Below are 57671 nucleotides of genomic sequence, written 5' to 3'. Positions count from 1 at the left end.
GTATGCGTCTCGTGACAGCCAGACCGGAAAGTGGGGGGCACAACTCCGGGAGGGGAAGGCTGTCACACAGCCGTACATAACGACCCACTATGGCATTTCAAGGGCGCAGAGCCGGTGCGTGGACAATTTGTCTCACCTTTTGGTGGAAATCCGGGACTGTCAGGAATTTCCCGTGCGGCCTCGATATACTCCCTGTGCTTATCAAATCAGCGCCCGCGCCGCCGCCGCTGGGATGGCAATGTGCGCGGATCTTTGAACGACCAAAGCTCTTCATCCGCCAGCGCCAGATTGAGTCGCGTTTTTTCCAGCCTGATTCGCGTGACCACGCCTTGCCCGTCCATCACCTCCCAGCCTCGCAGGCTTAAGCTGGGGGGGCCATCGGGCTGCGGTGTTTCCTCGATCAGTAAGGTGAGATTGCCCTGTTGATTATCGGCAGGATCATCCACAGACACGAGAATGACCGATTGCCCGCCGATCTCAAGGCTGTTGACCATGGCATCCGCCGCCCGCAGATCGATTTTGTCCTGAACCAGAATCCCCAGCGGCGTATCATCGATGGGCCAGCGTGTCACCTGCCCCACATCATAATCGATAAAGCTCAATAGCGTGCCATCGCTCACCAGCAAAAGCGGTGTTTCATCGGTATATTCAAAGCGCAACCGCCCCGGACGATCCAGAGACAAAACCCCCCGGGTGATGGTGCCATTATCAGCGATCTGAATGAAATCGGATTTCAGGGTATCGATCCCATTGAGGAACGCCTCAACCTTATCGATCCTTTGGGAAAGGCCATCGCTTTCCACATGCTGCTCGCTCAACTGTGCAAGCGGTTCGCTTGGCTCTGCGTCACGATCCTGGGCCAAGGCATCAAGGCCGGCCAAGGATCCCAGTGTAAAAAACAATGCCGCCACCAAATCGCGCGCCATGTGAAAACCCTTTCATCAAATCCGTGCATCCCGATCCTATCAGGACAGGGGCTAAAGGAGAATTTAGGGCCCGATCGCGGCTTTTTAAAGGGCATCAGCCCTCATCATCGCGGGGCGGCACCAGAATTTCCCGTTTTCCGGCATGATTGGGGGCGCTGATCACGCTTTGATCTTCCATTTCCTCGATCAGCGAGGCGGCTCGATTATAGCCGATGCGCAGCCGCCGCTGAATATAGCTGGTGGAAACCCGGCGATCGCGCAAAACCACATCCACAGCTTTGTCATAAAGCGAGGCATCGCTCTCGCCGCTATCGCCCGAAGGCCCGGGGATGAAGGGGCTGTCAAAGCCTTCGCTGGGCTCTTCGGTGACATCTTCCATATAGGAAGGGGCGGCCTGCTTTTTCAGATGCTCCACCACCCTTTCCACCTCGGCATCCGACACGAAGGCGCCGTGCACCCGGGTGATCCGCCCGCCGCCCGCCATATAAAGCATATCCCCCATGCCCAGAAGCTGTTCGGCGCCCTGCTCCCCCAAAATGGTGCGGCTATCGATTTTCGAGGTCACCTGAAAAGAAATGCGGGTGGGGAAATTGGCCTTGATAGTGCCGGTGATCACATCAACCGAAGGCCTTTGGGTCGCCATGATGAGATGGATGCCCGCCGCCCGCGCCATCTGCGCCAAACGCTGCACCACCGCTTCCACATCCTTGCCCGCCACCAGCATCAGATCGGCCATTTCATCGATCACAATGACAATCATCGGCAGGGGTTCGAAATCAAATTCCTGTTCTTCATAAAGGGGTTGCCCGGTGTCTTTATCAAAGCCGATCTGCACCTTACGCTTGATGGTTTCATCATTTTCCCGGGCTTCGGCCACCCGCTTATTATAAGCAGCCAGATTGCGCACCCCGATTTTCGACATCGCCCGATAGCGTTCTTCCATCTCGCGCACCGCCCATTTCAAGGCCACCACGGCCTTTTTCGGTTCGGTGACCACCGGGGTCAAAAGATGGGGGATGTCGTCATAAATGCTCAATTCCAGCATTTTGGGATCGACCATGATCAGCTTGCAGCGTTCGGGCGGCATCCGATAAAGCAAAGACAGGATCATCGCATTCAGCCCCACCGATTTCCCCGAACCGGTGGTGCCCGCAACCAATAAATGAGGCATCGAGGCCAGATCGGCGATCACCGGCCCCCCGCCGATATCCTTGCCCAGAATCAGCGGCAGGCGGGCATTGCTGTTTTCAAATGGGCGCGAAGCGAGCAAGGCGCTCAAGGGCACCATTTCCCGCACGCTATTGGGCAATTCGATGCCGATGGCATTGCGCCCCGGGATCACCGCCACCCGCGCCGAGATCGCGCTCATGGAGCGGGCAATATCATCCGCCAGGCCGATCACCCGCGCCGATTTTACCCCCGGTGCCGGTTCCAGTTCATAAAGGGTCACCACCGGGCCCGGGCGGACCTGCACGATCTTGCCCTCAATCCCGAAATCATCGAGCACGGTCATCAAAAGCCGGGCATTCTGTTCCAGCGCATCCTCGCTCAAAAGGGCATCGGGATCAGCGGCTTTGGGCGCATCCAAAAGCTCAAGGGGCGGCAGGCGAAAGCCATCGAGATCGGGAAAGAGCGAGCCCTGGCGTTCTTTTTTGGCCCGCTTGCTTTCTTCGCGGGTTTCTTGTTTTCCGGCCTTTTTACGCTTGATTTCAGGGGTGGACCGGGGGGCATTGCGGCTTTTGGGCTGGCGCCGGGGGGTGGGGGGCTCATCCGTTTCACGCCGGCGCACCAAAGCCCATAAAGCCAAGATAAGCCGTCCGATGCCGCGCCCAAAACGGCCCAGAACCGCCAGAACCGCGCGCCATTCCGCCCGCGAAATGCCCAATGCTGCCAAAAGCGCCAGCACCCCGCCCACAAAGCCCACAAGGGCGGCAACCCAGCCCGGCGGTGCCCAGCCAAGGCCCGCACCAAGACGATAAAACCAACTGGCCAGCCGATCCCCCAATAAGCCCCCATAGCCAAGACCATCAAAAGGCCAGGACCCTATCAGGGAATAACGGGCCGATGATAAGCTGGATGACGAAAAATACGATGCCGCCAAGGCAAAACACAAAGCCGCCACCGGCAAAACCAGAAGATGGGTCCAAAACCACGGAAGGCCGCGCGCCGCCCCCACCCGCCAGCCCCAGCCCAGAAAAGGCAGCGCCAAAATCACCGAAGCCAGCCCCAGAGTTTGCAGCAAAAGATCGGCCAAAGCCGCGCCGGGAAAGCCCAGAAGATTGCTCACCCCAGCATCTGTAGAGCGATTGAGCGTGGGATCGGCAGGATCAAAGCTTGCCAAAGCCAGAATGATCGCCACCCCGATGGCCGCGATCAAAAGCCCGAAACATGTTTGCGCCCAGCGCTTCAGCGCCTGTATCATGGCGGCTGGCAGCAGTGGCGGTTTATGGGTATTGGCCTGTCCTTGTGCCACGCGCTTCATCCTTTTTGCCTGTTGCTTTTCTGTGGCATCTGTTGTTGGTCTTGCCCCGTATCATCATCATGCGAAAATAAATGAGCCCAAGAGGAATGCCAACCCAATAGACGGCCCAAGAGAGATGACACAGCAAAGCGTTCAGCGCTAGACTATGATCATCATCTGCACAAGACGCCCGAACACAGGGTAACAGGAACGGATTTTATGCCTGATCATGGTGATATAAAGGTTGATATCGCAATTATTGGTGGCGGCATGGCCGGTTTGACCGCCGCCTGCGGGCTTGCCCATTATGGGCTTGAGGTAGCCGTGATCGATGCCGCATCGCCGCCCGATCTGACCCATGAAGCCTATGATGGCCGCTGTTCAGCGATTGCTTTTGCCTCGGTCGAGATGTTTCGTGCCCTTGATATTTGGTCACCCTTGGAAGAAACCGCCCAGCCCATTCATGAAATCCGGGTGTCTGACGGCGCTTCGCCCTTGTTTTTGCATTTCGATGAGGCGGACGTGGGGGATCAGCCCCTTGGCCAGATGGTGGAAAACCGGCATCTGCGCCAGGCCCTGTTTTTCCGCGCCGGGCAATTCCAGAATCTGCACCAGATCGCGCCCGCTCGCCCCCTCTCCATCAGCCGCACCGATCATCAGGCCGAAATTGTGCTGTCGAATGGCCAGCATCTGGCGGCACGCCTGATCATTGCCGCCGATGGACGCAACAGCAGCCTGCGGGCCGAGGCCGGAATTCTGACCCCGCAATGGCGCTATGATCAGGCGGGTATCGTTGCCAGCATCGATCATGAATTGCCCCATTGCGGCATTGCCCATGAACGCTTTTTACCTGATGGGCCTTTTGCCATCCTGCCCCTTAAAGGCAATCGATCCTCTTTGGTGTGGACCGTGCGCGCCGATTGCGCCGAGGCCATCATGGCCCTGTCTGCCCGTGGTTTTGAGGCCGAAGTACAAAAGCGGGTGGGGGATTTTCTAGGTAAAGTCAGCATTGCCGGGCCGCGATGGAGCTATCCTTTGGGTCTGCATATGGCCGAGCGCATCATCGATCGGCGCCTGTGCCTGATCGGCGATGCCGCCCATGGCATTCACCCCATCGCCGGGCAGGGGCTGAATATGGGCCTGCGCGATATTGCCGCGCTGATCGAAGTGCTGGTTGAAGCCGCCCGCCGGGGCGAAGATATCGGCAGCCCCTTTGTGCTGGAACGTTACCAGCGCTGGCGGCGTACCGATAATGTGACCCTTGCGGTTGTGACCGATGCTTTGAACCGATTATTTTCAAATGATATTGCCCCCATCCGGCAAGCCCGGGATCTGGGCTTGGGGCTGGTCAATAAGATGCCATTTTTAAAGCGGTTTTTCATCAGCCATGCTCGGGGCACGGTGGGCCATCTGCCGCGCCTGTTGAAGGGCCAGGCTGTTTAATGGATAAGGCTGTTTGAGGCCCGAAAAAAAGGCTCAAGGACGGTGTTTTGCTGTGGATGAGGTTTTGACCGAAGGCCGATCTTCCCGCACCGGCTGATAATCCCGATATAAAAATTCAACCCTGTAATCGATGGAACCAAAAGGCTGCCCGCCGCTGACCGCAAGGCTTTGCTGGCGGATCACCGGGGTGCCATCGGCCAGCCTTTCAAAGCGGATCACCCCCGTACCTTCATGGATCCGTACCAGCCAATGGGGCTTGAAAGACTCTTCGACCTTTAAGCGGATTTCTGTGACCAGCGGCTTGTTGGTGCGGGTATCAATCACCGCTTCACCAGAAATCCGGTCGGAAATATCGTCCCCCTCCAAAAGGATGGAACCCACGCCCAAACGCCTGATCTGATAGGTGGATTGCTCTTTGGTGCGCGATAAAAGGCTGACCTCGCCATCCAGATAATTCAGGATCCGGCCATAGGTTTCGGGCGCCCCGCGTTCTTCGGATTGTTCATATTTGCGCTGATATTTATCGGATGGCGGCTGTTCATTGCGTTCCAGCAAAAGCCATTCTTCGCCATCCGGGCGGGTAGGATCATAAGCCGCCCGACGCTGCCGGGTTTTACCCGAATTATCCGTGTAAATGCGAATGAGGCGGTAATCATCGGCGGAAATGCTGGCGGCTTCAGCGCGCACGGCCTCCAGAACCGGATCGGCCCAAGCCCCGCTTGCCCAAAAAACCAAAAGCAGGCCGATCATCATCGACCGGATTTTGTTTCCAACCACTATCATTCTCCACATATCCGGCTGTATCGATCCTGATCAAGCCCAAAGGTTTCAGCATCATGATAGGGGTTTAGAAAATTTTGGATGAGCAGCCGATGAACAACCGGCTTTTGGGGCACGAAAAAAAGCCGATCAGGCCTGATCGAGCGCGCGGGCTTCATCCGCCAGCATGATCGGCACCCCATGGCGAATGGGAAAGGCAAGCCCGGCTGCTTCGCTCACCAGTTCCTGAGCCGCGCGATCATAGCGCAAGGTGGTTTTGGTCAGCGGACACACCAGAATTTCCAGTAATTTCGGATCGATCAGATCTTTTTCCATCGGGGCTGTCCTTTATGGGGATCACAATCCCCCTAAACAGGCATGAGGGGGCATGAACGGGCCTTCACGAAAGCGCGCGGTTTAATTCGGCATCTGCGGCGGGCGATCATCATCTTCATCAATCGTGGGATCGGCAAGGGAGAATTCCATCAAAGTGATCATGGTTTGGGTTCGCTCGGTCAGGCTGCGGGCTTCCAGCAAAGCCTGCTTTTCGGCGGGCTCGAACGGGCAGATCATGGCCAGCGAATTGACTAGAAGCTCATCAGGAGCTTTTTCAATGGATGACCATTCGGCATTCAGCCCGCGCTGTTCCAAAAAGCGGGTGAGGCTGCCCAAAAGGGCATCGCGATCCACCCCGGCACGGCGGGCGGGAATGGCCCGATCCTCTTCAAAATCGCCATAATCCACCTTCATCTGGCGATAAGGTGTGAGGCTGGACAATTCTTCTTCGATGCGAAAGCGGCTCACCCCCTTAAGACTGATGAGAAAGCGCCCATCATCGGTTTCCGCGAAAGAGCAGATGCGCCCGGCACAACCGATCTCATACAGGCCCGCCCCATCATTGCCCTGCCCGCCTGCAATAGACTGAGGCGTGCTGCGCGGCTGAACCATCCCGATAATGCGATCCGAGCCCATGGCATCACGGACCATCTGCACATAGCGGGTCTCGAAAATATTGAGGGGCATTTCACCGCGCGGCAATAACAGCGCCCCAAGCAGCGGGAACACCGGTATCACGGTCGGCAATTGCTCTTCACTCGGCGAGACGGATTCAGCCATTGTCTCTCTCCACCTGAAAGTCTTCATTCCTATGAACGGTCCCAACAGCAAAAAAGATCATATCAGGAAAACAAGACGGACGATAAACGCCGCCGCCAGCGCAAGGTAAAGGGATCGGTTGGACCTTTTGATTCAAATAATTTTAGCAAAGCTGCCCGGGCCGCCCCCTCATTCCAATCGCGATCCGTGCTGATGATGGCAATCAGATGCTCGGCCGCTTCTTCCGGGCGCTGATACGCCGCCAAAGCCCGGGCCAGGTCAAAGCGCGCCTGATGATCATCCGGTTGCGCCCTATGGGCGGCTTCAAGGCTATCGAGATCGCCCACTTCTTTTGCCAGATCGGCCAGTTCCAGCGCCGCCTGCGCCTTCATGATGGCGGGATCATTGGCTTTATCGGCCGGAATATCGGCCAAAAGGGCCCGGGCTTCCTCAACATGCCCCAAAGCCAGATAGGCCTGCGCCATCCCCCCCAGAATGCGGCTGTGATCAGGCTCGGCATGGCTCAGCCCCCCCAAAATACGCAGGGCTTCGGCGGGCTGATCGGCATCGAGGGCCGCAAAAGCCTGATCGATCATCGCATCAAGGCCATCACCGGGATCGCCTGAAAGCTTGATCAACTGATCGATGAAAGCCCGCACCTGACTTTCGGGCAAGGCGCCTTGGAAGGCATCCACCGGCTGGCCCTTATAAAAGGCATAAACCGTGGGCACGGATTGAATCTGCAATTGCGCGGCGATATCGCGATTTTTTTCGATATCCACCTTGATCAGGGCCACCTTGCCCTTATGCCCCCGCACCAGCGTTTCAAGCATAGGGGTAAGCTGCTTGCAGGGTGCACACCATTCCGCCCAGAAATCGACCAGAACCGGACGATCTTTCGAGCCTTCCAGCACATCTTTCACAAAAGAGCGGGCATCGGCATCCCGGATCAGATCATTTTGGCCAAGAGACGCCGCCGACGCCCCAGAGGTAGAAGAAATCAGATGGTCCATTTTTCCTGTCCTTCAGGGCTTATGCCTGTTTTTTGCCGGTCCATTTCAAAAACGCGGGGCAGCCACCGCCATCCATCTATGGGTATCATGGCATATATGAAACTCTTGGCCGGTTTTTAACATCTTTTGAGAGATTGACCAGACAAGAGATCGCTTTCTTATCCGTCAAAAACCCTCTTTTTCGCTGGACTCTCAACCCCAAGGCCCTTATATCGCCTGCCGGTAACGCTGATGCCGGTTTTGTCTTACCCGGTTTGAGAAAAAAGTCTGTTGCATCCTTCTTGCCGATGCGTATAGTCCCGGCGTTACCCGGTCATTGGCCGGACCCATATGCGGGCGTAGCTCAGGGGTAGAGCACAACCTTGCCAAGGTTGGGGTCGTGAGTTCGAATCTCATCGCCCGCTCCAGTTTTTAAAAACCAGTCGCTCAGGCCAAACGGTCAGATCGGCTGGTTTTTTATATCTGGTGGATCGGCAGACCCTGTGGCTTTTTCGAGGATTTTAAGGCCGCATCAGGGTTGGGCCCTGGATTGAGCGCGGGGTTGGTCCTGAGGGCCGAGAAAAAATGCCCCACCAAAAAGGCGGCATCCCGCTCGATATCATATTCATCGGGGGCGCGCAGATAATCGGTATGAAGGCCGCGCATCAGGCCATACAGCCCCAAAGCCAATGTGCGGGGAGAGGCCCCCGCCGCCGGCAAAATCCTGCCATTCCCGTGCAAGCGCGTAAAAAAATCGGTGAGCGACCGGACCACCTCGGCGCGGGCAGTGTGTTCACGCTCCACCAAACCCGCCATATCGGCCACATATTCGCATTTCAAAAGCAGAATCGTATAAACCCGGCGCATCTGTTCATCATGATGCATATCGATCAGGCAATTGATGCATAAAGCCTGCAGATCATCGAGGCTGTCGGTACTATCGAGAAGCTGATAAAAGCTGCGCTCCATCGGCATGCGCACCCGATCAACCATGGCATTGAACAAATCGGATTTATTTTCAAAATGCCAGTAAAGCGCCCCCCGGGTGACCCCGGCAGCCTGCGCGATCTGCTCAAGACTGGTGCGCGAAACCCCCCGCTCCATAAAAACCCGCTCGGCCGCATCAAGCAGATTTTCCCGCGTTTCATAGGCTTCCTGCTTTGTCCGCCTGACCATCATCCATCCCCAATCAGGATTTTTTCTTTACATACATTTAAGAATGTATATTAATGCGCCTCATGGTGCAAGGCCAGCATGATGAGCCTTTAATTCATAACGCAGCGACCGGAGATCTTTTATGTGGCGTGAACGACAATCGTTCCCCCTCAGCCTTGTGCTGGCTGGGGTTTTGTTCCTGTCTGCCTGCGGTGAAAAGGGCGGCAATGGACAGAACGACAAGGGCGATCAGGGCCCGGTCGCGGTTGAGGCGATGACCGTAAAAACCGCAGATATCGCCATCGAGGATGTGTATTCCGGGCGCACGGCGGGATCATTGGATGCCATCATCAAAGCCCGGGTCGAAGGCACTTTGATCGAGCGCCCCTATAGCGAAGGGGCAAAGGTGAAAGCGGGCGATATATTGTTTGAGATCGACCCCGAACCCTTCGAGGCAGCGATGGAGGAGGCCGAAGCCGCGCTTTTACAAGCTGAGGTCACCCTGAGATCAGCCGAACGCACATGGCAGCGTGCGCGCGATCTTTATGCGAACAAAAATATCAGCGAACAGCGCCGCGATGATGCCTATACCAATCGCGAAGTGGCCATTGCCGGTGTTGCTTTGGCCAAATCCCGGGTTCATGCCGCTCGGATCAATCTGGATTACACCACCGTGCGCGCTCCCTTTGATGGGGTGACGGGGACCGAGATTCAATCCGTGGGCAATCTGGTTGGCTCCACCCCCGAAAACAGCGACCTCACCCGGCTCACCCGGCTGGATCCCCTTTATGTGGATTTTTCCATCCCCGATGAAAGCTGGCTGACGCTGCAGCGCCTGCTGGCCAATGGGCAGCTGATCAAATCGGTTGATGGCCCGCTGAACGCCCGGCTGGAAACGGCGGATGGCCGGATGCATGCGGCAGAAGGCCGAGTGGATTTCACCGCCGCCACCATCGATCCCACCACCGGCACGGTGAAAGCCCGGGCCGTGGTTCCCAATCCCGATCATCATCTGTTGCCCGGGCAATTCGTGCGGGTTCATCTGGGGGGATTGACCCGGCCCGATGCCATCGTCATTCCCCAAACGGCGGTGATGCAGGATCAGAACGGGGCTTATGTCTATCGCATCGATGCGCAAAATATCGCCCAGCGTGCGGCGATCCAAACCGGCCCCCTTTATCAGGATGGCTGGATCATAGACTCAGGCCTTAAAGCCGGTGATCGGATTGTGACCAAAGGGCTTTTGCGGGTAAGACCGGGCCAGCCGTTGGCCCCGGGAACCGCAGATCCCAAGCCATCGAGCGCCCCGGTCAATGCGGCTGAAAAGGGGAGCCGCAGCTGATGTTTTCCCGCTTTTTCATCAATCGCCCGGTTTTTTCCGGCGTGTTGGCAATCGTCATCGTGCTGGCCGGGCTGATCGCGATGCGCAGCCTGCCGATCGAGCAATATCCCCAGATCATCCCGCCCGAAGTGGTGGTGACGACCAGCTATCCCGGCGCCAATGCCGAAACCATCGCCACCACCGTTGCCGCCCCCATGGAGCAGGAAATCAACGGGGTGAGCAATATGATCTATATGCGTTCAACCAGCACCAATGGGGCGCTGTCGTTGAATATCAGCTTCAAGATCGGCACCGATCCCGATCAGGCCGCTATCGATGTCAATAACCGGGTGAAAATCGCCGAAGCCCGCCTGCCCGAAGAGGTGCGCCGGCAAGGGATCAAGGTGGAAAAGCGGGGCAGCTCCATCCTTTTGGTGGTGGCCATGACCTCGCCCGATGGGCGCTATGATTCCACCTTCATCAGCAATTATGCCCTTTTGAATGTGATCGACGAATTAAAGCGCCTGCCCGGTGTGGGGGATGCTTCCCAATTTGGCGCCCGTGATTATTCCATGCGGATCTGGCTGAAGCCCGATAAGCTCGCCCAATATGGCCTGACCGCCGCCGATGTGGCCGCCGCCATCCGCGAACAGAATGCCCAATTTGCCGCCGGACAGTTCGGTCAGGAACCCATGTCCGCTGATCAGGCTTTTACCTATAGCGTATCCACCCGGGGGCGGCTGATCGAGGCATCCGAATTTGAGCAGATCATCCTGCGATCCGATGCCACCGGGGCCAGCCTTCATCTGGGGGATGTGGCCCGGATCGAGCTGGGCGCCCAGCAATATGGCCAAACCGCCACCGCTCTTGGCAAAACCGCCGTGCCCATCGCCATTTATCTGCAACCGGGTGCCAATGCCCTGGAAACAGCGGCGGCCGTTTCCGATAAAATGGATGAGCTTTCCACCCGCTTTCCTGAAGGCATTGCCCACAACATCCCTTTTAACACCACGATGTTTGTGAAGGTCTCGATCGAGGAGGTGGTCAAAACCTTTGGCGAAGCGGTGATCCTTGTGGCCCTTGTGGTCTTTTTGTTCCTGCAGAATGCCCGCGCTACATTGATCCCCCTGCTGGCCATTCCGGTCTCGATCATCGGCACTTTTGCCGGCATGTATGTTTTGGGATTTTCCATCAATCTGCTGACCTTGTTTGGCATGGTTCTGGCCATTGGTATTGTGGTGGATGATGCGATCATCGTGATCGAAAATGTCGAGCGGCTGATGACATCGGAAAAGCTCGACCCCAAAGCGGCGTCGCTGAAAGCCATGGAGCAGGTGGCCGGGCCGGTGATCGCCATCGTTCTGGTTTTATCGGCGGTGTTTGTGCCGGTGGCCTTTCTGGGCGGGCTGAGTGGTGAGATGTTTCGGCAGTTTGCCGTAACGATTGCGGTTTCTGTGGCCATTTCGGGCCTTGTCGCCCTCACCCTCACACCCGCTTTATGCGCCCTGTTACTGAAGCCCACCCACAAAACCCCGGCGGCCCCCTTTCGCTGGTTTAACCGGGCTTTCACGAAAACCACAGATGGCTATATGGGTGGGGTTTCCGGGCTTTTGCGCCACAGCGTTTTTGCCTTGCTGCTGTTTGGCGGCCTGATCGGGCTGACGGTTGTGCTGTTCCGACAGGTGCCCGCGGGGCTTTTGCCCTCGGAAGATCAGGGCTATGTGCTGATGGCTTATCAATTGCCCCCTGCCGCATCCCTTGATCGCACAAGAGACATCACCACAACCATGACCGAAAGGCTGATTGACGATGCCGCGGTGAAATCGGTGGTCACCGTATCGGGTTTCGATATCCTCACCTTTGCCCAGAAAACCTATAGCGGCGTCTCTTTCGTGCCGCTCAAGGATTGGTCGGAACGCATGGAACCCGGGCAAAACGCCCAGGCTTTGGTGGGTAAATTCATGGGCATGGCCTCGGATTTAAAGGGGGCGCAGATCTTTGCCTTCAATCCGCCGCCGATCAATGGCATCAGCATGACCGGCGGTTTTGAGGGCTATTTGCAAAATCGCGGTGGGCAAAGCAGCGATGAATTGGCCGCCATGGCCAACAAGCTGGTGGAAGCCGCCAATGCGCGCCCCGAACTGCAAGCCGTGCGATCGCTGTTTTCGGTGGGCACGCCGCAATATTTCATTGCCCTTGATCGGGACAAAACGCGGGCGCTCGATATCCCCATCGATCAGGTTTATGCGACGATGCAAAGCACCTTTGGCAGCCTTTATGTCAATGATTTCACCCTTTATGGCCGCAATTATCGGGTCAATCTGCAATCCGAAGCCGATTTCCGCCGCACCCCCGATGATCTGCGCCATGTTTTTGTGCGGGCGCAAAATGGCGATCTGGTGCCTTTGGCCAGCCTTGTGCGTGTGGAGCGGATCGTGGGGCCTGATGTCATCGACCGCTTCAATAACTTTCCTGCCGCAAAAATCATGGGCGAACCCGCGCCGGGCTATAGTTCGGGCGAGGCTTTGGCCGCCATTGAAGCTGTGGCCGCCGAAACCCTGGATGAAAATTACAGTCTGGGCTGGATTGGCTCCACTTATCAGGAAAAAGTGGCTTCGGGCAGTGGTGGGCTGGCGTTCGGTTTCGGTATCATCATGGTATTCTTGATTTTAGCCGCGCAATATGAACGCTGGACCCTGCCGATTGCCGTGCTCACAGCTGTACCCTTTGCGGTGTTCGGAGCGGTTCTGGCCACATGGCTGCGGGGGCTGGATAATGATCTTTATTTCCAGATCGGGCTTTTGACCCTGATCGGGCTTTCCGCGAAAAACGCTATCCTGATCATCGAATTTGCCATGCTGCAAAGAAAAGCCGGGGAATCGCTCAAAGATGCCGCCCTCAATGCCGCCCGCCTGCGCTTTCGCCCCATTGTGATGACCTCCCTTGCCTTTACCCTGGGGGCCGTTCCTTTGGCGCTCAGCACCGGGGCCGGGGCATCGAGCCGCCATGCCATCGGAACCGGGGTCATTGGCGGGATGCTGGCCGCCACCTTCATCGCCACCTTCTTCATCCCGGTTTTTTTCAAACTGATCAGCCGGCTCACCGATAAGGATACATGATCCATCGCTAACAAGGATTGCGCCCTTTCCCTGAACCGGCCACAATCGCTACGTGAACGGCTAAACGAACGCATGATCAGGATTAAAGGGCAGAAGTGCGGATGACTTTCAGTGTGGGCTGGGAAGAATGGGTGGCGCTGCCTGATCTGGCCATTCCCGGCGTGCGTGCCAAGATCGATACCGGCGCCCAAACGTCGTCCCTTCACGCCTTTTCCGTTCATCCCTTCAGGAAAAACCAAGCCGATTATATCCGTTTTGGCCTTCACCCCCTGCCGGAACGCCCGGAAATCGAGATTTTCTGCGAAGCCGAACTCATCGGCCAACGCGAGATCACCTCATCGAATGGCGAGACTGAACTGCGCCCCATCATCCGCACCCATGCCCGATTGGGTGATCGCCTCTGGCCCATTGAAATTTCCCTGACCAATCGCGAGACCATGTCTTATCGGATGCTTTTGGGGCGACGCGCTCTTGAGGATGGCATTCTGGTGGATGTGACCCGATCCTGTATTCAGGGCAGCCTTGATCTATCGGTTTATGACGACCTGCCCCATGTTCATGCCGCCGACCGGCCTTTGCGGATTGCCCTGCTTCATGGGGCCCCCGGGCTGGCCATCTGCGAACGGATCATCGAAGCGGCACAGGCGCGGGGGCATGAAATTCACGCGCTTGATGTCAATCGCTGCTATATGTCGGTTGAACAGGGCCAGCTTCGGGCGCATCTGAATGGCGAGGCTCTGCCCCGCTTTGATATCGCCCTGCCCTGGCTGACCGCGACCGATCTGGTTTATGGCCTTGCCCTTTTGCGGCAATTTGAAACCAGCGGCATTCGCAGCCTGAATAATTCTGCGGCGCTTGCCGCCTGCTGGGATCGCCTTCATGCCAGCCAAAAGCTCGCCCGGCGGGCCATTCCCCAACCCGATATGGGCTTTGCCAATGCCACCGACAGCAATGCCCATCTGGTGAAGCTTTTGGGCGGCGCGCCTTTGATGCTGAAAATTCTGGAAGGCAGCGAAGATCGGGGCGCGGTCATTGTGGATACGCGGAAAGCGGCGCAATCCGTGCTGGCGGCGATGCGGGGCTTGCGGGCGCATATATTGGTTCAGAATTATATCGCCCAAGCCAATGGTGCGGCTTTGCGCTGCTTTGTTCTGGGGCGAAAAATTCATGCCTCTTTGCTTTTGCAGCCCGATCCTGAGGGGAAATCCCCCCTGAGCCAGGGCGATATTTCCCCGCGCAGGGCTGTGAAAGCCCGGCCCACCGCCCTTGAACGAAAGATTGCCAGCAAAGCCGTTTCCGCTCTGGGCCTGCAAGCCGCGGTGGTGGATCTGGTGCGATCCGATGCCGGGCCTTTGGTGGTGGACGTGGACCCGATTTGTGATCTGGAACAATTTGAAACCGTGACCGGCCTTGATCTGGCCGCCGCCCTGATCGGCCATCTGGAAGATCGCAGCGGCCGCAATGGACGCCACTGATCAATTCATCTTTTGATTGCCGATCTCGCCTTGCACCCTTATGCACAATATGAGATGAGCAAAAGACTGATTTTCTCAGGCAAAAAAGCCGATGCGCTGTTCATATATTCTCCCCTTGATGGCAACCGCCCCTTTTCGGGCTGCGGGGGCCTGTGCCTGCCCGGCTGATGCCATGATGCGGCCTTATCAGGGGAGAGCCTGAAGACAATGACACCCCTTATGACCCTATTGCCCCCCGATAATCAATTTTTTGGATGAATGAGATGGATGTGAACGGCTCGAACCCCTTTGAGCACAAAGACGCAGTGATCGCCGAGGTGATCCAGATCGCAGGGAAAAATGCCCCGAAAAAAGAACGCGACGATTTTCTGCGCTTTCTTGATGTTTTTTATGCCCATGCATCGCCCGATGATGTGATCGCTCAATCGCCCGAGACCCTTTATGCCATTGCCTTTCATCTGTGGCAGATGAGCGCTACCCGAAAAGCCGGGCAGCCCAAGATCGAGGTTTTTAACCCACGCAGCCTGAAAGGCGGCTGGGGCACAGCCCACACCGCCATCGCCATCGTCAATGATGATATGCCTTTTCTGGTGGATTCGATCACCGGCGGTTTGGCCGTTACCCATCGCTATCGCCTCCATGCGGTGCATCATCCCATTGTGATGATGGATCGCGATGAAACCGGAAAGCGGCGGAAATTTATCGGGGCCGTTAGCTTTGAACGGGGCCATGAACGCGGTGATGGCCGTGAATCATGCATGTATATCGAGATCGATGCCCAATCCGATCCTGCCGTGCTCGAAGATATCAAGCGCGTGATCGAAACCATTTTGCATGATGTGCGCGCCAGCGTGAAAGATTGGCGGGCGATGATTGCCAAAATCGATGAAACAGTGGCATCGCTGACGGTCAATCCCCCGCCCATCGATCCTGATGATCAGGAAGAAACCATCCGCTTTCTGCGCTGGCTGGGGGCGGATCACTTTACCTTTCTGGGCTATCGGGAATATCGCTTTGATGGCGATGCAACAGACAGCGATTTTCATGCCGTGGAAAAATCGGGCCTGGGCATTTTGCGCGATCCCAATCGCTTCATCCTGCGCGGCACCCAGGGGCTGACCGCGATTTCAGCGGAAATCCGCCATTTTCTGGCCCAGCCCGATAAGCCGGTGATCATTACCAAAGCCAATGTAAAGGCCACAGTGCATCGCCCGGTGCATATGGATTATGTGGGGGTCAAAATTTATAACGAAGACGGCGGCGTGATTGGCGAGCGCCGCTTTACCGGCCTTTTCACATCCCAGGCCTATGCCGAAAGCCCCTATGACACGCCGCTTTTGCGCCGCAAGGTGGAAAATGTGCAAAAGCGCGCCCTATTCGACAAACGCAGCCATGCCGGTAAGGCCCTGCGCCATATTCTGGAAACCTTTCCCCGCGATGAACTCTTCCAGATCGAGGAAGGGCGGCTTTTGCGCACCGGCCTTGGGGTTTTGCATCTGCTTGAACGGCCCCGCCCCCGGGCCTTCATCCGTCGCGATCAATTCGAGCGTTTTGTTTCGGCTCTCGTTTATGTGCCGCGCGATGTTTATCATTCCGGGCTGCGTCAGGCCGTTGAAAGCATTTTATGCGATGCCTTCAATGGCGAAATTTCGGTTTATTACGCCCAGCTATCCGATGATGTGATGGCCCGCTGGCATTTCATCATCCGCACCAAGCCCGGCCAGGTTCCCAAAGCCGATGAGGCGATGATCGATCAAAGGCTGGCCGAAGCCGTAAAGGGCTGGCCCGAATTGCTGCGCGAACATCTGGTGGAGCGCCATGGCGAAGAGGATGGTATCCATCTTTATAATCGCTATGGCCAGATTTTCTCGCTTGGTTATCAGGAAGATTTCGATCCTGATCATGGTGTGCTCGACATTGCCAAAATCCATGCCCTGCGCCAGAGTGAAGGCATCGGCTTTGATCTGTATCGCCGGGAAACCGACCGCCCCGATGCCCTGCGGCTCAAAATGTACCATGGCAGCGAGATCATCCCCCTGAGCCAGTGCCTGCCGATGCTCGAGCATCTGGGCCTGAAGGTGATCAGCGAACATGCCTATGAGCTGGAGCGCGAGGAAGGCGGCTGCATTCATGATTTCTTCCTGCTCAAATCCGGTGCCCATCTCGATATCAAAACGCTCAAGCCCTTGGTCGAAGATCTTTTGGTTCATGTCTGGACCGGGCGGGTGGAAGACGACAGCTTCAACAGCCTGGCCATTGATTGCAGCCTCACCGCCCGGCAGATCGTGGTTTTGCGCGCCTATAGCCGCTTCATGCGGCAGCTTGGCCTGCCTTTCGGTCAGGTCTATGTGGCCCGATGCCTGCGCGATCATCCCCAGATCAGCCGCGATCTGTTTGATCTGTTTGCGGCCCGCTTTGATCCCGATGGGACCCCCGATGGGACAAAAGATGATCAGCGTGATGCGCGGGTGGCTAGCCTTGAAAGCCGCTTTCATGAAGCGCTCGATCAGGTCACGGGCCTTGATGAGGATCGCATCCTGCGGGCCTTTTTCAGCCTGATCAAAGCCAGCGTTCGCACCAATTTCTATCAATCCCTTGATTGCGACAAAGGCTCGGATGGCACTACAGGCCTTGCCATCAAGATCAGGTCCCATGATGTGGATGAAGCGCCCTTGCCCCGGCCATGGCGGGAAATCTTTGTTTATTCTCCGCGTGTTGAAGGGGTGCATCTGCGCTGGGGGCCGGTGGCGCGCGGGGGTTTGCGCTGGTCGGATCGGCGCCAGGATTTCCGGACCGAAGTTTTAGGGCTGGTGAAAGCCCAGCATGTGAAGAATGCGGTGATCGTGCCGGTGGGCGCAAAGGGGGGCTTCGTTCCCAAAAATCTGCCCACGGGCGGGGATCGTGAAGCCATTCTGGATGAAGGGATCGCCTGCTATAAACGCTTTATCTGCAGCCTGTTATCGATCACCGATAATCTTGTGGATGGAACGCTGACGCATCCGGATCGGGTTCTTTGCCATGATGAGGATGATCCTTATCTGGTGGTTGCCGCCGATAAAGGCACCGCAAGCTTTTCCGACATTGCCAACCAGATCGCCAAAGAACGCAAATTCTGGCTCGGCGATGCCTTCGCATCCGGCGGCAGCCAGGGCTATGACCATAAAGCCATGGCCATTACCGCCCGGGGTGCCTGGGTTTCAGTGGAGCGCCATTTCCGCGAACGCGGGCTGAATGTGGACATCGATCCTTTCACCGTGATCGGGGTGGGGGATATGTCGGGGGATGTGTTTGGCAATGGCATGCTTTTATCCCGTGCCATCCGCCTGCGCGCTGCTTTTGATCATCGCCATATCTTCATCGATCCCGATCCCGAAGCCCATGCTGATGCCAGCTTCAAGGAGCGCCAGCGTTTATTTGCGCTCAACCGATCAAGCTGGGCGGATTATGATACCAGCCTCATATCCGAAGGCGGCGGGGTGTGGTCGCGCAGTGCCAAATCCATCCGCCTCAACCCGCAGATCAAAGCCTTTTTGGGGATCGACAAAGACAGCCTCACCCCCACCCAACTGATCCATCATATCCTGAAGGCCAAAGCCGATCTTTTGTGGTTTGGGGGGATCGGTACCTATGTGAAAGCCACGGAAGAAAGCCACGCCGATGCCGGCGACCGGGCCAATGATATCTTGCGGATCAATGCGAGCGAATTGCGGGCAAGCTGTGTGGGCGAAGGGGCTAATCTGGGGATGACCCAGAAAGCGCGAATCGAATTTGCCCGCGCCGGCGGCCGGATCAATACCGATTTCATCGATAATTCCGCCGGTGTCGATTGTTCGGATAAAGAGGTCAATATCAAAATCCTGCTGGCCGATGCCATGGCCACAGGCACCCTAAAACCCCAAAACCGCGACTCGCTTTTAGCCGAGATGACGGATGCCGTGGCCGCTATTGTTTTGGAAGACAATTATCTGCAGACACAAGCCCTTAGCCACGCCGAGGCGCAAGCTGCAGGCGCCCGGGAAAGCCATGCCGGCCTCATCCGCACCCTTGCCCGCGAGGGAACGCTGGATCGCGATATCGAATTTCTGCCCAGCGAAGAGCAGTTTTCCGAACTTGCGGTGACGCAAAAAGGGCTGAGCCGACCGGAATTATCGGTCCTCATGGCTTATGCCAAGCTCAGTCTGAAAGCCGTCATGACCCGGGCTGATCTTTTGGATGATCCATTTTTACAGCCTGAATTATGCTTGGGCTTTCCTGATATTCTGGTGGAACGCTTTCCAAAATCCTTGGAAAATCATCGCTTGCGCCGGGAAATGATCGCCACCATTTTGGTTAATCAGGTGGTGAATCGCGCCGGGCTGACCTTTGTTTATGAGGTGCGCGAGGAAACCGGCCTTGGTGTTGATCAGATTTTCAGCGCTTTTCTGGTGGTGCGGGATATTTTCCGGCTGCATAGCCTATGGCCACAGATCGATGCTCTTGATCATCAGGTGCCCTCAACCATTCAAACCCTGATGCATCTGGAGTTGACCACCCTGATCAAACAGCAAACCATCTGGTTTTTGCGCAATGAAGATCGCCCTTTGGCCCTCAAACCCCTGATCGAAACCTATGGCGATGGGGTGGCGGCCCTTTTGGCACAACCGGAAGAGGTTTTATCCCCCCTGTCGCGGGAGGCCTATCAAACCCGGGTGGCGATGTATCAAGAACAAGGCTCGCCCCTTGAGCTCGCACGCCGGGTGGTTTCCCTGCAGATGCTCGGGTTTTGCTGCGATGTGCAAAAAGTGGCCATGGCTTTGGGCCGGGATGTGGTGGATGTGGGCCGCGCTTTTTCCGAAGTGGGGGAATGCATCGGCTTTGATTGGCTGCGCCAGACCAGCGAGTTGATTTCAACCGAAGATCATTGGGATCGTTTGGCCGCCCGGGCGGTTTTGGATGATCTGGCCGATCAACAACGGGAACTCACCCGCTATATCCTGCAAAATACCGCCAGCGATCAGGGGGCGGAAGCCGTGAGCCTCTGGTTTAAAGAGCAGGACATGACCCGGATGCGGGCAGATCGGCTTTTGGCTGATCTGAAATCAAGCGGCCCCCTTTCGGTGGCGAAGCTGTCTTTTGCGGCCCGGCATCTGCGCTCGATCATGTCGCGAGCCGTTGGATCATAAGGCTCTTGGATCAATGGGTTGGTACGGTTTTCTAAAGAATCGCACCAGCCTTTTTCCTGCCGCTCTCACGCAATGTGGTACTGCTTTAGCGCTCGATCAGCGCCTGGCACAGATCATCAAGCTGTTCTAATGAGGCATAGCGGATCGTGACCTGCCCGCCCGCATCCCCCTTATGATCGATGCTCACAACAAAACCCAAAGATTGGCTGAGATCCTGCTCCAAAGCCCGGGTATCGGCGTCTTTCCGGAATGTGCCGGGCTTATGACCCACTGATGAAGAGGATGATGATTGGCTGGCTGTTGGCACTTTTCGCTGATCTTTTTGTGCATTGACGAGCTTTTCCACCGCCCGCACGCTCAATTCCCCCTCGATGGCTTTTTTCGCCAAAGCCAAAGGATCAGAAGTACCGATCAAGGCACGGGCATGGCCCATGCTCAGGCGGCCATCATCCACCATATGCCGCACCGCTTCAGGCAGGCTGAGCAGACGCAAAAGATTGGCGATATGGCTGCGGGATTTCCCCACAGCCTTAGCGATTTCATCCTGCTTATGGCCGAAATCATCGATCAAGCGCAGATAACCCTGCGCTTCTTCGATGGCCGAAAGATCGCGCCTTTGGATATTTTCGATGATCGCCACTTCCAGCGCCGCCCGATCATCCAGATCGCGCACCAGAACCGGGACATCATGCAGGCCCGCTTTTTGGGATGCCCGCCAGCGCCGCTCCCCGGCAATGATTTCATAACGCGGCCCATCAGCGCCATCTTTGGCCGATTTTCGCACCAGAATGGGCTGCAACACGCCTTTTTCCCGAATAGATTCGGCCAGCGATTGCAGTTCTTCCGCATCAAAGATCCGCCGGGGCTGAAACGGATTGGCCATCAGATGATGGATCGGCAAAACCCGCACCCCATCCCCATCGCGCCCACCGGCCCGTCCTTGTGTATCATGGCCCTCATCCAGCGGATAATCATCCATCAGGGCAGAAAGCCCCCGGCCCAAACCCCGCTGAACCGCCCGCGTTTTTGGCTTTGCTGTTTGCTGAGGATCGCTCATGCCGCCCGTGCCCTTCCTTCTCTGCGCAAAACTTCACTGGCCAATTTCATATAGGCCTGGCTGCCCGAACAGCGGTGATCATATAAAAGCGCGGGTTTTCCATGGCTTGGCGCTTCTGATACACGCACATTGCGCGGGATCACGGTTTTGAACACCACATCCCCCAGATAATCGCGCACATCCCGGGCGACCTGCTCGCTCAAGCGATTGCGCTTGTCAAACATGGTCAGCACCACACCGGCAATGGCCAAAGATGGATTATAGCTTGACCGCACCCGCTCGATCGTCCGCAGCAAAAGCGATAAGCCTTCAAGGGCGAAAAATTCACATTGCAAGGGCACCAAGACCTGTTCCGCCACCGTCAGGGCATTCAAGGTGAGCAGGGAAAGCGACGGCGGACAATCGATCAGAACATAATCAAAGCCAGCAAGGCCGGGATCTTTTTCCAGCATATCCCGCAGGCGATAAGCCCGGCGCGGCATGGTCACCAATTCCATATCAGCGCCGGAAAGATCGATGGTCGAGGGCACCACATAAAGCCCGGGAATCCCCGTTTTCACCAAGACCGAGGCTATATCGGCTTCGCCCATCACCAGATCATAAGACGATAAAGACCGCTGCGCGCGATCAATCCCAAATCCGGTGGAGGCATTCCCCTGCGGATCAAGATCAAGGATCATCACCTTTTTCCCGATGGCCGATAAGGCGGTTGCCAGATTGATGGCGGTCGTGGTTTTCCCCACCCCGCCCTTTTGATTGGCAACGGCAATGATCCGGGGGCTTATGGGTTTTTTATCCTGCACGGCTTGCCGCCCTTATCTGAATGAGGATTGCCTGGGGGTCGGTCCAGCTTTCAAAAAGCTCCGCCTCAACTGTCCAGGATTGTTGGCAGCGGGTCAATTCCTCTTGCACGGACCGTCCCTTCAAAAACCAGTATTCACTTTGAGGTGTGCAGAATTTTTCCCCATAAGCCAAAAGCTGATCCAATGGGGCCAGGGCGCGGGCGGTGATGATATCCACCGGAAAAGGCGCAAGCTGCTCGATCCGGCTGTGGTGGATGGTGGCATTCACCCCGGTTTCCCGGATTACCTGCCGCAAAAAGCTGCATTTACGCTGATCGCTTTCCACCAGATGCACGGGGCCCGCATCAAAACAGGCCAGCACAAGGCCGGGAAATCCCGCCCCGGCCCCCAGATCCAACCAGCTTGGCTTTTCACCCTTTTCCGCCCCCGGATACAAAGACGAATGATCACGAACCTGCGCCACTATCTGAGCACTATCAAGAAAATGGCGCGTCCAGATATGATCCACGGTTACCGGGCCAATCAGATTGATCTTTGCCTGCCATTTTTTCAAAAGCGCTTCATAAAGGCACAAGCGCTCATATGTTTCACGTGAAACATCGAGCCGCTCTTTTGCCAAGCTCGCTGGCCACAAGTCTGGCGATCTGACGCTGAGCGAACCCATAGATTGAAGCCCCCTGCTCATGCCGCTTTCGTTCGTTTTTTCAGATGCGACAGGATAAGGGTCAGGGCCGCCGGGGTCACTCCGGAAATCCGTGCCGCAGCCCCCAAGGTCGCGGGCCGGGCCTGTGCGAATTTTTCCTGCAATTCATTCGATAGCCCCGGAAGATCGGCAAAATCGAAATCCGCCGGAATGGTCAGCCCTTCGTCTTTTCTGAAGGCGGCAATATCATGGGCCTGACGATCCAGATAGGTGGCATAGCGGGCTTCGATCCGCACCTGTTCCAAAGCCTCGGATTGCAAAGCCGCCATCGCTTCAGGCCAAACGCGGCGCAAGGCATCGGGATCGATTTCCGGATAGCTCAAAAGCTCGAAAGCCGTGCGGCGGCGGCCATCCTTGCGCAGGCTGATCCCATAGGAACCCGCCTCATCGGGAGTGGTATGCAAAGCCTGAAGCTGCTGGCGCGCCCGATCCAACTGATCGGATTTATCCTGCCAATGCGCCGCCCGTTCCGGCCCCACCAGGCCGATGGCCAGGCCTTTTTCCGTCAGCCTTTGATCGGCATTATCCGCCCGCAAATGCAGGCGATATTCTGCCCGGCTGGTAAACATCCGATAGGGCTCGGCGGTGCCCCGGGTGATCAGATCATCGATCATCACGCCCATATAAGCATCGGCGCGATCCAGAATGAAGGGTGCAGCACCTGACGCAGACAAAGCAGCATTCGTTCCCGCCAAAAGCCCTTGGGCCGCTGCCTCTTCATAGCCAGTGGTGCCATTGATCTGGCCTGCCAGATAAAGGCCGGAAACGCGCCGTGTCTCTAAGCTTGGGCGCAATTCGCGGGGATCGATATAATCATATTCAATGGCATAGCCGGGACGCACGATCTCGGCTTTTTGCAGGCCGGGCATGGTGTGGATCAGGGCCAGTTGTACATCTGCGGGCAGGCTCGTTGAAATGCCATTGGGATAAACCAGATGGCTATCCAAACCTTCGGGCTCCAGAAAGATCTGATGGCTATCCTTATCGGCAAAGCGCACGATCTTATCTTCGATGGATGGGCAATAGCGGGGACCACGGCTTTCGATCCGCCCGGAATACATCGCAGATAAATGCAGATTATCGCTGATCACCTGATGCGTTTCGCGGGTGGTACGGGTGATATAGCATGAAATCTGTGGAACCGTGATCTGGCTGGTCAGGGTGGAAAATGGGACCGGCGGCTGATCGCCCGGCTGCTCTTCGCATTGGGACCAATCGATGCTGCGCCCATCCAGCCGGGGCGGCGTTCCGGTTTTCAGTCGGCCAAGGCTAAAACCCGCACGCTCAAGAGAAAGGGACAAGCCCACCGCCGGCGCTTCGCCCATACGGCCGGCGGGGATGGTTTTTGGACCCAGATGAATAAGGCCGCGCAAAAATGTGCCGGTGGTCAAAACCACATGCGGGGCGCGCACCACCGCACCGTCCGCCAGCACAACACCCGTAACTTTTGCACCCGCATCGGCATTCTGATCGATAATCAGATCTTCGACAGAAGCCGCACGCAGCGTCAGCCCCGCAATATTGGCCAAATGATCTTGCATAGCGCGAGCATAAAGGGCGCGATCCGATTGACAACGCGGCCCCTGCACGGCCGGCCCCTTGCGCCGATTGAGCAGGCGAAATTGAATCCCCGAGGCATCGGCCACCCGCCCCATCAGGCCATCCAAAGCATCAATTTCACGAACCAGATGGCCCTTGCCCAATCCGCCAATCGCCGGATTGCACGACATCACCCCGATATGATCCAGACGGTGGGTAAGCAAAAGGGTTCTCGCCCCGATGCGCGCCGAGGCCGCAGCGGCTTCGCAGCCAGCATGGCCACCGCCAATAATGATCACATCAAAGGAATCGTTCACCCGGCACCCTTTTCAGATTGACTGATTTGGCCAAGCCTATCATCGCTTGCACCTGTGCCGCACCTTATGTTCGGGCGATCAAAAGGTCAAACGTCATTGCACGTTTGTTGGGCGCGCCTTATCGAAAACAGAGTGGCTGAATAGCAATGTTTCACGTGAAACATCGGCCAGCACTCCTCGTAAGCCACAAGATTTTACACTATTTTCCAATGCAGAATGAGGAAAAGACGATATCCAGCATCGACTCCACATCCACCTGCCCGGTGATCCGCCCCACCGCCCGCGCCGCCATGCGGATATCCTCCGCGGCCAGCACCGGATCCCTATGCTCGGCATCCGCCTGCATGTAGCGTTGCAAACAGGCTTGGGCGTCTTCAAGGGCTTGGCGGTGGCGAATGCGGGTGAGCGCCGGGGCTTCCCGCACATCGCATAATTCCATCACCCGATGCGATAGCGCCTCCAATAAGTCCGCAATCCCGCGATCTGCGGTCACCGAGATCACAAAAAGCCTCTCCTCACCTGGCTGGCGCCCATAAGGGGGGTGGGTGAGTTGATCCGCCTTGTTCAAAAGGATGATATCTGCATCATCCCGCAAGCGCACAAGATCGGCTGGCAGATGCGAAAGATCAAAGACAGGCGCGTGATCTCCGGGATCATCTCCATCCCCAATGATATGCGCAGCGGCATCGAGCAGAAGAACCCGAATATCCGCCTGATGCGCCTTGTCCAGCGCTCGGCGCACGCCTTCGCTTTCAATACTGTCTCCGGCTTCCCGGATGCCCGCCGTATCGATCAGGCTGGCAGGATAGCCCAACAGATTCATCTGCACCTCAATCACATCGCGGGTGGTTCCCGCAATATCTGAAACAATCGCGGCATCCTTTTTAGATAACGCATTTAAAAGGCTTGATTTTCCAACATTGGGCGCACCCAGCAAAACAATGGACACGCCCTCGCGCAGTCGCTCGCCCCGATGATCATCGCCAAGATGGGTGCTGATTTCATCCAGCAGGCGCATCATATCTGGGCGGAGCGTATCCACTATATCTTCTGGCAGATCTTCATCGGGAAAATCGATATCGGCCTCGATCCGGGCATAGGCATGCATCAGCCGCTGGCGCCAATCTTCATAAATCCGCCCGAGGGCGCCGCCCATCTGCCGCAGCGCCTGTTGCTGTTGGGCCGCTGTTTGTGCCATCACCAGATCATTGATGGCTTCGGCCTCCGTCAGATCCATCCGCCCCTGCTCAAAAGCACGGCGGGTAAATTCCCCCGGCTCTGCGCCTCGCAGGCCTTTGATTTTTGATAAACCCTCCAGAACCGAGGCTACCACCGCCCGCCCACCATGAAGATGCAATTCCACCACATCCTCACCGGTGAAGCTGGCGGGTGCGGCAAAAACCAGAACCAAAGCCTCATCCAGCAAAGCCCCTGATTGCGGATCATAAAGTCGGCGCACTGATGCCAGACGCGGCGGCGGAGGGCTTTTCCGCGTCAGGCTGGCCAAAGCCGCCATCACCCGGGGGCCAGACAGCCGCACAACACTAACCCCAGCCCGGCCATGGCCACTGGCCAGCGCAAAAATACTGTCCTGTGCGGCGTCCATGGCTCAGCTTTTAGGCTTGGTGCTGGTCATGGCAGCCTGCACAAGCTTTTGAAACTGCTCCATGCCCGTGCTGGCCCCGGTCATCCAGCCGCTCATCATCTGCTGAAGATCTTCGGCACTCAGCCCCTCGCTCGCCCGGCGTTGCATTTGCGCCATGATTTCCTGCTGCAAGGGCTCTAAATCAGGCAAGCCGAAAAAGCTGCGCAATTCTTTTGGCGTACAATCGATATCCACGGTAATTTTCATGGTCTGGCCTCCTTGCGGCTTGCGGCCCACCCGCGTAGCCTGTGCATGGATCGGAATCGCCACCGAGCCAGCATCCCCAGAAAAATAGGTTACCCGCGCATGTCAGACAACCAATTGCGATTTGAATCAAGCCCCTATCTGCTCCAGCATGCCGATAATCCGGTGGATTGGCGGCCCTGGGGGCCAAAAGCTTTGGCTGAAGCCCAGGCCCAAAACAAGCCGATCCTGCTTTCGGTGGGCTATGCTGCCTGCCATTGGTGCCATGTGATGGCCCATGAAAGCTTCGAGGATCCAGACATTGCCGAACAAATGAACAGGCTTTTCATCAATATCAAGGTGGATCGCGAAGAGCGCCCCGATATCGATACGCTTTATATGTCCTCTTTATCGCTGATGGGACAGCCGGGGGGATGGCCGCTCACGATGTTTCTGACCCCAAAGGGCGAGCCTTTCTGGGGTGGCACCTATTTTCCGGCACAGGCTTCGTATGGGCGTCCGGGCTTTATCGAGGTGCTGGATCGGGTCGCAGCCCTCTATCACAGCAATCGCGAACAGGTGGCTGAAAACAGCACCATCTTGCTGGAGCATCTGGAAAAGCTTTATGAAACTAAATCCCTTCATGGCTCGCAGCCAAGAATAGAGCCCCATCTGCTGGATCAAATCGCTACCAAGCTTTTCCATCATATGGACCCGCGCCATGGCGGCATGGCAGGAGCACCCAAATTCCCCCAACCCCATATGCTCGAATTTCTGTGGCGCGGCGCCATCCGAGCCCAACAGGAAAACTGGTTTCAGGCCGTGGAACGTGCCCTTGATCAAATGGCGATGGGCGGACTTTATGATCATCTGGGCGGGGGATTTTCGCGCTATACGGTGGATGAACGCTGGCTGGTGCCGCATTTTGAAAAAATGCTTTATGACAATGCCCAGCTCATCGCCCTTTATACCGAAGTTTGGCGCGAAACCCGATCCTCCCTTTATCGCCTGCGTGTGGCTGAAAGCATGGAGTGGCTCGAACGTGAAATGATCACCGCCGAAGGGGCCTATGCTGCATCTTTGGATGCCGATAGCGAAGGCGTGGAAGGCAAATTCTATGTCTGGACAAAGGCGCAGATCGCTGCTCTGCTCAGCCCCGAGGATGCCGCGCTCTTTTGTGAGCATTATGATGTGCGCGATGAAGGAAATTGGGAAGGGGTCACCATCCTCAATCGCCTGCACAGCGCCTTTCCCCAGAATAATGAAACGGAAAACCGCCTGGCTCAATGCCGGGCGATCCTGTTTCGTGATCGCACAGAGCGGGTGCGCCCAGCCCTTGATGATAAGATCTTATGCGATTGGAATGGCCTGATGATTGCCGCCGCCTGCAAGGCCGCTTCGGTTTTCGAGCGGCCAGATTGGCTGGAACGGGCCCGCCATGTGTTCGCATGGATCAAAAACACCATGAGCGGCCCCGATGGCCGCCTTTATCATGCCGCGCGGGGGGGCCGGATCACGACCGTCTCCCTTCTCGATGATCATGCCCAGATGATCCGCGCGGGCCTGACGCTTTATGAAACTACGGCCGATACCCTTTATCTTGAACAGGCCCTCTTTTGGGCTGAAAGGGTGGAAAACCTGTTCAAGGATGAAGAAACGGGGGGCTATTTCACGGCGGCAAAAGATGCCGAAGATTTGCTGATGCGCCCAAAATCCGCCCATGATGGGGCCCAGCCATCCGGCAATGCGACGATGCTGGAAAATTTTGCACGCCTGTTCGCCATCACCGGCGATCTGCAATGGAAAACGCGCGCGGATCATTTGCTGGCAACCTATTCAGAACCGGCCATTGCCCAGTTTTTCCCTCATCTGTCCTTTCTCAATGCCTGCGATACCCTGTTCAACGGCCTTGAAATCAGCCTGATGCAAAAGGATGTGCAACCATTGGAGGGAGCCTTGAAAGCCAGCCTTCATGGTTTATCCCTGCCCAATGCAATCCTGAACTATATTCAAGATCAAAGCCTTAAGGCTGATCAGATGACCTTATGCACCCAGCAAAAATGCAGCCAACCGATCACTGATCCTCAGGCTTTTGCAACGCTTTTGAAAAGCGCGCGAACCGGTGATCCGATCTTCGAGGGCGGAGACTAAACCCATGGGCATTTTATCTCTTCACAGCCCCTTGGGCGATCTCACCTTGTTTGAAGAGGATGATCATATCATCGCTTTGGAATGGGGATGGGGCGATCGCCAGCAGCCCAGCGCCCTTTTGATCGAAGCAGCCCAGCAGGTACAGGATTATTTCGATGGAGTCCGCACCCTGTTCGATCTGCCGTTAAATCCCCATGGCAGTGATTTTCAAAAGCGGGCCTGGTCTGCCATCAGCCAGATCCCCTATGGCACCACTCAAAGCTATGGCGACCTGGCCCATAAGATCGGCACGAAGGCCCGCGCCATGGGCAATGCCTGCAGAACCAACCCGATCCCGATCATCATCCCCTGCCACAGGGTGTTGAGCGCTCAAGGCAATCTAACCGGCTATTCCGGAATGGGCGGCCTCGACTCCAAAGCCGCCCTCATCCGCTTGGAAGGCATTGCGCCTCAGCTTCCCTTATAATCGGCATTTATCGCAATAAATCATTTCAAACCAAGGAGACAACAATGCCCGCACGCACCATCAATATCGACGCCAAGGATCAATCAGGCCGTTTTAAAGCCTATGTTGCTTATCCTGAAAGCGGATCGGGGTCTGTGGTTGTGGCCATTCAGGAAATTTTCGGCGTCAACACACCGATGCGCCTGATTTGCGACAAGCTGGCCGAAGATGGTTATATCGCCATTTGCCCAGATCTTTTTTGGCGACAGGAACCCGATATTCAATTGAATGACAAATTGTCCAAAGATTGGGATCGGGCTTTCGAACTTTATAAAGGCTTTGATCTTGATAAGGGCATCGAAGATATCGCCGCAACCATCACCACCGCCCGCGATATCGAAGGGAGCAGCGGCAAGGTGGCAGTAATCGGCTATTGCTTGGGTGGAATGCTGGCTTATCTCAGTGCCTGCCGAACCGATGCCGATGCGGCCATTGGTTATTATGGTGTGGGTATTGATGGAAAGCTGGATGAAGCGGCCCATATCAAAGGCAAATTAATGCTCCACATCGCCCGCGAAGATGGCTTTGTTGATAAACAGGCGCAGGCCGCCATCCATCAGGCGCTCGATGGTCATGATCATGTGATTATGCATGACTATGCGGATGTGGATCACGCTTTTGCCCGCCCGGGTGGCACTCATTTTGATCAGGCGGCCGCCGAAAAGGCCAATGCCCGAACAGCCGCATTTTTAAAAGAGAATATCGGTTAGGATTGAGACGAGAGAACCATTTGAACCCCATGTTTCACGTGAAACATCAAACCCCCCGATGCTGATTCATGATCATCGGGGGGTTTTTAAATGCGCTCAATTATTCATCGAGGTGAAGAAGTCCTCATTGGTTTTCGTTTCCTTCAACTTCCCGATCAGGAATTCAATGGCGTCGGTGGTGCCCATGGGCTGCAGAATACGCCGCAAGACCCAGGTCTTGGCCAGTTGATCTTTGGGGAGGATCAATTCTTCTTTCCGGGTGCCGGATTTCAGAATATCGATAGCGGGGAAAACGCGCTTATCGGAAACCTTCCGATCAAGGATCAGTTCGCAATTGCCGGTGCCTTTGAATTCTTCAAAAATCACCTCATCCATGCGCGATCCCGTCTCGACCAGAGCGGTGGCGATGATCGATAAAGAGCCACCCTCTTCGATATTGCGCGCGGCACCAAAAAAGCGCTTTGGCCTTTGCAAAGCATTGGCATCCACACCGCCGGTGAGCACTTTGCCCGAGCTGGGAACCACTGTATTATAAGCCCGCGCAAGACGGGTGATGGAATCGAGCAGAATCACCACATCTTTTTTATGTTCCACCAGCCGTTTGGCTTTTTCGATCACCATTTCAGCAACCTGCACATGGCGGGTTGCAGGCTCATCAAAGGTCGAGGACACCACCTCACCCTTCACCGAGCGCTGCATGTCGGTCACTTCTTCCGGTCGTTCATCAATTAACAGAACCAACAGATAAATTTCCGGGTGATTATGGGTGATGGCCTTGGCAATATTTTGCAAAACCATGGTTTTACCCGTGCGCGGCGGCGCCACGATCAAAGCCCTTTGGCCTTTGCCAATCGGGGTCACGAGATCGATAATGCGTGGGGTCAGATCCTTGATCGTGGGATCCTGAGGATCGAGATTGATCCGTTCATCAGGATAAAGCGGGGTCAAATTATCGAAATTCACCTTATGGCGAATTTTTTCCGGCTCATCGAAATTGATGGTGTTGACTTTGAGCAGAGCAAAATAACGCTCCCCATCCTTGGGCGCCCGGATCTGGCCTTCGACCGTATCGCCGGTGCGCAAACCAAAACGCCGGATCTGGCTGGGGCTGACATAGATATCATCAGGACCCGCAAGATAGCTGGCTTCTGGCGACCGCAAAAAACCAAATCCATCCTGCAAAATTTCGATCACGCCACCGCCTGAAATATCCTCGCCCCGTTCGGCAAGATTTTTCAGAATGGCAAACATCATATCCTGTTTGCGCAAAGTGCTGGCATTTTCAATCCCGTGTTCTTCAGCAAGAGCCAAAAGATCACTGGGCGTTTTATTTTTCAGATCCTGAAGATTCATGGGATAGGAACTCTGGATGGATATTGGAAAGGTCTGGGAAGGGGGGATCATCAAGCCGAATAGACAGTGAACCTGATGATAAAGAGGGGAAAAATACAAAAATATGCCGACAGGAAAGACAATCAAAGGGCATATCCGGCAATTTCAAAGACCCTGAAGAAAAAAGGCCCGAAGGTGCCATTCAGACTGAACGCTATCAGCTAACGCCCTGAAGTCAAGCTAAATCAAAGAAATTCTATCAGAACGGTTTCACAATCACGAGAATGACAATGATAATCGTGCTGATGGTGGGGATTTCATTGATCATCCGATAGAATTTTGAACTGCGGACATTCTCACCCCGTTCAAAAACCTTACGCCAACGCGCCAGCATGATGTGCAGCACGGTAAGGCCCACCACAAACAGCAATTTCACATGAAGCCAGGCTTCAGCAAAGCCATAGGAGGCTGCGAGGGATAAACCAAAAATCCAGGTCGCGATCATGGATGGATTGATGATGATACGCAGCAATTTCCGCTCGCGATCAATCCATTTACGATCTTCATCAGAGCCTTTGATCGCTTCGGCGTGATAGGCAAAATAGCGCGGCAACATGAACATGCCCGCCATCCAGAAAATCACCGCAATCAGATGAAGTGCCTTTATCCAAAGATAAAGTGTCATGAAAAAGATCCTGTTCTCGCTTTGGCTATCATTGGGATTGATCGTGCCATTCATGAAGGAAAGCGGCAAGCCTTTCCACATGGGCCACCGGCGTATGGGGAACAAAGCCATGGCCTAAATTGAAAATATGCGGGCGTCCCCTCAGGGCTTTCAAAATCCGCGCGGTTTCAATCTCCATCAGATCACCACCCGCCACCACATATTGCGGATCGAGATTACCCTGCACGGCCATTTTGGCCGGTAAACACTGATCAGCATAGGAAAGCTTCATCCCACTATCGAGGGAGATCGCATCCACTCCGGTTTTTTGCGCATAATCGCCCAGATAAGGCCCAGCAGCACGGGGAAAGCCGATGATGGGTATGGTTGGCCGCGCCGCCTTTAATCGCGCCACCAGGCGCTGCGTGGGGGCGATGACAAAGCGTTCAAAAACCGGTTCTGGAAGATTACCCGCCCAGCTTTCAAAAATCTGGATCACTTCCGCCCCGGCATCGATCTGCCCCACAAGATAATGAAAGCTAGCCTCTTCCAAAAGAGCGAGAAGCTGATCAAAGCCTTCGGGATCATGATAGGCCCAGGCCTTGGCCGCAGCCTGTTCATCCCCCCCGCGACCCGCCACCATATAGCTTGCCACCGTCCATAAGCCGCCGCAAAAACCGATCAGGGTGACAGAAGGAGGCAAAGCCACCAGCACCTGCCGCACGGTTTGATAAACCGGTGCCGCTCGCTCATCCAAAGCATCAAGGGATAATTTGGCAAAATCAGCCCGCGAGGTGATGGGATCAAGGACCGGGCCTTCACCTTGTTTGAAGGCGACATCCTGACCCAAAGCATGGGGAACAATCAGAATATCGGAAAAAAGAATCGCTCCATCGGTTTTCAAACGATGAACCGGCTGCAAGGTCACTTCGGTGGCAAGATCGGGGTTATAGACCAAATCGAGAAAACTTCCCGCCTTGGCTCGCACCGCACGATATTCCGCCAGATAGCGACCAGCCTGACGCATGAACCAGAAAGGGGGCCGGGTGTGACGCTCGCCTTTCAAGACACTGAGAATGGGTTTTTCAATCACGATGGGATCTGCCTGCCTTCTACTACTATCTTAAACTTTATAAGAATCTATAAGATTGAAGTGGTAGTGGTATCTTGTGAAAACCGGGGATCAATCTTTATCCCCACAGTTATCAACAGTTTCTTGGGTAGATTCAACAGATATCAATCCAAAGATTTTTTTTTGACCTTTAAGGGCAAATCTTAGGCGTTCAGGCCCTATGCCTTGATTGGTTATCCCCTTTATCAGTGGGTGTTGAAAAACAAGAATGAATACGGAATAAAAAAGTTCACTTGCGGACATTTGTTCGGCATTCTCGTTGATAGGATTTTTGTTCGATCTTTATCCACAGCTTTCTCACCCCCTTTTCTTAGATGAGTGTTTCCCCCTTTCATGGAAAAGCCCCCGGCTCCTCAGCGTTTTCATCTGCATCTGGTATCTGATTCAACCGGGGAAACCCTGGAGGCCATGGCCAAGGCGGCTTTGGTTCAATTTGAAGAGGCCCGCGCAGAAAAACATATCTGGCCTATGGTGCGCACAGCGCGCCAGATGGAACGGATCATGGAATTCATCGAAGATCGCCCCGGGCTGGTGATGTATACCCTTGTCAATGAGGACATCCGTCGGGAATTGACCCGTCATTGTTCGGCTCTTAATATTCAGCATGTATCGGTTCTGGATCCGGTGATCAGCGCTCTGGGCCAGTTTTTAGGGGCGCAATCACGCGGCCTGCCGGGCCGGCAGCATGAAATGGATCGCGATTATTTTGATCGGATCGATGCGCTGCATTACACCATGGCCCATGATGATGGGCAGATGGCCCATGATCTGCTGTCGGCCGATATTATTCTGGTGGGGGTGTCGCGCACCTCAAAAACGCCGACCAGTATCTATCTGGCAAACAAGGGCTTTAAAACGGCCAATATTCCTTTTGTTCCCAATGCTGTATTGCCGCCCGAGCTTTATGGACCCTTGAATGCACTGGTGGTGGGATTAACCGCAAGCCCGGATCGTTTGGTGCAGGTGCGCACCAATCGCCTGCGATCCATGCGCGAAGCTCCGTCTACAGCTTATGTGGATATGGAGGCGGTGAAGCTTGAGGTTCTGGCCTGTCGGCGTTTGTGCAGCGACAATCATTGGCCGGTGATCGATGTTACCCGGCGCTCCATTGAGGAAACCGCAGCAGCGATTTTAAGGTTGCATTCGGCCCGGGAAGCAAGCTCGCATCAAAAGGAAAAGGAATGAACAAGCCTTTGATCCTCGCCTCGAAAAGTCCGGTGCGGGCAAAGATTTTGCGCGATGCGGGCCTTTCCTTTGAGGTGAAAGCAAGCGCCATGGATGAACAGCCGATCAAGGATCATTGTCTGGCGCAGGATCAGCCTGATCTCTTGGCCATTGCCCCCGCTTTAGCCCGGGAAAAGGCGCTGGCCATATCCCATGATTGGCCAGGCTCTTATGTGATCGGGGCGGATCAAACCCTGATCCATGATCAAACACTTTTATCAAAAGCAGCGGATGAAAGCAGCCTGCGCCAACAGCTTCTCTCTTTACGCGGGCAGACACATCATCTGCATAGTGCGGTGGCCCTAACTTTTGATGGGGCGATCCTTTGGCAATGGGATTAGCAGGCCATTTTATGGATGCGGCATTTTTCCGATGCTTTTCTTGATCACTATCTCGCTTTGGGGGGTGAGGCTTTATATCAATCTGTCGGCGGCTATTGTTTGGAGGCGGAAGGCGTGCAGCTTTTCGAGAAGATCGAAGGTGATTATTTCTCCATTCTGGGCTTGCCTTTACTGCCGCTTTTGGAAATTTTGCGGACAGAAAAGCTGATTTTGGAATAATGGCTCACCAAACACCAAAACTGGCAGGCGTGATGGGATGGCCGATTGGTCATTCCCTGTCACCGCATCTGCACCGTTTCTGGCTCGATCGTCATGGTCTTGCGGGGGATTATGTGCCCTTGATGGTGCGACCGCAAAATCTGGCCTCAGCGATCAGGGGCCTTTATCCGCTCGGTTTTTCCGGGGTGAATATCACTGTTCCCCATAAGGAAGCGGCTATGGCCCTTGTGGATCGCGTTGATCCTCTGGCCCGGCGGATCGGGGCGATCAATTGCATTTCCATCGATGCCAAAGGACGGCTGGAAGGCCGCAACACCGATGCCTATGGTTTTTTTGCCCATTTGGAGGCAAGCGCGCCGAACTGGCAGGCAAAAGGGGCGCGGGCTTTGGTTTTAGGGGCGGGGGGTGCGGCCCGGGCGATCATTGCGGCTTTGCTCGATGCCGGGCTCGAGCAGGTTTTTGTGGTCAATCGGACGGGGGATCGCGCCCGGGCTTTGGCAGATGATTTGGCGTGTTCCTATGGCGATCATCGGGTGCGCGCCCAGCCCTGGCAGGATCGCACCATGCTGTTGAAAGAAGTGTCTTTGCTGGTCAATAGCACAGTGCTGGGCATGGTGGGTCAGCCGTCTTTGTCGATTGAATTATCTTTGATGGCCCAGGGATCGGTGGTTTATGATATTGTTTATAAACCGCTTTTAACCCCCCTTTTGAAAGAGGCCGAGGCCCGGCGGCTTGTGGCGGTGGATGGTTTGGGGATGTTGATCCATCAGGCCGTGCCCGCTTTTCACAGCTTTTTCGGGGTACGGCCGGAAGCCGATGACGACGTGCGCAGCGCTTTGTTAAAGGCACTGGAAAGCTCGGGATCATGATCATTCTAGGGCTCACGGGTTCGATTGCCATGGGCAAAAGCGAAGCGGCCAAAATGTTGCGCCGCTTTGGTATACCGGTTTTTGACAGCGATGCCTGTGTGCATAAGCTGATGGGCCCGGGCGGCGCGGCTTTAGCGGCTATTGCTGAAGCGTTTCCTGAAACCGTGACCGCTTTGGGGGTGGATCGGGCGGCTTTGGGGGCGATGGTTTTTGGCCATAAGGATCGGCTGGCCCGCCTTGAAGCCATTCTTCATCCCCGGGTTCTGGCCGCCCAATATGATTTTTTGCGTGAAGCCGAGCGTCAAATCGCCGCCAATTCTCATTCCTGCGCCTTGGCCGTTCTTGATATTCCGCTTTTGTTTGAAACCGGTGGGGATCGCCGGGTTGATTTTGTTGCTGTGGTCAGCGCGCCGGCGGCCACCCAGCGCCAGCGGGCTTTGGCGCGCCCGCAGATGAATGCAGAAAAATTGGATGCCATTCTGGCCCAACAGATGCCGGATGCCGAAAAACGCGCCCGTGCTGATTATTGCCTCAATTCCGGGGATGGAAAACGGGTGATGCTCCATGATATTGCTGTGATGCTGCGCGATCTTTCAAAGAAAAGCGGATCAAGCTGGCCGTGGTTGGGGGATGCGTGGCCTGACGGATTATGGGAAGGATAGAACGCCGTGCGCGAAGTTGTTTTTGATACGGAAACCACCGGCCTCGATCCGGCGCAGGGCCATCGATTGGTGCAGATCGGGGCGGTTGAGCTGATCGATTATCTGCCCACTGGCCGCCATTATATGACCCTGATCAATCCCGACCGGCCCATGGACCCCGGGGCCCAAGCCATCCACGGGATCAGCGATGCCATGCTGGCAGGCAAGCCCGGTTTTGATGCCGTGATTGATGAATTTCTGGCCTTTGTGGATGAGGATCCGCTGGTGGCGCATAATGCGGAATTTGACATGAAATTCCTCAATGCCGAATTGATCCGGATTGAACGCCCGCCGCTGCCGAAAACCCGCTTCATCGATACCCTTGATATGGCGCGAAAGCGCTTTCCCGGGCAGAAACTTTCCCTTGATGCCTTGTGCAAGCGCTTTGGCATCGATAATTCCATGCGCGAACGCCATGATGCCCTGCTCGATTGCCAGATTCTGGCTCAGGTCTATCTTGAATTGCGGGGCGGTCGGCAGCAGGGCCTGGGGCTGGGGGAGATGATGGCCCCAAGTGATCAGAGCCTTATGACACCGGGTTTTGAAAGCCAAACCGGGCCGCGCAGGGAACCGCGCCCCCATCAGCCCGATGAGGGCGAATTGGAAGCGCATGAGGCCTTTGTCAAAAGCCTTAAAAACCCGATCTGGACCGCATGATGGTCTTTTGATGATCAAAAAAGCCTGCAAGCGGTGAGCTTGCAGGCTGAAGGTTTCGATCAGGCCTTGCCCTTTTTTGATCAGGCGTTGCCTTGAGGCTCACCCAGATCAAGGGTGCCAAGCCCGGCAGAGCCGCTTTGCTGCGGCTGGGCTTGTGCAACTGATCCGCGCTGCTGTTGATACAGTCCGGCAAAATCGATGGGATCGAGCATCAGGGGTGAATAGCCGCCATCGCGCACCGTGTCGGCAATGATCCGGCGGGCAAAAGGAAACAGGATATGCGGTGCCTGCACCAGCAAAAAGGGCTCGACCATATTTTCCGGCAGATTGCGCGCTCCGAAAAGCCCGGCATAAACCAGTTCAACGGCGAAGGCGGTCTCGTCACCCAGCTTTGATGTGGCATTGATTTTCAATTCCACTTCAAAAGCTTCGTCGCCCATGCGGCGGGCACCCACATTCACATTCACTTCCATTCCCGGCTTTGGCGCATCGGGATTGGACATGGCCTGAAAGGTTTTCGCGGCATTGGGATTTTCGAAAGAAAGATCTTTCACATATTGCGCCAGAACAGCGGCTGCGGGCGCATTGGTTTGCGAGGCGGCTGTGCCAAAGTTCTGGCCTGAGTTCTGGCCTGAGTTCTGGGTGCCGCCGATGGGTTCATTTTCCGCCATGATCTGACGTTCCTTCACACTGCTGATCAATATTATGATGATAGGGGTGCTGAAAAGAACGGGCACCCTGCCCGCGCCAAACAGCGATGGCGATTTCGCTAGCACGAACCGGCGGATCAAACAACCGCTGATCAGATATCAAAAGAGCCCGGCGTGGTTCATTTTTGCCTGCTCATAGCCTGATCCATCATGATCGGGGGGGCAGATGCTGATCGGGGGGTTGATCCGGTGTTTGGTCATCGGGTGTTTTGCCATTTTCCCAAAAGGTGCCTTCGATGATCACATGGTTGCTTTGAGGCCGGGTTCGGCGCAAAATGCCCAGAATGATCCACAGGCGCAAAGGCGGGATCAAAAGCAATGCGCCCAGAAAATCAGAAATGAAGCCGGGGATCAGAAGCATCAGCCCGGCCAAGGCGAGAAAAGCCCCATGCATCAGTTCCAAAAGGGGGGCGCGGTTGGCATCAAGCTCGGCGCGGGCCTGTCGGATGGTTTCAAACCCCTGGGCGCGCACAAGGGTCACACCGATCACGGCCGTGGCGATGGTCAGCAAAAGCACCGGAAGGGCGCCGATTTCACCGCCCACAGCAATAAAAACGCTGATTTCAGCGAGCGGTGCGGCTATAAGCGCCAGAAGGAAGAGGAGCGCCATGCTTGTCCTTTCAAAGAGAGAGGCTTATCTATCATAAGATCATGCTTATAGATGTAGGATGTGATGCGCCAATGGCAATCAACAATCAGCCTTGGGTTTGTCTTTGGTCGCGATCCTGTATAAAAGGCGCTTGGTTCAGTTTCCAGTTCGCGGGATATCGCAATGGGTGAGGGTTTTCAGTTTATCGACATCATTCTTCTGGCGATGGTGGCAGGGTTTATCGCCTTGCGCCTGCGCAGCGTTCTTGGCCGCCGCACGGGGGATGAGCCGGATGCCGATGCCCAGCTTCGGGTGGGTCAGACAAAACAGGGCCATCCGGTGGATGGTGCGGGGCAGCCTCTTGAATCCCCTTATGGTGAAACCGTGGTGCGGTTGGAAGCCGATCCCGAAGTGCGGAAGGCGTTCCGGGCCATGCGCCGGATCGATGGGGATTTCGATCCCGATCATTTTTATCAGGGGGCCCAAGCCGTTTATCCGATGATTCTCGATGCTTTCTGGCAGGGCAATCGCGATGAATTGCGCGGCCTGCTCAGTCCGTCTGTCTATGCCGATTTTGAAGCCGCCATCACCGCCCGGGAACAGGCCGATCACAAGATCGAAGGTCAAGTGATCGATCTGGCGGATGTAAAGATCGTGAAGGCTGAACTACAGGAAAAGACCGCCACAATCACTGTGGAATATGAGGCGGAAATTGTTTCGGTGACCAAAAATGCCGAGGATGAAATCATCGAAGGTAACAGTGCCGATACGGTCACCGTGCATGATATCTGGACATTTGAACGGGATTTGGGCGGCGATGATCCCGCATGGCTTTTGGTTTCCACCAGCAGCGCCTGAGGATGTCGAACGCACAAGGCCAGGATCGCAGATATGATCACAGATATGATCAATGGGCGAAAAGGGCTGGGCATTCTTTTGGTCGGCTTGGGGCTCGCCGCTCTTTTGTGGCTTTTGTTTTTTTGGCCCTTTTCCCGACAGACGATCCCCGTAAAGGGGATCGCTTTTGTGCCCGCAGCCTTTGCCGATCTGCCCGGATGGGGCCGCGATGATCTGTCGCCCGCCCTCGCCGCTTTTGTAACGAGTTGCCAGAAAAAGCAGACCCTGCCAGCCGATCGCCCTATCAGCCCTGTGGCGATTGGCGGGGAGGTGGGAGATTGGCAGGCGGTGTGTGATCGGGCGATGGCCCTTGATGAAAGCGGCGCCCCATCCGATCAGGCGATTTCGTCTGATCAGGCAATCAGGGATTTTTTCGAGCAGTTTTTTACCCCCCTCTCGGTGCGGTTCGATGGATCGGCGCGCGGGCTTTTCACCGGCTATTATGAGCCCCTGATCCGGGCCAGCCGAACCCCTGATGCCCGCTATCAGGTCCCGATCTATCGTCGTCCGCCTGAATTGGTGACGGTTGATCTGGGAGACTTTCGCGACGATCTGGCCGGGCGGAGCATTGCGGGAAAGGTGGAAAACGGGCGCTTGCAGCCCTTTCCCAGCCGCCATGAGATTGCCCGGGGGGCTCTTGCCGGACGGGGGTTGGAGCTTTTATGGGCCGATGACAGGGTGGATGTGTTTTTCTTGCAGATCCAGGGCTCGGGGCGGGCTTTATTGCCGGATGGGTCGATGATCGCCTTGGGCTATGATGGGCCCAATGGCCATGGCTATACATCCCTGGGCCGCCTGATGGTCGAGCGCAGGATTTTGCATCCCGATCATGTGTCGGCCCCGGCGATTGCCGATTGGCTGCGGGATAATCCGGTGGCGGGTGCGGATTTGATGGTGGAAAATGCCTCCTATATTTTCTTTCGCCGGCTGGATGGCCCCGGTCCTTTGGGGGCGGAAGGGGTGCCCCTCACCCCGGGGCGCAGCCTCGCCGTTGATCGTGCTTATCTGCCTTTGGGGGCACCTTTGTGGTTGGCTGGCGGCATGCCGGATCGGGAAACAGCGCCGGATGAGGCTCCAAAGCCTTTGGAACGCCTGATGGTGGCTCAGGATACCGGCGGGGCGATCCGGGGGGGCGTGCGTGGCGATGTTTTTTGGGGCTTTGGCGATGAAGCCGCTTATCTGGCGGGGCATATGGCTCATTATGGGCGGCTGTGGTTGTTGCTTCCCACGCCCTTGGCCCAGCGTTTGTTTGCATCTGCAGAAAAATCATGAGCAACAAGCCGAAAAATCGGCCAAAAAACCGGATCGGCGGGACTGATCAAAATCAGGATCAAAAATTGTGGGATCAACTGACCCGCGATGTGCGACCCCTTAAAAACCGGCCCAAAGCCCCTCCTCTCCCCAAAAACACCTTTCCCGGCGCGCTTCCAAAATCCCTATATCGCGAAGGCGCGGCCAATCCGCGTGATCTTCAGGATTTGCTGCCCCTCCCCCATATAAATCAGACCGATCCTTCCCTTTCGACAAAGGCGGCGGCCGAGATTCGCAGCCAGCTTGATCGCCGCACCCAGCGCCGCTTGGCGCGCGGGCATCAGCCCATTGATAGCCGCATCGATCTGCATGGTCTGACCCAGAAACAGGCGCTGGAGCGGTTGGTTCGGCATGTCATGATGGCTGCAGGGCGCGGGGATCGGGCGATTTTGGTGATTACCGGCAAAGGTGGGCGGCAAAATCCTCAAACCACTGGCGTACCGGTGGCTTTTCGCCGCCGCGATAGCTTCGATCTGGGCTCGGGTGTGCTGCGCCGGATGGTGCCCTTATGGCTGGAATCCCCGCAGCTTTCCCCTTATGTGCACAGCTATGGCCCGGCCCATGATGGGCATGGCGGCGATGGCGCGCTTTATGTGCTGTTGCGTCGCCACCGCTGAAGCCTGAAGCCTTAAAAGCCTAAAGAATGAAGCGCGATAGATCGGTGTTTTTCGGCAGATCGCCCAGATGTTTGCGCACATAGGCGGCATCGATGGTCACCTGCTCGCCATTGCGGTCCGAGGCATCGAAGCTGATTTCATCCAGCACCCGTTCCAGCACGGTATGCAGGCGCCGGGCCCCGATATTTTCCACCGAAGCGTTCACATCGGCGGAAATTTCGGAAATTTCGGCAATGCCATCGGCGGTGAAATCAAGGGACACACCTTCGGTTTCCATCAAAGCCTTATATTGGCGGATCAGGGATGTTTCCGGTTCGGTGAGGATGCGCTCGAAATCCTTTTTATCAAGGGCGGAAAGCTCCACCCGAATGGGCAGCCGGCCTTGCAGTTCGGGCAAGAGATCCGATGGCTTAGCCAGATGAAAAGCACCCGATGCAATGAACAGGACATGATCCGTTTTCACCGATCCATAGCGGGTGGAAACGGTGGTGCCCTCGATCAGCGGCAGCAGGTCGCGCTGCACGCCCTCGCGGCTGATATCACCGCCGCGGCGATCTTCGCTGGCGCATACCTTGTCGATTTCATCCAGAAACACGATGCCGTTCTGTTCAACGGCCTCAATGGCTTCGCGGGTGATGGCATCATCATCGATCAGCTTGTCGCTTTCTTCGGCGATCAGGGGCTTATGGCAATCGCGTATCGTCACTTTTTTGCGGCTGGTGCGCTGGCCGCCAAAGGCTTTGCCCAGCATATCCTGCAGATTGATCATGCCAAGCTGGGCCCCTGGCATTCCCGGAATATCCATGCTGGGAATCCCGCCTGGGCCGCTATCGGCCAGATCCAGCTCGATTTCCTTGTCATCCAATTCACCCTGACGCAGGCGAACGCGAAAGCTTTGGCGCGTATCGGGGGATGCGGATTTCCCCACAAGGGCATCGAGCACCCGCTCTTCGGCGGCAAGTTCGGCCTGCGATGTTACTGTGCGGCGGTGATTTTCGCGGACCATCGTGCGGGCCTGTTCCACCAGATCGCGGATGATCTGTTCCACATCCCGGCCCACATAGCCCACTTCGGTAAATTTGGTGGCTTCCACCTTGATGAAGGGGGCATTGGCAAGGCGCGCCAAACGGCGGGAAATCTCGGTTTTTCCCACGCCGGTGGGGCCAATCATCAGGATATTCTTGGGCAGTACCTCGTCGCGCAGAGCGTCGTCAAGCTGTTGGCGTCGCCAGCGATTGCGCAGAGCAATGGCCACAGCACGTTTGGCATCATTCTGGCCGATGATATAGCGATCGAGCTCAGAGACGATTTCACGGGGAGAAAAAGAGGTCATGCGGATTCTAGCTTTTCGATGATGATATTGTCATTGGTATAAACGCAGATGCCCGCCGCCACGGCCATGGATCGGCGGGCGATGTCTTCTGCACCCAGATCCATGTCATAAAGGGCGCGGGCCGCTGAAAGCGCGAAATTGCCGCCCGATCCGATGCCGATCACGCCATCTTGTGGTTCTAAAACATCGCCGGTGCCGGTCAGCAGCAGGCTCACATCCTTGTCTGCCACCGCCATCAGGGCTTCCAAACGCCGCAAATAGCGATCGGTGCGCCAGTCTTTTGCCAATTCCACACAGGCCCGGGTAAGCTGGTTGGGATAGCGTTCAAGCTTGGCTTCAAGGCGTTCGAGCAAGGTAAAGGCGTCGGCGGTGGCTCCGGCAAAGCCCGCGATCACCGCGCCATTGGCCAAAGGTCGCACCTTGCGGGCATTATCCTTCACCATGGTTTGCCCCATGGTCACCTGCCCGTCGCCCGCCATCACCACTGTGTCTGCTTTTCTTACACATAAAATCGTGGTGCCGTGCCAGCCGGGAAAATTATCACGTTCTGAGGTCATTCTGTCTCACTTCAGGAAATCGGGCTCACTTCAGGAAATCGGGTGTTCTGATCGATTGCCCTGCATATATAAAACCGCCGAGCCGGATAGCAAGCCATCTGGCGGGCTTGGCGGGGACGGATCACCCTGCTATAGGCAGGATGGTTCTAAGGCACCCATGCTTTTATCAAAAGCACTCAGTTTCAGGATGGCTTTCATGCGCAGCGCCCAGATCGATCGCAAAACCCGGGAAACCGATATTTCCGTCAGTCTTGGCCTTGATGGAGAAGGGCGGTCTAATATCTCGACCGGCATCGGTTTTTACGATCATATGCTGGAGCAACTGGCGCGCCATTCCCTGATGGATATTGATATCCGGGCGGTGGGCGATCTGCATATCGATGCCCATCATACGGTCGAGGATGTGGGTATTGCTTTGGGCGGGGCGCTGAAAAAAGCGCTGGGCGAACGGCGGGGCATCACCCGCTATGGCCATGCCTATGTGCCCATGGATGAAACCCTGAGCCGGGTGGCGGTGGATATTTCGGGGCGGCCCTTTCTGGTGTGGAAAGTGCCCTTCACTCAGGCCCGTTTGGGCGAGATGGATACCGAATTATTCGAGGAATTCGCCCGCGCCTTTGCTTTTGGGGCGGGGATCACCTTGCATGTCGAGGTTCTTTATGGGGTGAATAATCACCATAAGATCGAATCCTGCTTCAAGGGCATGGCCATGGCTTTGCGGATGGCCATTGAAATCGACCCCCGGCGGAAGGATGCCATTCCCTCCACCAAAGGCACGATTGGCGGCTGACCTATGGCGCAAACCCTTGTTGTTATCGATTATGGATCGGGCAATCTGCGTTCGGTCTCGCGGGCGCTTCAGCGCGTGGCTCTGGATGCGGGGCTTTCTTTCCAGATCACGGTTACGGGCGATCCGGCGGCGGTGCGCAAGGCCGATCGCATCCTTTTGCCCGGCGTTGGGGCCTTTGGTGATTGCCGGGCCGGGATCGATGCCATTCCCGATATGATGGCGGCGATCGAGCAGGTGGCTTTGCATGATGCCCGGCCTTTTCTGGGCATTTGTGTGGGGATGCAATTGCTGGCCTCGCGTGGGCTGGAGCATGGTGAACATCAGGGTTTTGGCTGGATTCCGGGCACGGTCGAGGCGATCCGTCCCCAAAGCCCCGATCTCAAAATCCCCCATATGGGCTGGAATGCTTTGGAACTGACCGAAGCAGGCGAGGCGCATCCGCTGTTTGCCGGGATTGCGGCGGGCGATCATGCTTATTTCGTTCATAGCTATCATCTGGCGCTGCAATCGCCTGAAGCCTGCCTTGCCCGGGTGCATCATGGCATGGCGCTGACCGCGGCGGTGGCCCGGGGAAATGTGGCGGGGGTGCAATTTCATCCTGAAAAAAGCCAGACAACCGGCCTTCGTTTCTTGCGTAATTTTCTGGAGTGGCAGCCATGAAACTCTATCCGGCGATTGATCTGAAAGACGGCAAGGCCGTGCGCCTGCAAAAGGGCGATATGGCCAAAGCCACCATCTTTCATGATGATCCCGCAGCCCAGGCGCTGGATTTTGTCAAAGCGGGCTGTGAATATCTGCATCTGGTGGATCTGGATGGTGCCTTTTCGGGCCGACCGGAAAATGCGGCAGCGGTGGAAGATATTCTGAAGGCGGTTTCGGTGCCGGTGCAATTGGGCGGCGGTATCCGATCCCTTGAAACCATTGATCGCTGGCTGCAATTGGGGGTGTCGCGGGTTATTCTGGGCACGGCGGCGGTCAAAAACCCGGCCTTGGTGAAGGCGGCCTGCCAGCAGTTTCCGGGCCGCATCCTTGTGGGGATCGATGCCCGCAATGGCTTTGTCGCCACCGAAGGCTGGGCGGAAACATCCGATCTGCCCGCCGCCGATCTTGCCCGCAGGTTCGAGGATGTGGGCGTTGAGGCGATCATTTTCACCGATATTGATCGCGATGGCATGATGATGGGGGTGAACTGGCAGGCGGTGGCCGATCTCGCCCGGGCGGTGCGCCTGCCGATCATTGCCTCGGGCGGGGTGCGCGGCATGGATGATATCATGGCCCTGTGCGCAACGGCGCAGGCCGCAGCCGATGGCATCAAGGGCGGCGAGATGCCGGGCGGAAAGGTCGATGGCGTGGTGATCGGCCGGGCGCTTTATGATGGGGCCGTGGATTTGCGGGCCGCCCTTCAGCTGGTTTCCGCATCATGTTGAAAACGCGGATCATTCCCTGCCTCGATGTGAAGGATGGTCGGGTGGTGAAGGGGGTCAATTTCGTTGATCTTCTGGATGCGGGCGATCCCGTGGAACAGGCCCGCGTTTATGATGCGGCGGGGGCGGATGAGCTGTGTTTTCTGGATATCACCGCCAGCCATGAACGGCGCGATACTTTGCTTGATGTGGTGGCCCGCACCGCCGAGATGTGTTTCATGCCGCTCACCGTTGGCGGCGGGGTGCGATCTGTGAATGATGTTCGGAAATTGCTTCTGGCCGGGGCCGATAAGATCGCCATCAACAGCGCGGCGGTGCAATTGCCCGAATTGATCGCTCAATTAGCGGAAAAATTCGGCTCTCAATGCATCACGGTGGCGGTGGATGCCAAATCGGTGGGGCCGGATCGCTGGGAAATCTTCACCCATGGCGGCCGCACGGCCACGGGGATAGATGCCGTGGCATTTGCCTGCCGCGCGGCTTCTTTGGGGGCGGGCGAAATCCTTCTCACCTCGATGGATCGCGATGGCACAAAATCCGGTTTCGATCTCGATTTAACGCGGCGGATTGCCGATGCCGTGCCGGTTCCGGTGATTGCTTCCGGCGGGGTTGGCTCCCTTGATGATCTGGTGGCGGGGGTGCGCGATGGCCATGCCTCGGCAGTTCTGGCGGCCTCGATCTTTCATTTCGGCCATTATACTGTGGGCGAGGCGAAGGCCCATATGGCCCGGGCCGGGATTAATATACGCCAAACAAAAGAGATGATCTGATGACCGATGAGCAGCCAGCAGCCCCCATTGATTGGGCCGCCCTCAACCGGCTTTATGCCACCTTGATCGCGCGCAAATCCGCCGATCCCGAGCAGAGCTATGTGGCCCGGCTTTATGGCAAGGGCCGCCAGAAAATTGCGCAAAAGCTGGGGGAAGAAGCGGTGGAAACAGCGCTGGCCGGGGTTTTGGATGATCGGGCCGGGATCATTTCAGAATCTGCCGATCTGTTGTTTCATCTGATGGTTTTATGGGCGGATGCAGGGATCGCGCCCGATGATATCATGGCCGAACTCACCCGCCGCGAAGGGCTTTCGGGTCTGGACGAAAAAAAGCGCCGAACCCTTTAAAGCCGGCTTTCGATGGCATCCCAGACCAGCCCCGCAATATTGGCATCATCGAAACGGTCGATTTCCTGAATCCCGGTGGGGGATGTGACATTGATTTCGGTGAGCCAATCGCCGATCACATCGATGCCAACAAAAATAAGGCCGCGTTTTTTCAATTCCGGCCCCAAACGATCACAAATTTCCTGATCGCGGCGGCTTAGCACCGCGATTTCAGCACGCCCCCCCACATGGAGATTGGATCGTGCTTCGCCCAATGCCGGCACGCGGTTGAGCGCGCCCGCCACCTCGCCATCCACCAAAATGATGCGCTTATCACCTTGGCGCACCTGCGGGATATAGCGCTGCACCATGATCGGTTCGCGATAGATGCCGGTGAACAGCTCGATCAATGCGCCTAAATTTTCATCCCCCGGCTGCAGGCGAAACACCCCGGCCCCGCCATTGCCATAAAGCGGCTTGACGATGATATCCTTATGTTCGGCCCGAAAGGCCGCCACTTCATCCTTGCGCCTTGTGATCAATGTGGGGGGCATCAGATCGGCAAAATGGGTGACAAACAGCTTTTCCGGGGCATCGCGCACCGAAGCCGGATCATTCACCACCAGGGTTTTGGGGTGGATATGTTCCAGAATATGGGTGGCGGAAATATAGCCCAGATCAAAAGGCGGGTCCTGGCGCATCAGGATGGTATTGAGATCGGCAAGATCGCGCTTTTCAGGGCTTCCGGCAGAGACATGATTGCCCTTTTCGCGACGCAAGCTGATCGGGCGGCCTATAGCGGTCACATGGCCCTGCTGCCAGCTCAGATCCCCGGGCAGATAATGAAACAGGCTGTGGCCCCGGCGTTCAGCCTCAAGCCCCAGAGCAAAGGTGCTGTCGCCATTGATATCGATTGTCTCGATCGGATCCATCTGCAAGCCAACGGCCAAACCCATCTTTTCTCTCCGTCAAAAGATCATCCATCATTCATCCGCTGGCCAACCATCGCGGGCAGCCTCTGGCGCAGCCCTGTATAAGCTGTTGCCGATCAGGGGGAAAGGCCATCCCGGCCCCTTGTCATCATTTTCTCGTGCCCGGCTGTGCCGGTTGATGGCCTGATGGGTTTTGGGTTTATAGCTGGCCGGGCTTTGCCCCCGCGAACGCATGGATCAGATGCTTTGGCAATTTGAAAGGGCGGATGATGATGACATCAAAGCGCAGGGAGAGATCTGCCTCAAGGGGGTGGCGCATGATGAAATGAAGGGCCCCGCGCATCAATCGCTGCTGCTGGCGCGGCGGCACCGCTTCAAGCCCGCTTGTCAGGGTTTTGCGGGCTTTTACCTCGATGAACACAAGGCTGTTGTGATGCCGGGCGATCAGGTCGATTTCACCCAAGGGGCTGCGATAGCGCCGGGCGATGATGCGATAACCCTTGAGCTTCAGATAAAGCGCCGCCAGCCCTTCCGCCCGGCGGCCCAGAATTTCGGCCTTTTTGCGCCCCTTTTGTGCCGGTTTATGATGCGGGGCCAATGTCATTGCGGGTTATTGCGGGTCATCGCTGATCTGGCCTTGCAGGGCCAAAGCCCGTTGATAAATGGTGCGGCGCTTTTCCCCGGTCATCCAGGCGATGGCGGCGGCGGCTTCGCGCACCGATAAATCCTGTAGCGCCTTTTTGATCAGATCATCGATCTGATCGCTTTTGGGCCGCTCGCCTTCCGGCGGGGCGATCGCTAAAACGATTTCGCCCTTGATCCGGTGTTCCTGAGCGGCTGTGCTGGCGGCCAGATCCAAAAGGCTGCCCCGGCGTATTTCCTCATAGCTTTTGGTCATCTCGCGGCAGATGGCGGCTTCGCGCCCGGCCCCTAGAATTTCGGCAAAATCCGCAAGGGCGGCGGGCAGGCGGCTTGGGCTTTCATAAAGCACCATGGTGGCATCCACGGATCGATAGGGTTCGACAAATTTTTTGCGGGCCGATGATTTGGGGGGTGAAAAGCCAAGAAACAAAAGCTTGTCGGTGGGCAGGCCACAGGCGGATAAAGCGGTGATGAACGCACAGGCACCGGGAATGGGGATAACCTTGTGCCCGGCGGCGCGGGCATCGGCCACCAGCCGATAGCCGGGATCGGAAATCAGCGGCGTTCCGGCATCCGATATCAGGGCGACCCTTTTCCCGGCGGCCAGAGCATCGAGAATTTTGGCCCCGCTCGTTTTGGCATTATGGTCGTGATAGGATATCAATGGGCGCTTCAAGCCATAATGATTGAGCAGCTTGAGGCTGACCCGGGTATCTTCGCAAGCGATCAGATCAGCGGCTGCCAGAATGGCCAGAGCGCGATGGCTGATATCACCCAGGTTGCCAATCGGGGTGGCCACGATATAAAGCCCGGCGCTGGGGATGGACCCCACGGCAGAGCGGGGCCCAAGGCTGGCCTCATCATCAAAATCAGCCTGTGCCACTTTGTTGCCTTCTGTTTGCGGCTTTTATGATGCAGCGTTAGTCTATATGCCAACCAGTGTTCAAGAGTGAACTCACCATAGAAGCCGGGATGATGTCCATGCGTTTTCTTATCGGCCCCGCGATGATGGGGATGATCATGCTGCTTGCGGGCTGTGCCACGGCCCCGCCTTCGGATGGATCGGCTATGGGTGAGTCGGGGCGGTCGCCCACCGCACTTTCGGGGGTGGATCGCTCCGGGGGGGATGCTGATGCGCCTGATCAAGGGCTTTTGGCACCCGATCAGGGCGAAATCAGGATTGCGCTTCTGGTGCCCCTGAGCGGCCCGGCGGCGGATGTGGGGGCGGCCTTGCGCGATGCGGCGGCTTTGGCCTTGTTTGATGCCTATGATCCCCGCTTGCGGCTTTTGCCTTTCGATACGGCGGGCACGGCGGAAGGGGCGAGGCTGGCCGCACAACAGGCTGTGGATCAAGGGGTTTCGGTGGTTTTGGGGCCGCTTCTGGCCGCATCGGTGCAGGCGGTGGCCCCGCTTTTGCGCCAATCCGATATTCCTTTGCTGGGCTTTTCCAATGATCAGCGGGTGGCTGGCGATGGGGTTTATCTGTTTGGCTTCATGCCCGATCAGGATGTGGAGCGGATCGTTTCCTATGCCATCGGGCGCGGGCTTGGCCGCTTGGCCGGATTGATCCCCTCATCGCCTTATGGGGATCGCATTTTGCAGCACTTTGGCCCTCTTGTGCAGGAAGCGGGGGGCGATCTGGTCTCGCTGATTCGCTATGAGCCGGAAACCGATGCCCTTGATGCGCCGGTGAAAATTCTCGCCCATTATGATCAGCGCCGGGCTGCCTATCTTGCCGAGGTAAAGGCCCTTGAAGCCTTGGGCGATGATCTGTCCAATGAAATTTTAAAGCGGCTCAAAACCAAGGAGGCCCTAGGGCCGCTAGGCTTTGATGCCCTGCTGATCGCCCAGGGCGATCCTTTATTGCGCTCTTTGGGGCCGCTTTTGCCTTATTATGAGATCGACCCCCAAACGGTTCAGTTTTTGGGCACCGGGCTTTGGGATGAACCTTCATTGGTGCGTGAACCGCCCTTGCGCGGGGCGTGGTTTCCAGCCCCCGAGCCCAGCGTGCCCCGGGCTTTTCTGGCACGGTTTGAACAAGCCTATGGCCGTCCGGCACCAAGGCTTGCCACATTGGGCTATGATGGTATGGCGCTTTTGGCCACCCTTGCCCGCAATCCCGTGCAAAGCGAACGCTTTGAAGCGGCGGCTTTTGAAGATCGGGCGGGCTTCAGCGGCCTTGATGGGGCTTTCCGCTTTGGTTCGGATGGAATTGTGGAGCGAAATCTGGCGATTTTGGAAATCGGTGCGCGTGATTTCAGGATCATCGATCCCGCCCCGGTGGATTTCCGGGGGCCCAGAATCGGTTTCCATCTCGATCTTGATGGGCGGGGTTCAACCCAGCAGGCGGCCTATGATGGCATTGAGCAATAAGCGGCCTTTTTGACTGGTGCGCAAAGCTTGTGCATCGCATTCCAAAAGCCCCTGTTCGACCAATTCGGCCAAGGCTTCACGGTTGATGATGGTCATCAGATCGCACCCGGTGTGCCGTTTGAAATGCTGGCGATCAATCCCTTTGGTTAGGCGCAGGCCCATCATCACAGCTTCAGCGGCGCGGCTTTCGGGGTCGATCTCTTCGCTTTCAAAGCGGCCATGGCCATGATTTTCCACGGCCAGAAGCCAATCTTCGGGGCGTTTGATCTGGGATGTTGCCTGATAGCGGGGAAGCTGCCCTTTTGGGGCGATGGGCATACGGCCATGGGCCCCGGGGCCGATCCCCAGATAGCCCCCGCCCTGCCAATAAATAAGATTATGGCGCGATTCCTCACCGGGCCGGGCATAGTTCGATGTTTCATAAGCATAAAGCCCGGCCTGGGCGGTCAGTTCGGCGGTCAGCTCAAAAAGATCGGCAGCCAGATCCTCATCCGGCAGGTGAAAGTCCCCCCGGGCATGGCGGCGGAAAAAGGCGGTATCCTGCTCGATGGTCAATTGATAGGCCGAAAGGTGCCCCGCCTGATAGTGCAGAGCGCGGGAAAGCTCATTATGCCAAGATTCAAGGCTTTGGTCGGGGCGGGCATAAATCAGATCGAAGGATATGCGGTCGAAATGATGGCGGGCCACATCCAGCGCCGCCAAAGCTTCATCTTTGGAATGAAGCCGCCCCAAAAAGGCCAGCGCCTGATCATCAAGGGCCTGCACCCCCAAAGACACCCGATTGACACCGGCATGGCGATAATCGGCAAAGCGCCCGGCCTCAACGCTGGAGGGATTGGCTTCCAGCGTGATTTCCGGCTGCGCATCAAGGGGCCAATGGCCCGCCACCGCATCGATGAGGGCCTCTACAAGGCTCGGTTTCATCAGGGATGGGGTGCCGCCGCCGAAAAAAATGCTGGGCACGCGATGGCCTTGGGTGCGTTCGGCAAACCATGCCAGTTCCGCCAGCAGGGCGCGCTGCCAGCGTGGGTGATCAACCTCATCGCGGACATGGCTGTTGAAATCGCAATAGGGGCATTTGCGTTCGCAAAAGGGCCAGTGAATATAGATCGCAAGGCGATCTCGCTCTGCGCTGTCGGCACGGGTTTTTAGATCAGGCAGATCGGTCAAAGCAGCGCTCCAGCATCTGGCGAAAGGCATCGGCGCGGTGATTGATGGCGGCCTTGTGGTCGGGGTCCATTTCCCCAAAGCTGAGATCATAGCCATCGGGCACGAAGATCGGATCATAGCCAAAACCGCGTGTGCCCCGGGGCGGAAAACACAAATGGCCATCGATCCGGCCTTCCACGCTTTCCCTATGGCCATCGGGCCAGGCCAAAGAAAGGGCGCAGATGAAATGGGCGGTGCTGTCGGCCCCATCCAGCTTTTCGGCGATCAGGTTCATGGCGTGGCCGAAATCCTTTTCCGGCCCTGCCCAGCGCGCCGAATAAATGCCGGGGGCGCCAAGAAGCCCATGCACCACCAGCCCGGAATCATCGGATAAAGCGGGCAGATCACTGGCTTTGGCGGCGGCCAGCGCCTTTAATTCGGCATTGGCGATAAAGCTTGTGCCGGTTTCTTCGGGTTCATCAAGGCCCAAATCGCCTGCTGCTAATACTTTGATCCCCAAAGGCGCCAGCAACAGCTTGATTTCGCGCACCTTGCCGGCATTATGGCTGGCCAGCACAAGGCGATCTCCGGAAAAGCGCCGGGCGGTCATTATTTCAGGCCCAAAACGCGTTTTTGTTCAGCAACAACCCGATCACAGCCGATCCGCGCCAGCCGCAAAAGCCGCAGGAACTGTTCTTCGGAAAAAGGTGTCGCTTCGGCGGTGCCTTGAATTTCCACAATCCCGCCCGATGCCGTGAGCACGAAATTGGCATCGGTTTCGGCAGCACTGTCTTCATCATAATCCAGATCAAGGATCGGGTTGTTTTGATAGATCCCGCAGGAAATGGCGGCCACCGGCTCGCGGATCGGCAGAGTATCGATCAGCCCGGCATCGCGCATATAGCGCAGGCAATCCACCAAAGCCACAAAGCTGCCTGAAATGGCGGCGGTGCGGGTGCCCCCATCGGCCTGAATCACATCGCAATCGATACGGATCTGGCGTTCGCCCAAACCTTCAAGCTCGGTAATGGCGCGCAAGGAGCGACCGATCAGCCGCTGGATTTCCTGGGTTCGCCCCGATTGCTTGCCGCGCGCCGCTTCGCGATCCATGCGGCTGTGGGTGGAGCGGGGCAACATGCCATATTCCGCCGTCACCCAGCCTTTGCCGGTATCGCGCAGGAAGGGCGGCGGACGGCTTTCAAGGCTTGCCGTGCATAAAACATGGGTATCCCCGAATTTGACGAGGCATGAACCTTCGGCATGTTTGGAAAATCCGCGCTGAAGGCTCAAGGGGCGCATTTCGTCAAGGGCTCGGCCGGATGGTCGCATGGGGGTCTCTCCAGATCCTGAAAGCCACGGCACCCGATCCCGTTTGGGGGATCATGATGCGCCCATGCGCCAAAGCACAGGCAGGGCCAGATCACAGCCTTCTAACCCTTGCAGCGAACCGCCGTCCAGCCCTCCTTTTGGGAAAACAATCCCGGCATGCGCCTTTGGGGATCGCTGTCTGTGGATTGACGATCGGCCCCCGGCCCCTTAAATCAAAGGCTTGACAGCTCATCAGCTCGGACAGGTGACATGCAGATCGAAACCTTGAACGATCGTTCGCGCGTCATTTTTCGGATGATCGTGGAATCCTATCTCGATAATGGCGATCCGGTGGGGTCACGCACTTTGTCGCGGCATCCCGGCGTTGATCTGTCGGCGGCCTCTATTCGCAATGTGATGGCCGATCTGGAAGAAACCGGGCTGATCTACGCGCCCCATGTGTCTGCCGGGCGGATACCCACGGAATTGGGTTTGCGGCTTTTCGTGGATGGCCTGCTTGAAATCGGCAATCTCACTGAAGAAGAGCGTGCCAATATCGATATCCGCTGTGCCGGTCAGGGGCGGCGGCGGGAAGATGTTTTAGAAGATGCCACCAATCTTTTATCGGGGCTGTGCCAATGTGCCAGCCTTGTGATGGTGCCCAAAACCAATGCCCCCTTAAAGCATCTGGAATTCGTGCCGCTCTCGGCTGAAAAGGCTTTGGTGGTGGTGGTCTCGGAAGATGGGGTGGTGGAAAATCGGGTAATCGACCTGCCCCCCGGCCTGCCCCCGTCGTCTTTGGTTCAGGCCAGCAATTATCTCAACAGCCGTTTCAAGAATCGCACCTTTGAAGAAGCCCGTGCGATCATCGCCCGGGAACTGGCCGATCAAAAGGCCGAGCTTGACAGCCTCACCGGCAAGGTGGTGGAACAGGGCCTTGCCACATGGACCGGAGATGACAAGCCATCGCTGATCGTGCGCGGGCGCGGTAATCTTTTGGAAGATGTGCGGGCGATCGAGGATTTAGAGCGAATCCGCAGGCTTTTTGATGATCTTGAAACCAAGCTCGATCTCACCCGCCTGTTGGAAAAAGCTCGGGATGCCGAGGGGGTGAAGATTTTTATCGGCTCGGAAAACAATCTTTTTTCGCTTTCGGGTTCCTCCCTCGTTGTCTCTCCCTATATGAAGGGCGATAACAAGATCATTGGGATGATCGGGGTGATTGGTCCAACCCGGATCAATTATGCCCGGATCATCCCGATGGTGGATTATACAGCAAAGGTCATCGGCCGGATCTTGTGAGGGTGAACCCTTGCGGCGGCCTATCAATGGAGGCGGACGAGCGCCATGAGCGGATCGGACGAAATGAACAGACACCCAACTGATGAAACCCGGGATGAAGCCCAAAAGCCACAGGCCGGGCCAGATTCATCCAACCCATCCCCCGAAAGCGGGGCCGAGGCCAAAGCCAAGGCGGATGCCGCCGATGAGAAGGGGGCGAGCACCCCGCCTGATCGGATCGGGGCGCTGGAAGCCGAGATCGAAACCTTGCGCGATCAGGCGATGCGGGCCCGGGCCGAGGTAGAAAATATCTTGCGGCGTACGGCGCGGGAAAAGCAGGAAACCAGCGCTTATGCGGTCTCGGGCCTTGCCCGTGATCTTTTGAGCGTGCCGGATAATCTGCGCCGGGCCCTTGAAGCCCTGCCCGCCGAGGCGCGCCAGGATAAGCTGATCAAAACCTTTGTCGATGGCGTTGAGATGACCGAGCGGGAATTGCTCAATGCTTTCGAGCGCCATGGCATCCGCCGGATCGAACCCAGGGGCGAGAAATTTGATCATAATTTCCATCAGGCCATGGCCGAGGTGGAAAGCCATTCACAGGCACCGGGAACGGTGGTGGATGTGTATCAGGCGGGCTATGTGATCCGGGATCGCCTGCTGCGCCCGGCGATGGTAACGGTGGCCAAAGCGGCTCCCGGCCCGGGGGCTGACTCCGCGCCGGACCCATCATCCCCCAAGGGGGTTGATACCACGGCCTGAAGGCGGGCGAAAAAGAGGGGAAATGCATCTGCATCGATCCTCTGCCTTGCAGCACGGAAAAGGCGGCCCTATATGCAGGGTCGATTGTCGCGCGAAAAATGTTTCAAGACAGCCGGATGCACCGGACATGTTGTTTCGAGCGACACACAATGAATGAATATCCTGATTGGAGGGCCGGACGGGTGCATGATGTGGCCCGCCGACCCGGCTGAAAAAAAAGGTCAGACATTATGAGTAAAGTCATCGGAATCGATCTGGGGACCACCAATAGCTGCGTTGCGGTGATGGAAGGCTCCAACCCCAAAGTGATTGAAAATGCCGAAGGTGTGCGGACAACGCCCTCGATTGTTGCCTTCACCGAAGATAGCGAGCGGCTCGTGGGGCAATCCGCCAAGCGTCAGGCGGTGACCAATGCCAAAGATACGCTGTTTGCCATCAAGCGCCTGATTGGCCGCACCTATGCCGACCCCACCACCACCAAAGATAAGGGCATGGTCCCTTATTCCATCGTCAAGGCCGATAATGGCGATGCCTGGGTGGAAGCGCGCGGCGAAAAATATTCTCCCTCGCAGATTTCCGCGTTCATCCTGCAAAAAATGAAGGAAACGGCGGAAAGCTATCTGGGTGAAACCGTCAGCCAGGCGGTGATCACGGTTCCGGCTTATTTCAATGATGCCCAGCGGCAGGCAACGAAAGATGCCGGTAAAATCGCGGGCCTTGAGGTTTTGCGGATCATCAATGAACCCACCGCTGCCGCTTTGGCCTATGGCCTTGAAAAGCAGGATGGCAAAACCATTGCGGTTTATGATCTGGGGGGCGGCACCTTCGATGTCTCGATCCTTGAGATCGGCGATGGCGTGTTCGAGGTGAAGGCCACCAATGGCGATACCTTTTTGGGTGGCGAGGATTTCGACCTCAGGATTGTTGATTATCTGGCCGATGAATTCAAAAAAGAAAATGGCATTGATCTGCGCGGCGACAAGCTTGCCCTGCAAAGGCTGAAGGAAGCGGCAGAAAAGGCCAAGATCGAATTGAGCTCGGCCACGCAAACCGAGGTCAATCTTCCCTTCATCACCGCCGATTCTTCGGGCCCCAAGCATCTGACCATGAAGCTGAGCCGGGCGAAGCTCGAAGCGCTGGTGGAAGATCTGATCAAGCGCACCCTTGAGCCATGCAAAAAGGCGCTGAAGGATGCGGGCATCAACGCCGGTGAAATCGATGATGTGGTGCTGGTGGGCGGCATGACCCGCATGCCCAAAGTGCATGAAACGGTGAAATCCTTCTTTGGCCGCGAACCCCATAAGGGGGTTAATCCCGATGAGGTGGTGGCCCTTGGGGCGGCTATTCAGGCGGGTGTGCTGCAAGGCGATGTGAAAGATGTGCTGCTGCTTGATGTAACGCCCTTGTCGCTGGGCATTGAAACATTGGGTGGTGTGTTCACCCGCCTGATCGAGCGCAATACCACCATCCCCACCAAGAAATCCCAGGTCTTCTCAACGGCCGAGGATAATCAGGGCGCGGTGACCATCCGGGTGTTCCAGGGTGAGCGCGAAATGGCCGCCGATAATAAAATGCTCGGTCAGTTCGATCTCGTTGGGCTGCCCCCGGCTCCGCGCGGTGTGCCGCAGATCGAGGTGGCCTTTGATATCGATGCCAATGGGATCGTCAATGTTTCCGCCAAGGATAAAGGCACCGGCAAGGAACAGCAGATCCGTATTCAGGCTTCGGGCGGGCTGTCGGATGCCGATATCGAAAAGATGGTGAAGGATGCCGAAGCCAATGCCGCCGAAGATAAAAAGCGGCGGGCTGTGGTCGAGGCCCGCAATCAGGCTGAAGCTTTGGTGCATCAGACCGAGAAAAATCTGTCGGAACACGGGGATAAGGTGTCTGCCGATGATAAGGCGGCGATTGAAACGGCGGTCACCGAGCTTAAATCCGTTCTCGATAGCAATGATGCCGATGCCATCCAGCAGAAAACGGAAAGCCTGACCCAGCTTTCCATGAAGCTGGGTGAAGCCATCTACAAAGCGCAGCAGGATGATGCCGGCGAAGGCGCCCCAACGGATGCCCAGCAGGCGGATGCGGCTGCCAAAAAAGCCTCTGACGAGGATGTTGTGGATGCCGATTTCGAGGAAGTTGACGAAGACAAGAAATAATCTTGCGAGTTGATATCCCATCATCGGATGGATGCCTTTTGCGCCGTCGGTGCCTGCCTTGATGGCGGTTCGGCGGCGCAGGGCTTTCGCTTCCGATGAAAAAACAGAACGGATTGCTTCATGACTGAATGCTATTATGAAACGCTTGGTGTGGAACGCGGGGCGGATGGTTCGACCCTTAAAAGCGCCTATCGCAAGCTTGCCATGAAATATCATCCTGATCGCAATCCCGGTGATGAAGAGGCCGAGCGCCGCTTCAAAGAAATCAGCCAGGCCTATGATATCTTGAAGGATGATCAAAAGCGGGCGGCCTATGATCGCTATGGCCATGCGGCTTTTGCCAATGGCGCAGGCCCCGGGGCGCAGGCGCATGGCTTTGATCAGGATAGCTTCTCCGATATTTTCGATCAGTTCTTTGGCGATATGATGGGCGGACGCGGGCGCGGGCGCGGCCAATCCTCGGCCCGGCGGGGCTCCGATCTGCGCTTTAATCTCGAAATTTCCCTGGAAAATGCCTATCACGGGCTGACTGAAACCATTGATGTGCCCACCAGTGTGCCTTGTGATGATTGTTCGGGAACCGGTGCCGAAGAAGGCTCGGTGCCTGAGCTGTGTCCGGCCTGCAATGGGGCGGGCAAAATCCGCTCGGCTCAGGGGTTTTTCACTGTTGAACGCACCTGCCCGGGATGCAAGGGCGCGGGCCGGGTGATTTCCAGCCCCTGCAAAAGCTGCCATGGCATGGGCCGGGTGGAAAAAGTGCGCCAGCTTTCGGTGAAAATTCCTGCCGGTGTTGAAGAAGGCACCCGCATCCGCCTTGCCAGCGAGGGCGAGGCCGGTTTCCGGGGCGGCCCTCCGGGGGATTTATATATTTTCCTGTCGATCCGCCCGCATAAGCTTTTCGAGCGCGAAGGCACGACGATCTATTGCCGGGTGCCTATTTCTATCGTCACCGCCATTTTGGGGGGCGATGTTGAGGTGCCCACCATCGGTGGCGGACGGGCGCGCCTGAAAATCCCCGAAGGTACCCAGAATGGGCGGCAATTCCGGCTGCGCAATAAAGGGATGCCCCAGATCAATACACCCATCT

At 56.5% G+C, this 57671-nt stretch carries 51 protein-coding genes, 1 tRNA gene and 1 pseudogene (1 of these 53 only partly in view); 27 read left to right on the top strand and 26 right to left on the bottom strand.

What is annotated here, in order from left to right; genetic code table 11:
• Nucleotides 1-206: 206 nt before the first annotated feature.
• Nucleotides 207-926 (bottom strand): LolA family protein, encoded by a 720-nt coding sequence (locus AQ1_RS13815; RefSeq protein WP_052371310.1) that lies wholly within the window; start codon nt 924-926, stop codon nt 207-209.
• A gap of 94 nt (nt 927-1020) precedes the next feature.
• The gene (locus tag AQ1_RS13810; RefSeq protein WP_042088266.1) at nt 1021-3408 is read right to left on the bottom strand and encodes an FtsK/SpoIIIE family DNA translocase; all 2388 of its coding nucleotides are present in this window, start codon (nt 3406-3408) and stop codon (nt 1021-1023) included.
• Nucleotides 3409-3606: 198 nt separating this feature from the next.
• Between AQ1_RS13810 and AQ1_RS13805 the strand changes: the two genes are divergently transcribed.
• A complete protein-coding gene (locus tag AQ1_RS13805; protein WP_042088264.1) occupies nt 3607-4830 on the top strand; it encodes a UbiH/UbiF/VisC/COQ6 family ubiquinone biosynthesis hydroxylase in 1224 nt (407 codons plus the stop codon).
• A gap of 33 nt (nt 4831-4863) precedes the next feature.
• Here AQ1_RS13805 and AQ1_RS13800 read toward each other — a convergent pair whose 3' ends face one another.
• The 4 genes from AQ1_RS13800 to trxA form a co-directional block, all read right to left on the bottom strand.
• On the bottom strand, nt 4864-5607 hold the full coding sequence (locus AQ1_RS13800; RefSeq protein ID WP_150006666.1) for a hypothetical protein: 744 nt from the start codon (nt 5605-5607) through the stop codon (nt 4864-4866).
• A 132-nt stretch (nt 5608-5739) separates the two neighbouring features.
• The gene (locus AQ1_RS13795) at nt 5740-5925 is read right to left on the bottom strand and encodes a Trm112 family protein (protein ID WP_042088260.1); all 186 of its coding nucleotides are present in this window, start codon (nt 5923-5925) and stop codon (nt 5740-5742) included.
• A gap of 81 nt (nt 5926-6006) precedes the next feature.
• Entirely contained in the window at nt 6007-6705 is a 699-nt protein-coding gene (locus tag AQ1_RS13790; RefSeq protein WP_042088259.1) for an LON peptidase substrate-binding domain-containing protein, read from the bottom strand.
• A gap of 62 nt (nt 6706-6767) precedes the next feature.
• Nucleotides 6768-7697, bottom strand: a complete 930-nt coding sequence (gene trxA / locus AQ1_RS13785) for a thioredoxin (protein WP_042088257.1) — start codon at nt 7695-7697, stop codon at nt 6768-6770.
• A gap of 332 nt (nt 7698-8029) precedes the next feature.
• Between trxA and AQ1_RS13780 the strand changes: the two genes are divergently transcribed.
• Nucleotides 8030-8104: transfer RNA gene (locus tag AQ1_RS13780), tRNA-Gly, on the top strand.
• Between the two features lie 49 nt (nt 8105-8153).
• Here AQ1_RS13780 and AQ1_RS13775 read toward each other — a convergent pair.
• Entirely contained in the window at nt 8154-8852 is a 699-nt protein-coding gene (locus AQ1_RS13775; protein WP_042088461.1) for a TetR family transcriptional regulator, read from the bottom strand.
• Nucleotides 8853-8973: 121 nt separating this feature from the next.
• Here AQ1_RS13775 and AQ1_RS13770 point away from each other — a divergent pair, with 121 nt between their 5' ends.
• The 4 genes from AQ1_RS13770 to AQ1_RS13755 all read left to right on the top strand — a co-directional run bounded on the left by AQ1_RS13770 (nt 8974) and on the right by AQ1_RS13755 (nt 19908).
• On the top strand, nt 8974-10173 hold the full coding sequence (locus AQ1_RS13770; protein ID WP_042088255.1) for an efflux RND transporter periplasmic adaptor subunit: 1200 nt from the start codon (nt 8974-8976) through the stop codon (nt 10171-10173).
• The gene (locus AQ1_RS13765; RefSeq protein ID WP_042088253.1) at nt 10173-13271 is read left to right on the top strand and encodes an efflux RND transporter permease subunit; all 3099 of its coding nucleotides are present in this window, start codon (nt 10173-10175) and stop codon (nt 13269-13271) included. Before AQ1_RS13770 ends, AQ1_RS13765 begins: the two co-directional genes overlap by 1 nt.
• Nucleotides 13272-13372: 101 nt before the next feature.
• Entirely contained in the window at nt 13373-14746 is a 1374-nt protein-coding gene (locus AQ1_RS13760) for a RimK family alpha-L-glutamate ligase (RefSeq protein WP_042088252.1), read from the top strand.
• Nucleotides 14747-15015: 269 nt separating this feature from the next.
• Nucleotides 15016-19908 (top strand): NAD-glutamate dehydrogenase, encoded by a 4893-nt coding sequence (locus AQ1_RS13755; protein WP_161760629.1) that lies wholly within the window; start codon nt 15016-15018, stop codon nt 19906-19908.
• An 85-nt stretch (nt 19909-19993) separates the two neighbouring features.
• Here the strand turns inward: AQ1_RS13755 and AQ1_RS13750 are convergent, their stop codons facing one another.
• From AQ1_RS13750 to AQ1_RS13725, 6 genes are all read right to left on the bottom strand, one after another.
• A complete protein-coding gene (locus AQ1_RS13750; protein WP_042088249.1) occupies nt 19994-20965 on the bottom strand; it encodes a ParB/RepB/Spo0J family partition protein in 972 nt (323 codons plus the stop codon).
• On the bottom strand, nt 20962-21768 hold the full coding sequence (locus AQ1_RS13745) for a ParA family protein (protein WP_042088247.1): 807 nt from the start codon (nt 21766-21768) through the stop codon (nt 20962-20964). The genes AQ1_RS13750 and AQ1_RS13745 overlap by 4 nt, the downstream gene beginning before the upstream one ends.
• Nucleotides 21758-22432 carry a 16S rRNA (guanine(527)-N(7))-methyltransferase RsmG gene (gene rsmG / locus AQ1_RS13740; protein WP_042088245.1) on the bottom strand — a complete coding sequence of 225 codons (675 nt, stop codon included), beginning with the start codon at nt 22430-22432 and terminating at the stop codon, nt 21758-21760. The genes AQ1_RS13745 and rsmG overlap by 11 nt, the downstream gene beginning before the upstream one ends.
• 17 nt (nt 22433-22449) lie before the next feature.
• Nucleotides 22450-24327, bottom strand: coding sequence for a tRNA uridine-5-carboxymethylaminomethyl(34) synthesis enzyme MnmG (gene mnmG, locus AQ1_RS13735; protein ID WP_042088243.1), 1878 nt, complete (start codon nt 24325-24327; stop codon nt 22450-22452).
• Between the two features lie 199 nt (nt 24328-24526).
• Nucleotides 24527-25933 carry a tRNA uridine-5-carboxymethylaminomethyl(34) synthesis GTPase MnmE gene (gene mnmE / locus AQ1_RS13730; RefSeq protein ID WP_042088241.1) on the bottom strand — a complete coding sequence of 469 codons (1407 nt, stop codon included), beginning with the start codon at nt 25931-25933 and terminating at the stop codon, nt 24527-24529.
• Between the two features lie 3 nt (nt 25934-25936).
• Nucleotides 25937-26179, bottom strand: coding sequence for a DUF6489 family protein (locus AQ1_RS13725; protein WP_042088239.1), 243 nt, complete (start codon nt 26177-26179; stop codon nt 25937-25939).
• A gap of 99 nt (nt 26180-26278) precedes the next feature.
• On the opposite strand from AQ1_RS13725, the gene AQ1_RS13720 reads away from it, so the two are divergent.
• The 3 genes from AQ1_RS13720 to AQ1_RS13710 are packed head-to-tail and all read left to right on the top strand — an operon-like array spanning nt 26279 to nt 29521.
• The gene (locus AQ1_RS13720; protein ID WP_042088237.1) at nt 26279-28306 is read left to right on the top strand and encodes a thioredoxin domain-containing protein; all 2028 of its coding nucleotides are present in this window, start codon (nt 26279-26281) and stop codon (nt 28304-28306) included.
• A gap of 4 nt (nt 28307-28310) precedes the next feature.
• Nucleotides 28311-28772, top strand: coding sequence for a methylated-DNA--[protein]-cysteine S-methyltransferase (locus tag AQ1_RS13715; protein ID WP_042088235.1), 462 nt, complete (start codon nt 28311-28313; stop codon nt 28770-28772).
• A gap of 44 nt (nt 28773-28816) precedes the next feature.
• Nucleotides 28817-29521, top strand: coding sequence for a dienelactone hydrolase family protein (locus AQ1_RS13710; protein ID WP_042088233.1), 705 nt, complete (start codon nt 28817-28819; stop codon nt 29519-29521).
• 96 nt (nt 29522-29617) lie between these two features.
• On the opposite strand, the gene rho is transcribed toward AQ1_RS13710, so the two are convergent.
• The 3 genes from rho to hemE form a co-directional block, all read right to left on the bottom strand.
• Nucleotides 29618-30874 (bottom strand): transcription termination factor Rho, encoded by a 1257-nt coding sequence (gene rho / locus AQ1_RS13705; RefSeq protein WP_042088457.1) that lies wholly within the window; start codon nt 30872-30874, stop codon nt 29618-29620.
• 238 nt (nt 30875-31112) lie between these two features.
• Nucleotides 31113-31538: a protoporphyrinogen oxidase HemJ gene (gene hemJ / locus AQ1_RS13700; RefSeq protein ID WP_042088455.1), complete on the bottom strand. Its 426-nt coding sequence runs from the start codon at nt 31536-31538 to the stop codon at nt 31113-31115.
• Between the two features lie 28 nt (nt 31539-31566).
• On the bottom strand, nt 31567-32610 hold the full coding sequence (gene hemE / locus AQ1_RS13695; protein WP_313978036.1) for a uroporphyrinogen decarboxylase: 1044 nt from the start codon (nt 32608-32610) through the stop codon (nt 31567-31569).
• A gap of 372 nt (nt 32611-32982) precedes the next feature.
• On the opposite strand from hemE, the gene AQ1_RS13685 reads away from it, so the two are divergent.
• The 5 genes and pseudogenes from AQ1_RS13685 to dnaQ all read left to right on the top strand — a co-directional run bounded on the left by AQ1_RS13685 (nt 32983) and on the right by dnaQ (nt 36660).
• Nucleotides 32983-33834 carry a pyruvate, water dikinase regulatory protein gene (locus tag AQ1_RS13685; protein ID WP_042088229.1) on the top strand — a complete coding sequence of 284 codons (852 nt, stop codon included), beginning with the start codon at nt 32983-32985 and terminating at the stop codon, nt 33832-33834.
• Nucleotides 33831-34433: pseudogene (locus AQ1_RS13680) on the top strand (Maf family protein). The gene AQ1_RS13685 and the pseudogene AQ1_RS13680 overlap by 4 nt, the downstream one beginning before the upstream one ends.
• A complete protein-coding gene (locus AQ1_RS13675; RefSeq protein ID WP_042088227.1) occupies nt 34433-35302 on the top strand; it encodes a shikimate dehydrogenase in 870 nt (289 codons plus the stop codon). Before AQ1_RS13680 ends, AQ1_RS13675 begins: the two are co-directional and overlap by 1 nt.
• On the top strand, nt 35299-35964 hold the full coding sequence (coaE, locus tag AQ1_RS13670) for a dephospho-CoA kinase (RefSeq protein WP_042088225.1): 666 nt from the start codon (nt 35299-35301) through the stop codon (nt 35962-35964). The genes AQ1_RS13675 and coaE overlap by 4 nt, the downstream gene beginning before the upstream one ends.
• 6 nt (nt 35965-35970) lie before the next feature.
• On the top strand, nt 35971-36660 hold the full coding sequence (gene dnaQ / locus AQ1_RS13665; RefSeq protein ID WP_042088223.1) for a DNA polymerase III subunit epsilon: 690 nt from the start codon (nt 35971-35973) through the stop codon (nt 36658-36660).
• Between the two features lie 80 nt (nt 36661-36740).
• Here the strand turns inward: dnaQ and secB are convergent, their stop codons facing one another.
• Both secB and AQ1_RS13655 read right to left on the bottom strand, forming a co-directional pair.
• The gene (gene secB, locus AQ1_RS13660) at nt 36741-37331 is read right to left on the bottom strand and encodes a protein-export chaperone SecB (protein WP_042088451.1); all 591 of its coding nucleotides are present in this window, start codon (nt 37329-37331) and stop codon (nt 36741-36743) included.
• Nucleotides 37332-37518: 187 nt separating this feature from the next.
• The gene (locus tag AQ1_RS13655) at nt 37519-37980 is read right to left on the bottom strand and encodes an FxsA family protein (protein ID WP_052371306.1); all 462 of its coding nucleotides are present in this window, start codon (nt 37978-37980) and stop codon (nt 37519-37521) included.
• 162 nt (nt 37981-38142) lie between these two features.
• Between AQ1_RS13655 and AQ1_RS13650 the strand changes: the two genes are divergently transcribed.
• The 3 genes from AQ1_RS13650 (at nt 38143) to AQ1_RS14770 (ending at nt 40784) form a co-directional block, all read left to right on the top strand.
• Nucleotides 38143-38817: a Tim44/TimA family putative adaptor protein gene (locus tag AQ1_RS13650; protein WP_042088221.1), complete on the top strand. Its 675-nt coding sequence runs from the start codon at nt 38143-38145 to the stop codon at nt 38815-38817.
• 33 nt (nt 38818-38850) lie between these two features.
• On the top strand, nt 38851-40128 hold the full coding sequence (mltA, locus tag AQ1_RS13645; RefSeq protein WP_042088219.1) for a murein transglycosylase A: 1278 nt from the start codon (nt 38851-38853) through the stop codon (nt 40126-40128).
• 65 nt (nt 40129-40193) lie between these two features.
• Nucleotides 40194-40784, top strand: a complete 591-nt coding sequence (locus AQ1_RS14770; protein ID WP_161760627.1) for a Smr/MutS family protein — start codon at nt 40194-40196, stop codon at nt 40782-40784.
• A 19-nt stretch (nt 40785-40803) separates the two neighbouring features.
• On the opposite strand, the gene hslU is transcribed toward AQ1_RS14770, so the two are convergent.
• Together hslU and hslV are read right to left on the bottom strand one after the other, a co-directional pair.
• On the bottom strand, nt 40804-42117 hold the full coding sequence (hslU, locus tag AQ1_RS13635; protein WP_042088217.1) for an ATP-dependent protease ATPase subunit HslU: 1314 nt from the start codon (nt 42115-42117) through the stop codon (nt 40804-40806).
• Nucleotides 42114-42674 (bottom strand): ATP-dependent protease subunit HslV, encoded by a 561-nt coding sequence (hslV, locus tag AQ1_RS13630; protein WP_042088215.1) that lies wholly within the window; start codon nt 42672-42674, stop codon nt 42114-42116. The genes hslU and hslV overlap by 4 nt, the downstream gene beginning before the upstream one ends.
• 196 nt (nt 42675-42870) lie before the next feature.
• Between hslV and hisB the strand changes: the two genes are divergently transcribed.
• From hisB to AQ1_RS13605, 5 genes are read left to right on the top strand one after another with little or no spacing between them, the layout of a single operon-like run.
• Nucleotides 42871-43464: an imidazoleglycerol-phosphate dehydratase HisB gene (gene hisB / locus AQ1_RS13625; RefSeq protein ID WP_042088446.1), complete on the top strand. Its 594-nt coding sequence runs from the start codon at nt 42871-42873 to the stop codon at nt 43462-43464.
• Nucleotides 43465-43467: 3 nt separating this feature from the next.
• A complete protein-coding gene (gene hisH, locus AQ1_RS13620; protein WP_042088213.1) occupies nt 43468-44124 on the top strand; it encodes an imidazole glycerol phosphate synthase subunit HisH in 657 nt (218 codons plus the stop codon).
• The gene (gene hisA / locus AQ1_RS13615) at nt 44121-44891 is read left to right on the top strand and encodes a 1-(5-phosphoribosyl)-5-[(5-phosphoribosylamino)methylideneamino]imidazole-4-carboxamide isomerase (protein WP_042088212.1); all 771 of its coding nucleotides are present in this window, start codon (nt 44121-44123) and stop codon (nt 44889-44891) included. The genes hisH and hisA overlap by 4 nt, the downstream gene beginning before the upstream one ends.
• On the top strand, nt 44885-45658 hold the full coding sequence (hisF, locus tag AQ1_RS13610; RefSeq protein WP_042088208.1) for an imidazole glycerol phosphate synthase subunit HisF: 774 nt from the start codon (nt 44885-44887) through the stop codon (nt 45656-45658). Before hisA ends, hisF begins: the two co-directional genes overlap by 7 nt.
• Nucleotides 45658-46005: a phosphoribosyl-ATP diphosphatase gene (locus AQ1_RS13605; protein WP_042088206.1), complete on the top strand. Its 348-nt coding sequence runs from the start codon at nt 45658-45660 to the stop codon at nt 46003-46005. Before hisF ends, AQ1_RS13605 begins: the two co-directional genes overlap by 1 nt.
• Here AQ1_RS13605 and gshB read toward each other — a convergent pair.
• From gshB to rsmI, 3 genes are all read right to left on the bottom strand, one after another.
• Nucleotides 46002-46940: a glutathione synthase gene (gene gshB, locus AQ1_RS13600; RefSeq protein WP_042088204.1), complete on the bottom strand. Its 939-nt coding sequence runs from the start codon at nt 46938-46940 to the stop codon at nt 46002-46004. The two genes, AQ1_RS13605 and gshB, sit on opposite strands and share 4 nt — an antisense overlap.
• A gap of 175 nt (nt 46941-47115) precedes the next feature.
• Nucleotides 47116-47520 carry a YraN family protein gene (locus AQ1_RS13590; protein WP_042088200.1) on the bottom strand — a complete coding sequence of 135 codons (405 nt, stop codon included), beginning with the start codon at nt 47518-47520 and terminating at the stop codon, nt 47116-47118.
• A gap of 6 nt (nt 47521-47526) precedes the next feature.
• Nucleotides 47527-48441 (bottom strand): 16S rRNA (cytidine(1402)-2'-O)-methyltransferase, encoded by a 915-nt coding sequence (rsmI, locus tag AQ1_RS13585; RefSeq protein WP_042088198.1) that lies wholly within the window; start codon nt 48439-48441, stop codon nt 47527-47529.
• A gap of 98 nt (nt 48442-48539) precedes the next feature.
• On the opposite strand from rsmI, the gene AQ1_RS13580 reads away from it, so the two are divergent.
• Nucleotides 48540-49931, top strand: coding sequence for a penicillin-binding protein activator (locus AQ1_RS13580; RefSeq protein ID WP_042088197.1), 1392 nt, complete (start codon nt 48540-48542; stop codon nt 49929-49931).
• On the opposite strand, the gene hemW is transcribed toward AQ1_RS13580, so the two are convergent.
• The 3 genes from hemW to rph are packed head-to-tail and all read right to left on the bottom strand — an operon-like array spanning nt 49893 to nt 52409.
• Nucleotides 49893-51101 carry a radical SAM family heme chaperone HemW gene (hemW, locus tag AQ1_RS13575; protein ID WP_313978064.1) on the bottom strand — a complete coding sequence of 403 codons (1209 nt, stop codon included), beginning with the start codon at nt 51099-51101 and terminating at the stop codon, nt 49893-49895. The two genes, AQ1_RS13580 and hemW, sit on opposite strands and share 39 nt — an antisense overlap.
• Complete coding sequence (gene rdgB / locus AQ1_RS13570; RefSeq protein WP_042088195.1) at nt 51085-51690, bottom strand: RdgB/HAM1 family non-canonical purine NTP pyrophosphatase; 606 nt, start codon at nt 51688-51690, stop codon at nt 51085-51087. The genes hemW and rdgB overlap by 17 nt, the downstream gene beginning before the upstream one ends.
• Complete coding sequence (gene rph / locus AQ1_RS13565) at nt 51690-52409, bottom strand: ribonuclease PH (RefSeq protein ID WP_042088193.1); 720 nt, start codon at nt 52407-52409, stop codon at nt 51690-51692. Before rph ends, rdgB begins: the two co-directional genes overlap by 1 nt.
• Nucleotides 52410-52658: 249 nt before the next feature.
• Between rph and hrcA the strand changes: the two genes are divergently transcribed.
• The 4 genes from hrcA to dnaJ form a co-directional block, all read left to right on the top strand.
• Complete coding sequence (hrcA, locus tag AQ1_RS13560; RefSeq protein WP_042088192.1) at nt 52659-53690, top strand: heat-inducible transcriptional repressor HrcA; 1032 nt, start codon at nt 52659-52661, stop codon at nt 53688-53690.
• A 63-nt stretch (nt 53691-53753) separates the two neighbouring features.
• Nucleotides 53754-54428 (top strand): nucleotide exchange factor GrpE, encoded by a 675-nt coding sequence (gene grpE / locus AQ1_RS13555; RefSeq protein WP_042088190.1) that lies wholly within the window; start codon nt 53754-53756, stop codon nt 54426-54428.
• Nucleotides 54429-54658: 230 nt separating this feature from the next.
• Complete coding sequence (gene dnaK, locus AQ1_RS13550; protein ID WP_042088188.1) at nt 54659-56584, top strand: molecular chaperone DnaK; 1926 nt, start codon at nt 54659-54661, stop codon at nt 56582-56584.
• 120 nt (nt 56585-56704) lie between these two features.
• Nucleotides 56705-57671, top strand: the 5' portion of a protein-coding gene (dnaJ, locus tag AQ1_RS13545; protein ID WP_042088187.1) for a molecular chaperone DnaJ. It continues 167 nt past the right edge of the window; 967 of the gene's 1134 nt are visible here — the first part of the coding sequence; it begins with the start codon at nt 56705-56707; its stop codon lies off the right edge, out of view.

It is taken from the genome of Iodidimonas nitroreducens (assembly GCA_000710935.1).
Taxonomy (GTDB): domain Bacteria; phylum Pseudomonadota; class Alphaproteobacteria; order Sphingomonadales; family Rhodothalassiaceae; genus Iodidimonas; species Iodidimonas nitroreducens.
This window is presented reverse-complemented; position numbering and strand designations above follow the sequence as displayed.

What these genes read in the sequence shown, in the direction of transcription:
- AQ1_RS13815 (WP_052371310.1), bottom strand. Translation starts at nt 926, where the DNA reads ATGGCGCGCGATTTGGTGGCGGCATTGTTTTTTACACTGGGATCCTTG.
- AQ1_RS13810 (WP_042088266.1), bottom strand. Translation starts at nt 3,408, where the DNA reads ATGAAGCGCGTGGCACAAGGACAGGCCAATACCCATAAACCGCCACTG.
- AQ1_RS13805 (WP_042088264.1), top strand. Translation starts at nt 3,607, where the DNA reads ATGCCTGATCATGGTGATATAAAGGTTGATATCGCAATTATTGGTGGC.
- AQ1_RS13795 (WP_042088260.1), bottom strand. Translation starts at nt 5,925, where the DNA reads ATGGAAAAAGATCTGATCGATCCGAAATTACTGGAAATTCTGGTGTGT.
- AQ1_RS13790 (WP_042088259.1), bottom strand. Translation starts at nt 6,705, where the DNA reads ATGGCTGAATCCGTCTCGCCGAGTGAAGAGCAATTGCCGACCGTGATA.
- trxA (WP_042088257.1), bottom strand. Translation starts at nt 7,697, where the DNA reads ATGGACCATCTGATTTCTTCTACCTCTGGGGCGTCGGCGGCGTCTCTT.
- AQ1_RS13775 (WP_042088461.1), bottom strand. Translation starts at nt 8,852, where the DNA reads ATGGTCAGGCGGACAAAGCAGGAAGCCTATGAAACGCGGGAAAATCTG.
- AQ1_RS13770 (WP_042088255.1), top strand. Translation starts at nt 8,974, where the DNA reads ATGTGGCGTGAACGACAATCGTTCCCCCTCAGCCTTGTGCTGGCTGGG.
- AQ1_RS13765 (WP_042088253.1), top strand. Translation starts at nt 10,173, where the DNA reads ATGTTTTCCCGCTTTTTCATCAATCGCCCGGTTTTTTCCGGCGTGTTG.
- AQ1_RS13760 (WP_042088252.1), top strand. Translation starts at nt 13,373, where the DNA reads ATGACTTTCAGTGTGGGCTGGGAAGAATGGGTGGCGCTGCCTGATCTG.
- AQ1_RS13750 (WP_042088249.1), bottom strand. Translation starts at nt 20,965, where the DNA reads ATGAGCGATCCTCAGCAAACAGCAAAGCCAAAAACGCGGGCGGTTCAG.
- rsmG (WP_042088245.1), bottom strand. Translation starts at nt 22,432, where the DNA reads ATGGGTTCGCTCAGCGTCAGATCGCCAGACTTGTGGCCAGCGAGCTTG.
- mnmE (WP_042088241.1), bottom strand. Translation starts at nt 25,933, where the DNA reads ATGGACGCCGCACAGGACAGTATTTTTGCGCTGGCCAGTGGCCATGGC.
- AQ1_RS13725 (WP_042088239.1), bottom strand. Translation starts at nt 26,179, where the DNA reads ATGAAAATTACCGTGGATATCGATTGTACGCCAAAAGAATTGCGCAGC.
- AQ1_RS13720 (WP_042088237.1), top strand. Translation starts at nt 26,279, where the DNA reads ATGTCAGACAACCAATTGCGATTTGAATCAAGCCCCTATCTGCTCCAG.
- AQ1_RS13715 (WP_042088235.1), top strand. Translation starts at nt 28,311, where the DNA reads ATGGGCATTTTATCTCTTCACAGCCCCTTGGGCGATCTCACCTTGTTT.
- AQ1_RS13710 (WP_042088233.1), top strand. Translation starts at nt 28,817, where the DNA reads ATGCCCGCACGCACCATCAATATCGACGCCAAGGATCAATCAGGCCGT.
- rho (WP_042088457.1), bottom strand. Translation starts at nt 30,874, where the DNA reads ATGAATCTTCAGGATCTGAAAAATAAAACGCCCAGTGATCTTTTGGCT.
- hemJ (WP_042088455.1), bottom strand. Translation starts at nt 31,538, where the DNA reads ATGACACTTTATCTTTGGATAAAGGCACTTCATCTGATTGCGGTGATT.
- AQ1_RS13685 (WP_042088229.1), top strand. Translation starts at nt 32,983, where the DNA reads ATGGAAAAGCCCCCGGCTCCTCAGCGTTTTCATCTGCATCTGGTATCT.
- AQ1_RS13675 (WP_042088227.1), top strand. Translation starts at nt 34,433, where the DNA reads ATGGCTCACCAAACACCAAAACTGGCAGGCGTGATGGGATGGCCGATT.
- coaE (WP_042088225.1), top strand. Translation starts at nt 35,299, where the DNA reads ATGATCATTCTAGGGCTCACGGGTTCGATTGCCATGGGCAAAAGCGAA.
- secB (WP_042088451.1), bottom strand. Translation starts at nt 37,331, where the DNA reads ATGGCGGAAAATGAACCCATCGGCGGCACCCAGAACTCAGGCCAGAAC.
- AQ1_RS13655 (WP_052371306.1), bottom strand. Translation starts at nt 37,980, where the DNA reads ATGGCGCTCCTCTTCCTTCTGGCGCTTATAGCCGCACCGCTCGCTGAA.
- AQ1_RS13650 (WP_042088221.1), top strand. Translation starts at nt 38,143, where the DNA reads ATGGGTGAGGGTTTTCAGTTTATCGACATCATTCTTCTGGCGATGGTG.
- mltA (WP_042088219.1), top strand. Translation starts at nt 38,851, where the DNA reads ATGATCACAGATATGATCAATGGGCGAAAAGGGCTGGGCATTCTTTTG.
- hslU (WP_042088217.1), bottom strand. Translation starts at nt 42,117, where the DNA reads ATGACCTCTTTTTCTCCCCGTGAAATCGTCTCTGAGCTCGATCGCTAT.
- hslV (WP_042088215.1), bottom strand. Translation starts at nt 42,674, where the DNA reads ATGACCTCAGAACGTGATAATTTTCCCGGCTGGCACGGCACCACGATT.
- hisB (WP_042088446.1), top strand. Translation starts at nt 42,871, where the DNA reads ATGCGCAGCGCCCAGATCGATCGCAAAACCCGGGAAACCGATATTTCC.
- hisH (WP_042088213.1), top strand. Translation starts at nt 43,468, where the DNA reads ATGGCGCAAACCCTTGTTGTTATCGATTATGGATCGGGCAATCTGCGT.
- hisA (WP_042088212.1), top strand. Translation starts at nt 44,121, where the DNA reads ATGAAACTCTATCCGGCGATTGATCTGAAAGACGGCAAGGCCGTGCGC.
- hisF (WP_042088208.1), top strand. Translation starts at nt 44,885, where the DNA reads ATGTTGAAAACGCGGATCATTCCCTGCCTCGATGTGAAGGATGGTCGG.
- AQ1_RS13605 (WP_042088206.1), top strand. Translation starts at nt 45,658, where the DNA reads ATGACCGATGAGCAGCCAGCAGCCCCCATTGATTGGGCCGCCCTCAAC.
- gshB (WP_042088204.1), bottom strand. Translation starts at nt 46,940, where the DNA reads ATGGGTTTGGCCGTTGGCTTGCAGATGGATCCGATCGAGACAATCGAT.
- AQ1_RS13590 (WP_042088200.1), bottom strand. Translation starts at nt 47,520, where the DNA reads ATGACATTGGCCCCGCATCATAAACCGGCACAAAAGGGGCGCAAAAAG.
- AQ1_RS13580 (WP_042088197.1), top strand. Translation starts at nt 48,540, where the DNA reads ATGCGTTTTCTTATCGGCCCCGCGATGATGGGGATGATCATGCTGCTT.
- rdgB (WP_042088195.1), bottom strand. Translation starts at nt 51,690, where the DNA reads ATGACCGCCCGGCGCTTTTCCGGAGATCGCCTTGTGCTGGCCAGCCAT.
- rph (WP_042088193.1), bottom strand. Translation starts at nt 52,409, where the DNA reads ATGCGACCATCCGGCCGAGCCCTTGACGAAATGCGCCCCTTGAGCCTT.
- hrcA (WP_042088192.1), top strand. Translation starts at nt 52,659, where the DNA reads ATGCAGATCGAAACCTTGAACGATCGTTCGCGCGTCATTTTTCGGATG.
- grpE (WP_042088190.1), top strand. Translation starts at nt 53,754, where the DNA reads ATGAACAGACACCCAACTGATGAAACCCGGGATGAAGCCCAAAAGCCA.
- dnaK (WP_042088188.1), top strand. Translation starts at nt 54,659, where the DNA reads ATGAGTAAAGTCATCGGAATCGATCTGGGGACCACCAATAGCTGCGTT.